The 56163-nt window shown below is 42.3% G+C and carries 64 protein-coding genes, 5 tRNA genes and 1 pseudogene (1 of these 70 only partly in view); 36 read left to right on the forward strand and 34 right to left on the reverse strand.

The features are described from left to right. Window positions 1-54: 54 nt before the first annotated feature. The 8 genes from RH40_RS12875 to mutY all read right to left on the reverse strand — a co-directional run bounded on the left by RH40_RS12875 (window position 55) and on the right by mutY (window position 3608). Window positions 55-130, reverse strand: a tRNA-Phe gene (locus RH40_RS12875). Between the two features lie 412 nt (window positions 131-542). Beyond that, window positions 543-618, reverse strand: a tRNA-Asn gene (locus RH40_RS12880). Window positions 619-659: 41 nt separating this feature from the next. Beyond that, window positions 660-735, reverse strand: a tRNA-Phe gene (locus RH40_RS12885). A gap of 9 nt (window positions 736-744) precedes the next feature. Further along, window positions 745-820 (reverse strand) — tRNA-Thr (locus tag RH40_RS12890). Window positions 821-870: 50 nt separating this feature from the next. Further along, window positions 871-946: transfer RNA gene (locus tag RH40_RS12895), tRNA-Phe, on the reverse strand. 104 nt (window positions 947-1050) lie between these two features. Beyond that, complete coding sequence (gene mltC, locus RH40_RS12900) at window positions 1051-2187, reverse strand: membrane-bound lytic murein transglycosylase MltC (RefSeq protein WP_009601981.1); 1137 nt, start codon at window positions 2185-2187, stop codon at window positions 1051-1053. Between the two features lie 75 nt (window positions 2188-2262). After that, window positions 2263-2535 carry an oxidative damage protection protein gene (locus tag RH40_RS12905; protein WP_009601982.1) on the reverse strand — a complete coding sequence of 91 codons (273 nt, stop codon included), beginning with the start codon at window positions 2533-2535 and terminating at the stop codon, window positions 2263-2265. Continuing rightward, the gene (mutY, locus tag RH40_RS12910; protein WP_009601983.1) at window positions 2532-3608 is read right to left on the reverse strand and encodes an A/G-specific adenine glycosylase; all 1077 of its coding nucleotides are present in this window, start codon (window positions 3606-3608) and stop codon (window positions 2532-2534) included. Before mutY ends, RH40_RS12905 begins: the two co-directional genes overlap by 4 nt. A 214-nt stretch (window positions 3609-3822) precedes the next feature. Between mutY and trmB the strand changes: the two genes are divergently transcribed. Beyond that, window positions 3823-4542 carry a tRNA (guanosine(46)-N7)-methyltransferase TrmB gene (gene trmB, locus RH40_RS12915; protein ID WP_009601984.1) on the forward strand — a complete coding sequence of 240 codons (720 nt, stop codon included), beginning with the start codon at window positions 3823-3825 and terminating at the stop codon, window positions 4540-4542. A 151-nt stretch (window positions 4543-4693) separates the two neighbouring features. Next, window positions 4694-5614: a glutaminase B gene (gene glsB, locus RH40_RS12920; RefSeq protein ID WP_009601985.1), complete on the forward strand. Its 921-nt coding sequence runs from the start codon at window positions 4694-4696 to the stop codon at window positions 5612-5614. A gap of 35 nt (window positions 5615-5649) precedes the next feature. On the opposite strand, the gene hemW is transcribed toward glsB, so the two are convergent. The 6 genes from hemW to RH40_RS12950 all read right to left on the reverse strand — a co-directional run bounded on the left by hemW (window position 5650) and on the right by RH40_RS12950 (window position 10201). Beyond that, a complete protein-coding gene (gene hemW, locus RH40_RS12925) occupies window positions 5650-6825 on the reverse strand; it encodes a radical SAM family heme chaperone HemW (protein WP_039954707.1) in 1176 nt (391 codons plus the stop codon). Window positions 6826-6846: 21 nt separating this feature from the next. Beyond that, entirely contained in the window at window positions 6847-7446 is a 600-nt protein-coding gene (locus RH40_RS12930) for an XTP/dITP diphosphatase (protein ID WP_009601987.1), read from the reverse strand. Between the two features lie 39 nt (window positions 7447-7485). Further along, complete coding sequence (locus RH40_RS12935; RefSeq protein WP_009601988.1) at window positions 7486-7917, reverse strand: DUF4426 domain-containing protein; 432 nt, start codon at window positions 7915-7917, stop codon at window positions 7486-7488. 113 nt (window positions 7918-8030) lie between these two features. Continuing rightward, on the reverse strand, window positions 8031-8603 hold the full coding sequence (locus tag RH40_RS12940) for a YggT family protein (RefSeq protein ID WP_009601989.1): 573 nt from the start codon (window positions 8601-8603) through the stop codon (window positions 8031-8033). Window positions 8604-8637: 34 nt separating this feature from the next. Further along, complete coding sequence (gene proC, locus RH40_RS12945) at window positions 8638-9456, reverse strand: pyrroline-5-carboxylate reductase (protein WP_009601990.1); 819 nt, start codon at window positions 9454-9456, stop codon at window positions 8638-8640. A gap of 28 nt (window positions 9457-9484) precedes the next feature. Continuing rightward, complete coding sequence (locus RH40_RS12950) at window positions 9485-10201, reverse strand: YggS family pyridoxal phosphate-dependent enzyme (RefSeq protein ID WP_009601991.1); 717 nt, start codon at window positions 10199-10201, stop codon at window positions 9485-9487. A gap of 27 nt (window positions 10202-10228) precedes the next feature. Here RH40_RS12950 and RH40_RS12955 point away from each other — a divergent pair, with 27 nt between their 5' ends. Continuing rightward, window positions 10229-11260, forward strand: coding sequence for a type IV pilus twitching motility protein PilT (locus RH40_RS12955; protein WP_009601992.1), 1032 nt, complete (start codon window positions 10229-10231; stop codon window positions 11258-11260). Between the two features lie 13 nt (window positions 11261-11273). Here the strand turns inward: RH40_RS12955 and ruvX are convergent, their stop codons facing one another. The 9 genes from ruvX to RH40_RS13000 form a co-directional block, all read right to left on the reverse strand. Further along, complete coding sequence (gene ruvX / locus RH40_RS12960) at window positions 11274-11696, reverse strand: Holliday junction resolvase RuvX (RefSeq protein WP_009601993.1); 423 nt, start codon at window positions 11694-11696, stop codon at window positions 11274-11276. 17 nt (window positions 11697-11713) lie between these two features. Beyond that, window positions 11714-12277 carry a YqgE/AlgH family protein gene (locus RH40_RS12965; protein WP_009601994.1) on the reverse strand — a complete coding sequence of 188 codons (564 nt, stop codon included), beginning with the start codon at window positions 12275-12277 and terminating at the stop codon, window positions 11714-11716. A gap of 42 nt (window positions 12278-12319) precedes the next feature. After that, entirely contained in the window at window positions 12320-13267 is a 948-nt protein-coding gene (gene gshB, locus RH40_RS12970) for a glutathione synthase (RefSeq protein ID WP_009601995.1), read from the reverse strand. A 13-nt stretch (window positions 13268-13280) separates the two neighbouring features. Beyond that, the gene (gene rsmE / locus RH40_RS12975; RefSeq protein ID WP_009601996.1) at window positions 13281-14012 is read right to left on the reverse strand and encodes a 16S rRNA (uracil(1498)-N(3))-methyltransferase; all 732 of its coding nucleotides are present in this window, start codon (window positions 14010-14012) and stop codon (window positions 13281-13283) included. Between the two features lie 127 nt (window positions 14013-14139). Next, window positions 14140-14634, reverse strand: a complete 495-nt coding sequence (locus tag RH40_RS12980) for a SprT family zinc-dependent metalloprotease (protein WP_039954718.1) — start codon at window positions 14632-14634, stop codon at window positions 14140-14142. A 65-nt stretch (window positions 14635-14699) separates the two neighbouring features. After that, the gene (locus tag RH40_RS12985; protein ID WP_009601998.1) at window positions 14700-15503 is read right to left on the reverse strand and encodes a DUF2189 domain-containing protein; all 804 of its coding nucleotides are present in this window, start codon (window positions 15501-15503) and stop codon (window positions 14700-14702) included. A 239-nt stretch (window positions 15504-15742) separates the two neighbouring features. Beyond that, window positions 15743-16894 carry a methionine adenosyltransferase gene (gene metK, locus RH40_RS12990; protein WP_009601999.1) on the reverse strand — a complete coding sequence of 384 codons (1152 nt, stop codon included), beginning with the start codon at window positions 16892-16894 and terminating at the stop codon, window positions 15743-15745. Window positions 16895-17288: 394 nt separating this feature from the next. Next, window positions 17289-17576: a T3SS regulon translocated regulator ExsE2 gene (gene exsE2, locus RH40_RS12995; RefSeq protein ID WP_009602000.1), complete on the reverse strand. Its 288-nt coding sequence runs from the start codon at window positions 17574-17576 to the stop codon at window positions 17289-17291. A 7-nt stretch (window positions 17577-17583) separates the two neighbouring features. Next, window positions 17584-18030: a type III secretion system chaperone gene (locus tag RH40_RS13000; RefSeq protein ID WP_009602001.1), complete on the reverse strand. Its 447-nt coding sequence runs from the start codon at window positions 18028-18030 to the stop codon at window positions 17584-17586. Window positions 18031-18356: 326 nt separating this feature from the next. On the opposite strand from RH40_RS13000, the gene RH40_RS13005 reads away from it, so the two are divergent. The 14 genes from RH40_RS13005 (at window position 18357) to RH40_RS13070 (ending at window position 28897) form a co-directional block, all read left to right on the forward strand. After that, complete coding sequence (locus RH40_RS13005) at window positions 18357-18773, forward strand: YscW family type III secretion system pilotin (RefSeq protein ID WP_009602005.1); 417 nt, start codon at window positions 18357-18359, stop codon at window positions 18771-18773. Between the two features lie 869 nt (window positions 18774-19642). Further along, complete coding sequence (locus RH40_RS13010; protein WP_009602006.1) at window positions 19643-20503, forward strand: AraC family transcriptional regulator; 861 nt, start codon at window positions 19643-19645, stop codon at window positions 20501-20503. A 143-nt stretch (window positions 20504-20646) separates the two neighbouring features. After that, window positions 20647-21627, forward strand: coding sequence for a T3SS regulon anti-activator ExsD domain-containing protein (locus RH40_RS13015; RefSeq protein ID WP_009602007.1), 981 nt, complete (start codon window positions 20647-20649; stop codon window positions 21625-21627). Between the two features lie 12 nt (window positions 21628-21639). Continuing rightward, window positions 21640-22068 (forward strand): YscB family type III secretion system chaperone, encoded by a 429-nt coding sequence (locus RH40_RS13020; protein ID WP_009602008.1) that lies wholly within the window; start codon window positions 21640-21642, stop codon window positions 22066-22068. Next, on the forward strand, window positions 22068-23927 hold the full coding sequence (sctC, locus tag RH40_RS13025) for a type III secretion system outer membrane ring subunit SctC (protein WP_009602009.1): 1860 nt from the start codon (window positions 22068-22070) through the stop codon (window positions 23925-23927). The genes RH40_RS13020 and sctC overlap by 1 nt, the downstream gene beginning before the upstream one ends. A 5-nt stretch (window positions 23928-23932) precedes the next feature. Then, entirely contained in the window at window positions 23933-25234 is a 1302-nt protein-coding gene (gene sctD / locus RH40_RS13030; RefSeq protein ID WP_009602010.1) for a type III secretion system inner membrane ring subunit SctD, read from the forward strand. Then, entirely contained in the window at window positions 25221-25430 is a 210-nt protein-coding gene (locus RH40_RS13035; protein ID WP_009602011.1) for an EscE/YscE/SsaE family type III secretion system needle protein co-chaperone, read from the forward strand. The genes sctD and RH40_RS13035 overlap by 14 nt, the downstream gene beginning before the upstream one ends. A 9-nt stretch (window positions 25431-25439) precedes the next feature. Then, window positions 25440-25700 carry a type III secretion system needle filament subunit SctF gene (sctF, locus tag RH40_RS13040; RefSeq protein WP_009602012.1) on the forward strand — a complete coding sequence of 87 codons (261 nt, stop codon included), beginning with the start codon at window positions 25440-25442 and terminating at the stop codon, window positions 25698-25700. Window positions 25701-25703: 3 nt separating this feature from the next. Then, complete coding sequence (locus RH40_RS13045; RefSeq protein WP_009602013.1) at window positions 25704-26060, forward strand: YscG family type III secretion system chaperone; 357 nt, start codon at window positions 25704-25706, stop codon at window positions 26058-26060. Then, entirely contained in the window at window positions 26057-26518 is a 462-nt protein-coding gene (locus tag RH40_RS13050) for a YopR/YscH family type III secretion effector (RefSeq protein ID WP_241209892.1), read from the forward strand. Before RH40_RS13045 ends, RH40_RS13050 begins: the two co-directional genes overlap by 4 nt. 7 nt (window positions 26519-26525) lie before the next feature. Beyond that, on the forward strand, window positions 26526-26879 hold the full coding sequence (gene sctI, locus RH40_RS13055) for a type III secretion system inner rod subunit SctI (protein WP_050790452.1): 354 nt from the start codon (window positions 26526-26528) through the stop codon (window positions 26877-26879). 2 nt (window positions 26880-26881) lie between these two features. Further along, on the forward strand, window positions 26882-27625 hold the full coding sequence (gene sctJ, locus RH40_RS13060; protein ID WP_009602016.1) for a type III secretion system inner membrane ring lipoprotein SctJ: 744 nt from the start codon (window positions 26882-26884) through the stop codon (window positions 27623-27625). Between the two features lie 13 nt (window positions 27626-27638). Further along, window positions 27639-28283: a SctK family type III secretion system sorting platform protein VscK gene (gene vscK / locus RH40_RS13065; protein ID WP_139056892.1), complete on the forward strand. Its 645-nt coding sequence runs from the start codon at window positions 27639-27641 to the stop codon at window positions 28281-28283. After that, window positions 28262-28897, forward strand: coding sequence for an HrpE/YscL family type III secretion apparatus protein (locus RH40_RS13070; protein ID WP_009602018.1), 636 nt, complete (start codon window positions 28262-28264; stop codon window positions 28895-28897). Before vscK ends, RH40_RS13070 begins: the two co-directional genes overlap by 22 nt. Before the next feature lie 162 nt (window positions 28898-29059). On the opposite strand, the gene RH40_RS13075 is transcribed toward RH40_RS13070, so the two are convergent. After that, on the reverse strand, window positions 29060-29977 hold the full coding sequence (locus tag RH40_RS13075) for a LysR family transcriptional regulator (RefSeq protein ID WP_009602019.1): 918 nt from the start codon (window positions 29975-29977) through the stop codon (window positions 29060-29062). A gap of 109 nt (window positions 29978-30086) precedes the next feature. Here RH40_RS13075 and RH40_RS13080 point away from each other — a divergent pair, with 109 nt between their 5' ends. Next, on the forward strand, window positions 30087-31013 hold the full coding sequence (locus RH40_RS13080) for an alpha/beta hydrolase (protein ID WP_009602020.1): 927 nt from the start codon (window positions 30087-30089) through the stop codon (window positions 31011-31013). Window positions 31014-31283: 270 nt separating this feature from the next. Here RH40_RS13080 and sctU read toward each other — a convergent pair whose 3' ends face one another. The 8 genes and pseudogenes from sctU to sctN form a co-directional block, all read right to left on the reverse strand. Continuing rightward, window positions 31284-32336: a type III secretion system export apparatus subunit SctU gene (gene sctU, locus RH40_RS13085; RefSeq protein WP_009602021.1), complete on the reverse strand. Its 1053-nt coding sequence runs from the start codon at window positions 32334-32336 to the stop codon at window positions 31284-31286. A gap of 18 nt (window positions 32337-32354) precedes the next feature. After that, the gene (sctT, locus tag RH40_RS13090) at window positions 32355-33137 is read right to left on the reverse strand and encodes a type III secretion system export apparatus subunit SctT (protein WP_039954708.1); all 783 of its coding nucleotides are present in this window, start codon (window positions 33135-33137) and stop codon (window positions 32355-32357) included. After that, on the reverse strand, window positions 33134-33400 hold the full coding sequence (gene sctS / locus RH40_RS13095; RefSeq protein WP_009602023.1) for a type III secretion system export apparatus subunit SctS: 267 nt from the start codon (window positions 33398-33400) through the stop codon (window positions 33134-33136). Before sctS ends, sctT begins: the two co-directional genes overlap by 4 nt. 13 nt (window positions 33401-33413) lie before the next feature. Then, a complete protein-coding gene (sctR, locus tag RH40_RS13100) occupies window positions 33414-34064 on the reverse strand; it encodes a type III secretion system export apparatus subunit SctR (RefSeq protein ID WP_009602024.1) in 651 nt (216 codons plus the stop codon). Next, window positions 34061-35026, reverse strand: a complete 966-nt coding sequence (gene sctQ, locus RH40_RS13105; protein ID WP_009602025.1) for a type III secretion system cytoplasmic ring protein SctQ — start codon at window positions 35024-35026, stop codon at window positions 34061-34063. Before sctQ ends, sctR begins: the two co-directional genes overlap by 4 nt. After that, a pseudogene (locus RH40_RS21320) lies at window positions 35026-35433 on the reverse strand (type III secretion system needle length determinant); the annotation flags it as partial. The gene sctQ and the pseudogene RH40_RS21320, both read right to left, overlap by 1 nt. 517 nt (window positions 35434-35950) lie before the next feature. After that, window positions 35951-36412 (reverse strand): type III secretion protein, encoded by a 462-nt coding sequence (locus RH40_RS13115; protein WP_009602027.1) that lies wholly within the window; start codon window positions 36410-36412, stop codon window positions 35951-35953. Further along, window positions 36409-37731, reverse strand: coding sequence for a type III secretion system ATPase SctN (gene sctN / locus RH40_RS13120; protein WP_039954720.1), 1323 nt, complete (start codon window positions 37729-37731; stop codon window positions 36409-36411). Before sctN ends, RH40_RS13115 begins: the two co-directional genes overlap by 4 nt. A 187-nt stretch (window positions 37732-37918) precedes the next feature. Here sctN and sctW point away from each other — a divergent pair, with 187 nt between their 5' ends. From sctW to RH40_RS13200, 16 genes are all read left to right on the forward strand, one after another. After that, window positions 37919-38812 (forward strand): type III secretion system gatekeeper subunit SctW, encoded by an 894-nt coding sequence (gene sctW / locus RH40_RS13125; protein ID WP_009602029.1) that lies wholly within the window; start codon window positions 37919-37921, stop codon window positions 38810-38812. After that, window positions 38793-39077: a TyeA family type III secretion system gatekeeper subunit gene (locus tag RH40_RS13130; protein ID WP_009602030.1), complete on the forward strand. Its 285-nt coding sequence runs from the start codon at window positions 38793-38795 to the stop codon at window positions 39075-39077. The genes sctW and RH40_RS13130 overlap by 20 nt, the downstream gene beginning before the upstream one ends. Next, window positions 39064-39438 (forward strand): type III secretion chaperone SycN, encoded by a 375-nt coding sequence (gene sycN / locus RH40_RS13135; RefSeq protein ID WP_009602031.1) that lies wholly within the window; start codon window positions 39064-39066, stop codon window positions 39436-39438. The genes RH40_RS13130 and sycN overlap by 14 nt, the downstream gene beginning before the upstream one ends. Continuing rightward, window positions 39435-39812: a type III secretion system protein VscX gene (vscX, locus tag RH40_RS13140; protein WP_009602032.1), complete on the forward strand. Its 378-nt coding sequence runs from the start codon at window positions 39435-39437 to the stop codon at window positions 39810-39812. The genes sycN and vscX overlap by 4 nt, the downstream gene beginning before the upstream one ends. A gap of 5 nt (window positions 39813-39817) precedes the next feature. After that, entirely contained in the window at window positions 39818-40156 is a 339-nt protein-coding gene (vscY, locus tag RH40_RS13145) for a type III secretion system chaperone VscY (protein WP_009602033.1), read from the forward strand. Continuing rightward, on the forward strand, window positions 40140-42257 hold the full coding sequence (sctV, locus tag RH40_RS13150; RefSeq protein WP_086009808.1) for a type III secretion system export apparatus subunit SctV: 2118 nt from the start codon (window positions 40140-40142) through the stop codon (window positions 42255-42257). The genes vscY and sctV overlap by 17 nt, the downstream gene beginning before the upstream one ends. Further along, window positions 42257-42670, forward strand: coding sequence for an LcrR family type III secretion system chaperone (locus RH40_RS13155; protein WP_009602035.1), 414 nt, complete (start codon window positions 42257-42259; stop codon window positions 42668-42670). The genes sctV and RH40_RS13155 overlap by 1 nt, the downstream gene beginning before the upstream one ends. 60 nt (window positions 42671-42730) lie before the next feature. Further along, window positions 42731-43021 carry an LcrG family type III secretion system chaperone gene (locus RH40_RS13160; RefSeq protein ID WP_009602036.1) on the forward strand — a complete coding sequence of 97 codons (291 nt, stop codon included), beginning with the start codon at window positions 42731-42733 and terminating at the stop codon, window positions 43019-43021. Window positions 43022-43031: 10 nt separating this feature from the next. Beyond that, the gene (locus tag RH40_RS13165; RefSeq protein WP_009602037.1) at window positions 43032-45293 is read left to right on the forward strand and encodes a virulence-associated V antigen; all 2262 of its coding nucleotides are present in this window, start codon (window positions 43032-43034) and stop codon (window positions 45291-45293) included. A gap of 12 nt (window positions 45294-45305) precedes the next feature. Continuing rightward, window positions 45306-45797, forward strand: a complete 492-nt coding sequence (locus RH40_RS13170) for a SycD/LcrH family type III secretion system chaperone (RefSeq protein WP_009602038.1) — start codon at window positions 45306-45308, stop codon at window positions 45795-45797. 3 nt (window positions 45798-45800) lie between these two features. Further along, window positions 45801-46979 carry a type III secretion system translocon subunit SseC family protein gene (gene sctE / locus RH40_RS13175; protein WP_009602039.1) on the forward strand — a complete coding sequence of 393 codons (1179 nt, stop codon included), beginning with the start codon at window positions 45801-45803 and terminating at the stop codon, window positions 46977-46979. A gap of 8 nt (window positions 46980-46987) precedes the next feature. After that, window positions 46988-47986, forward strand: a complete 999-nt coding sequence (gene sctB, locus RH40_RS13180) for a type III secretion system translocon subunit SctB (protein ID WP_009602040.1) — start codon at window positions 46988-46990, stop codon at window positions 47984-47986. A gap of 378 nt (window positions 47987-48364) precedes the next feature. Beyond that, window positions 48365-49390, forward strand: coding sequence for an erythrose-4-phosphate dehydrogenase (gene epd, locus RH40_RS13185; protein WP_009602041.1), 1026 nt, complete (start codon window positions 48365-48367; stop codon window positions 49388-49390). A gap of 134 nt (window positions 49391-49524) precedes the next feature. Continuing rightward, on the forward strand, window positions 49525-50685 hold the full coding sequence (locus tag RH40_RS13190) for a phosphoglycerate kinase (RefSeq protein ID WP_009602042.1): 1161 nt from the start codon (window positions 49525-49527) through the stop codon (window positions 50683-50685). A gap of 142 nt (window positions 50686-50827) precedes the next feature. After that, window positions 50828-51904 (forward strand): class II fructose-bisphosphate aldolase, encoded by a 1077-nt coding sequence (gene fbaA, locus RH40_RS13195; RefSeq protein ID WP_009602043.1) that lies wholly within the window; start codon window positions 50828-50830, stop codon window positions 51902-51904. A gap of 240 nt (window positions 51905-52144) precedes the next feature. Further along, the gene (locus RH40_RS13200) at window positions 52145-53011 is read left to right on the forward strand and encodes a mechanosensitive ion channel domain-containing protein (protein ID WP_009602045.1); all 867 of its coding nucleotides are present in this window, start codon (window positions 52145-52147) and stop codon (window positions 53009-53011) included. Window positions 53012-53054: 43 nt separating this feature from the next. Here RH40_RS13200 and RH40_RS13205 read toward each other — a convergent pair whose 3' ends face one another. Next, window positions 53055-53678 carry a LysE/ArgO family amino acid transporter gene (locus RH40_RS13205; protein ID WP_009602046.1) on the reverse strand — a complete coding sequence of 208 codons (624 nt, stop codon included), beginning with the start codon at window positions 53676-53678 and terminating at the stop codon, window positions 53055-53057. Window positions 53679-53788: 110 nt separating this feature from the next. Here RH40_RS13205 and RH40_RS13210 point away from each other — a divergent pair, with 110 nt between their 5' ends. Continuing rightward, window positions 53789-54685 (forward strand): LysR family transcriptional regulator ArgP, encoded by an 897-nt coding sequence (locus RH40_RS13210; RefSeq protein WP_009602047.1) that lies wholly within the window; start codon window positions 53789-53791, stop codon window positions 54683-54685. A 90-nt stretch (window positions 54686-54775) separates the two neighbouring features. After that, complete coding sequence (locus RH40_RS13215) at window positions 54776-55471, forward strand: oxidative stress defense protein (protein ID WP_009602048.1); 696 nt, start codon at window positions 54776-54778, stop codon at window positions 55469-55471. 293 nt (window positions 55472-55764) lie between these two features. Here the strand turns inward: RH40_RS13215 and RH40_RS13220 are convergent, their stop codons facing one another. Further along, window positions 55765-56163, reverse strand: the 3' portion of a protein-coding gene (locus RH40_RS13220) for a GntR family transcriptional regulator (RefSeq protein ID WP_009602049.1). The gene runs 267 nt beyond the window's last position; 399 of the gene's 666 nt are visible here — the last part of the coding sequence; its start codon lies off the right edge, out of view; the stop codon is at window positions 55765-55767.

Genomic DNA, 56163 nt, shown 5'->3' on the forward strand with positions numbered 1-56163 from the left:
TCACCGTATTTTCACTACTGCCGAAACAATCAGTTTTCGACAATATTAAAATCATGGTGCCCGGAGGCGGAATCGAACCACCGACACGAGGATTTTCAATCCTCTGCTCTACCGACTGAGCTATCCGGGCAACGAGGTGTATTAAACGGGTTTTCGTGCTTTAGGTCAACATCAAAATGCAAAAAAAAGATCGTTTGTTGTTTTTCTATACTTAATGACCCATTTTTATCCATTTTCAACAGCTAAAACTACTGCATTTTTGCAAAACTAATGAAATTTTGAAAATTTAAGTTATTAAGATGGGCAACATTATTAGGGTCTGTTGACCATTCGAGATGTTTTTGAAGGTTTTGGGTTTTTAAATAGTAAGTTCAGAAACGTGATGCTGTTTTTTTTTGATAACAGGAGTTGTGGTCAAAAGGTGACATTGGGTATAAAAATTGTAGTCCTATGGCATTAAGAGGGGGGAGTAAGTTTGAAAGAAGCAAGGATGACATGTGATGCTAAGAAAAAAGCCAAGTCATGAGACTTGGCTTTGAATGTGGCTCCTCCTGCTGGGCTCGAACCAGCGACCTGCGGATTAACAGTCCGTCGCTCTACCAACTGAGCTAAGGAGGAACTATAGGTTATATAAGTGTGTGTCCACTTTTACCAAATTATGGTGCCTCGAGGCGGAATCGAACCACCGACACGAGGATTTTCAATCCTCTGCTCTACCGACTGAGCTATCGAGGCAAATATAAATGGTGCCGACTACCGGAATCGAACTGGTGACCTACTGATTACAAGTCAGTTGCTCTACCTACTGAGCTAAGTCGGCGCACTATATTTTGCACTTTGATACATGGTTATTGCACCAAATATAAATTGTGGTGCCCGGAGGCGGAATCGAACCACCGACACGAGGATTTTCAATCCTCTGCTCTACCGACTGAGCTATCCGGGCAACGGAGCGTTATTAAACGGATTTTCACTCTTGTCGTCAACTTGTTTTTGTAAAAAAAAAACAAAAAAGTGATTGAGTGTCGATTATTTAATCATTTTGGCTGATTATGTTTTGCCTGAGTTAAATTCCTTTTTAAATTTGGTCACTTTTTCTAGGTAGCGCCTTGCTTCAGCATTGGGGTGTTTTTTAGTTAAAGCCCAGTAAACTTGGTTGGGTTGTAACGAATTCAGATCTTTCATTGCTCGTTTTCTATCTGAGCGGTTGAACGTATTCAGTACTCCACCGGTTCCCCCGTTGTAGGCAGAAATCATACTGTATTCAAGAGACTTTCTATGATTAACCTCTTTTAAATAACGATTTTTTAGAATATAGAAATAAGCGGTACCAGTATCGATATTGTTCTCTGGGTTAAATAAATATTCTGGCGAGGGCTGACCTGAACGTTTTTTGACCAACTTGAATACGTCTTTTCCCGCTGTTTTAGGTACGACTTGCATAAGGCCGTAGGCATTTGCCCAACTGACAGCGTAGGGGTTAAAGCTGCTTTCCGTTTTAATAATGGCGTAGATGAGGTCTTCGGGGATGTCATATTTACGTGATGCACGTTGTACTATATCTGCGTATTTGTAGCTTCTTATCTCAAATTGATTTTCCACCATGGGAATCTCAACGTAATAGGATTTTTTGAAATCCACCTTTTTAACTTTGAGCTTGTTGGCTATCAAATAATCCGCAAAACGGTTAGCACGCCATGACCACTGTATGGGTTTGTTGTCTTGATCTACGACTTGCTTGTAGAGGAAGGGTTGCCCCTCTAGTTTAATGTTTTTGGATGAAAATAAGTCTACATTTGCTGGATCATCAGGCGTCAGTAGGGTCGTAATAATGGCATTCTTTAAATGGGCTTTGGGGTCTGTCGTTGATACCGTTTCTATCGTAATAAGACCTTTATCAAAACTCACTTCGGAGCGACTTAGGTAATTATCAATGTATTTGACGTAGTTGCTTTTCCCTGCGAATTTAATTTCGTTTGAACCCCAGCGTTTTTCTATCTGACCTGAAAAGCTATCAATCAGTTTATTTAGTGCCGCAGTGTCTTTTTGGAATTGGCCAGGCAATTGAGCTAAATGTTTTGCAAAACGATTGGTAGGCTCATAGTCGACTTCATACAACTGTTCGATAAATTGCCTACTGCATCCAGCGAGTAAAATAGGTAAAAGTAAATAAGTCAGTTTTTTCATAATCACCTTAAAAAAATGACATCACTAAAGTTAATGATGTCATGGTGTTATCTATGATAAGCAATACGATAGGCATTACTCGCTTGGTGGCGTATATCCTTCGATATGGACGTCTTTACCTTCAAAAAGAAAGTTGACCATTTCTGTTTCAATCAACTGGCGATGCTCAGGATCCATCATATTGAGTTTTTTTTCATTGATGAGCATCGTCTGTTTGTGCTGCCATTCTGCCCATGCCTGCTTTGAAATGTTATCAAAAATACGCTTGCCGAGCTCTCCCGGATAAAGTTGAAAATCTAAGCCTTCGGCTTCTTTCTGTAAGCGAGTACAAAAAACGGTACGGCTCATAGTGGCTCCTTTAAATGATCGTTTTTTAGTTCGTGAGGAAGGCTTTCTAGCAACTGTTTTACTGGAGCTGCAAGTCCAATCTCTTTAGGTTTAGATAAGTTATACCAAAGACCTTGGCTCCCTTCCATTACCATATGAGGTTGCTTTGATAAATCAAACAAAATTGGTGTGATATCGAGATGGTAATGACTAAAAGTATGACGAAAAGCGATCAAATTTTGACGGCTTTTGATCATGGCGTCAGTAATATCTAATTTATTAAAGATTTGCTCAACATTTTTATCCTCGCTTTGAGGAAAACAAAATAAACCACCCCAGATCCCAACCTGAGGTCGTTGTTCAAGCCAGATTTGTCCGTTGAAATGGAGTATGGCAAACCATGTCTGCTTAAATGGCTTGTCTTTTTTCGGTTTTTTTCCGGGGTAATCTAAAGGGTTGCCTTGCTGGTTCGCAATGCACATTGACTCGATGGGGCATAAACCACATTTTGGTTTACTGCGAGTGCAGACCATAGCGCCCATATCCATCATTGCCTGATTATATTTATCCACGTTGTTGCTGGGGGTATGCTCTTCGGCATGAGCCCACAGTTGGTTTTCTACCTTCTTTTGTCCGGGCCACCCAGCAACAGCAAAGCTACGTGCCAGTGTCCTTTTTACATTTCCATCCAGTATTGCGTGAGGTTGTTTAAATACTGATGACAGAATAGCAGCAGCAGTCGATCGCCCAACTCCTGGTAAGGCATTCATATCCTCGATATTAAGTGGGAATTGCCCCTGATATTGGTGAGCCACAATTTGAGCAGCTTTGTGTAGGTTCCGTGCTCGGGCGTAATACCCTAGTCCGGTCCACAAATGCAGCACTTCATCCTGTTGTGCATTGGCTAGATCAACCACGGTCGGGAAACGCTGCAAAAAACGCTCATAGTAAGGGATAACGGTAGCAACCTGAGTTTGTTGCAACATAATTTCAGATAACCATACGCTGTAAGCGGTTTTGTTTTGCTGCCAGGGTAGGTTTTTTCGTCCATATTTTTCGTACCATTCTAGGATGGCACTAGCGAAAGGTGTCACGATATGCTCTACATTATTAATTATTAAATTTTACAAAATTGCACCACAGAATCGTGGGAAAGTACAACAGTTAAAACGTAAAGATATACCCATATCGGGCGGGTGACGATCAATGAACTAGGCTCTAAATGCACTAAAAGACTTGCACCAGTGGCAATTCTTTGGATAATCACAGTCCCTTAAATGTAAGACCAATTTTTAAACAGGCAAGATCATGAGTGAAGTGACGACCAATGAGTATAATGAAGACGGTAAGCTAATACGCAAAGTCCGCAGCTTTGTTCGACGTGAAGGGCGTTTAACCAAAGGCCAAGAAAATGCGATGAACGAGTGTTGGCCGACGATGGGTTTAGATTATCAAGATCAACTGCTGGATTGGAAAGTAGTATTCGGTAACGATAACCCTGTTGTGCTTGAAATTGGCTTTGGCATGGGAGCATCTTTAGTTGAAATGGCTAAGAATGCTCCGGATAAAAACTTCATTGGTATTGAAGTCCACAGCCCAGGTGTTGGCGCTTGTCTTGCCGATGCTCGAGAAGCGAGGCTCACTAACTTAAGAGTCATGTGTCACGATGCTGTAGAAGTCTTTGCCAACATGATACCTGATGGTTCATTGTCTACTCTGCAACTTTTCTTTCCAGACCCATGGCATAAGAAACGCCATCATAAACGTCGTATCGTGCAGTTAGAGTTTGCAGAAATGGTGCGCCAAAAGTTGAAGTTGGAAGAAGGTATTTTCCATATGGCCACCGATTGGCAAAATTATGCAGAACACATGATTGAAGTGATGAATCAAGCACCAGGTTTTGACAATATCGCGCCAGAGGGGGATTTTATTCCTCGTCCAGAAGAACGACCTCTGACCAAATTTGAAGCTCGCGGGCATCGCTTAGGTCATGGTGTGTGGGATATTAAGTTTAAGCGCACCAGATAAAACAATAGTTTGCATTCCTAGTCAACGATTTTGCTTTTTCCTAGTATGACAAGCTGGTAAATTGAGTAAAATATAAGGGAGCCAACATATCAATGTTGGCTTTTTTGACCCTACAAAACAACAATAACAAATGTATGACAAAAGGTTACTGATGAAGCCAACACGACAAATTCTTGCTGAGATTTTAGAAGAAGTTCGTCCCTTAATTGGCCAAGGGAAGGTAGCGAACTATATTCCAGCACTCGCTAAAGTGCCTGCAGCAAAGCTAGGGATGGCGGTGTTCACCAATCAGGGGGACGTCATTAAAGCAGGTGATGCTGATGAAGCTTTTTCTATTCAGTCGATTTCTAAGGCCCTGAGCTTAACCTTGGCAATGAATCTATATCAGCCGGAAGAGATATGGAGCCGAGTGGGCAAAGAGCCTTCAGGACAGGCATTTAACTCATTAATACAGCTTGAGATGGAGCAGGGGATACCACGTAACCCATTTATTAATGCTGGTGCGATTGTTGTCGCTGATCTGCTGAACAGCCGACTCTCTGCACCGAGGCAACGTTTACTCGAGTTTGTACGCAGATTATCAGGGGATACTCATATTTGCTATGACAAGGTCGTGGCCTCCTCAGAAATGATGCACAGTGATCGTAATGCTGCCATTGCGTATTTAATGCGCTCGTTTGGTAATTTTGACAATGAAGTTATTCCAGTATTGAATAACTACTTTCACGCTTGCGCTTTAAAAATGAGTTGCGTTGATCTCGCGAAAACCTTTAGTTATTTGGCGAACAAAGGGTCATCAGTTCAAACTGGTCAGCAAGTGATCACGCCGACTCAAACCAAACAGCTCAATGCTTTGCTGGCAACATGTGGTTTGTATGATGGTGCAGGAGAGTTTGCCTATCGTGTTGGAATGCCCGGAAAGTCTGGGGTTGGTGGTGGAATTATGGCGGTAGTCCCTGGAGAAATGACCATAGCGGTATGGTCTCCTGAGCTCGATCCCTCAGGCAACTCTCTTGCGGGTACAAAGGCATTAGAGCTACTTTCCGAGCGCATTGGACGCTCTATTTTCTAAATATTCAAGGGCACACTGTGCCCCTGAATATTACACTACTCTTCAGGCATAAAGGCAGCAAGCAGGTCGTTGAGAAATAGTTTCCCTTTTTGTGTTACTTGCCAATGAGTCTCTGTTTCTGTGATGTATTCCAAGCCGATAGCCCAATCCATTACTGGTTGGATTGCATTTAAACTGAGTCCTGTTGTAGATATAAAGTCGTTTTTAGGGCATGCTTCTGTCAGTCTAAAACGGTTCATAAAGAACTCAAAAGGGCGCTCTGCATCTTCAACGTTATGTTCAGAGCTTAAATAGGGCTTCACCATATTATCGAATGCTGCCAAGTAGCCTTTCGGGTGTTTGATCTTGGTCGTTCTAATTATTCGACCATCAGAAAAACTTAATTTCCCGTGTGCACCGCAGCCTATGCCCAAGTAGTCACCAAAACGCCAGTAGTTCAGGTTATGTTGACACTGATACTCTGGTTTGCTGTAGCCAGAAGTTTCATACTGGACATAACCAGCCTCGGTAAGTTTTTGGTGACCGATCTCGAAAATATCCCACAGATCATCGTCATCAGGAAGTTGAGGTTGTTTATAATAAAAAAGTGTATTTGGTTCTATTGTGAGTTGATACCAAGACAAATGCGGAGGAGAGAGCTCGATGGCTTGGTCCAAATCAGCTAAAGCTTGCTCGATAGTTTGATCTGGCAGACCATGCATCAAATCTAAATTAAAGCTCTTTAACCCGATTTTATGAGCTAAGCGAGCGGCATTAATCGCCTCTTCTTGGCCGTGGATCCTTCCTAATCGAGAAAGTTTCGCTGCTTCAAAGCTTTGTACACCAATCGAAATCCTCGTCACTCCAGCTTTCTGGTAACCAGCAAAGCGTTCAGCTTCGATTGTTCCGGGGTTGGCTTCCATAGTGATTTCGATATCTGGCTGAAAAGATATCTGTTGCTCAATGCCATTGAGCAGTGCCGCAATCCCTCTTGGTGATATTAAACTCGGTGTGCCGCCACCAATAAAAATAGAATGAAGTACTCTCGGACTGTCATTGAGGCGATAGCGCAATAGATCATCTCTTAAGTCTTGTAATAATGCGGCAATATACTCATCTTCTGGGATCTCGGCTTTGAGCGTGTGAGAGTTAAAATCGCAATAAGGACATTTTTGAACACACCATGGGATGTGAACATAGAGGCTGAGTCGAGGTGGTACCAGCAAGTTCATAACCGTAACCTTTCCTAGTGATTACTGAGCTTGCTGTGAAAGAGCTTTGAACAGTTGTTGAAGTGCTTTTCCTCTATGAGATAAACGCTTTTTATCTTTGGGTTCGAGTTCTGCTGATGCACAAGCGGTTTCTGGAACGTAGAACACGGGATCATAACCGAATCCATTTTCACCACAACGTTTGGTTAGGATTTTACCTTCCCATTGGCCGTGACACACAAGCGGCGTTGGGTCATTTTCGTGGCGCATGAAAACGAGTACACAATGGAAGCGAGCCGAGCGTTGTTCATCGGGAACATGGTGCAGCGATTCAAGAAGTTTATCGATATTTGCAGAGTCCGTGGCCTCAATGCCCGCGTAACGGGCTGAGTAAACTCCAGGAGCTCCACTGAGCGCATCGACTTCTAGGCCTGAATCGTCGGCGATAGCCGGAAGACCAGTACATTTTGCTGCATGGCGCGCTTTAATGATAGCATTTTCTATGAAAGTGGTGCCTGTCTCTGCGACGTCTGGTACATTAAACTCACTTTGAGGAAGGACATTAAAACCATAATCTGACAATAGGTCGGACATCTCTCGGACTTTACCGGCATTACCAGTTGCCAAAACCACATTATTCATTGTGTAATTCTCTCGCTTTCAAAAGAGTGGCAAGCATACTCACTCTTCGACATAAAATTTCTGCGAGAACTTTAATTGACCTGTGCCCTTAATGCCAGCATTTACGTCAATAAAAAACGTGATTTGCTCTTCTTCACTAATGGGGAATTCGGCTAGGTAGTAGATGGCGCTGCCTTCTTTTACCTCTCTAAAATTTAACTGCTTGATTTGTCCTATAAGGTTTTGGCTGCGGCCGGAGATTTTGGCAGTAGTGGCAGGCTTCCCAACTTGAGAGTTATCAAGAACACTGATATTGAGTAGAGCGGAGTAGCCGTTGCGCTTTATCTTGTAACTGCGTGCTACTTTGGCTGGAATAAAAGTGCTGTTAAAAGCGGAGTAGTGCACTTCGACATTTTTGATGGTTTTGAATTGGCCAGTGTATGCAGGTAATGAGAGAAGGCTTGCAAGTATCGATATTATCCAATATTTCATAACAAGTCCTTGTAACGTTGATTTTAATCGAGCGTTATATTTAATGTTGAGTCGAGCAGTACATAAACATCCCTACTGATTTGTACTGCTTCAGTATTAGCGATTTATAGTTGTTACCAATATGAGCGGATCACGTCCCCCCAAATTAAACCGATGACATCTCCCACTAAAATGTTAGCAAATTGCAGGGCAATAAACACCACGATCATACTCAAATCAATTCCGCCCATAGGAGGGATCACACGACGAACAGGGGCCAGCATGGGCTCGGTTAACTGTTGGAACACGTATTCGATAGGGCTGCGTCCCTGACTCACCCAGCTTAAGATCGCTCGAATAATTAATATCCAAAATAGAAGCTTACCTGCAGCTTTTAAAAGTGAAATGGCACCAACTATCAAAAAGTCAGGCTGAAATATCACCGCTCCCTTCGATACGATCAGGTATAGAGCAACTAACTTACCGACGCATAAAATATAAGCAAATAGCACCGTGGCTAAGTCAATGCTGCCTATTGATGGTATGAGGCGGCGCATAGGGCCAACAACAGGCTGGGTCGCTTTTACAATAAATTGCGAAAATGGATTATAGAAGTCTGCCCTTGCTGCTTGGAGCCAAACGCGTAAGATCACGACCATAATGTAGAGATCAAACAGGGTAGAAATCAGAAAGGTTATTGAATTCATAGTTTACCTTCTTGTGAGCGTACTGCTCTGATCATTAAAACTGTTGTTCCATTGCTTGAGCTCGGGCAACGGCCGCTTGCATAGCTTTGGATACTATATCGGAAATTTGATGTTGATTGAAAGTACGTAATGCTTCAGCGGTGGTTCCACCTTTTGACGTCACATTCTCGCGTAGCGTTGATAACTCAGTATTTGGGTTACTTTGCACCATGGCTGCCGCACCAAGCGCAGATTGCTCAACGAGCAAGCGCGCAGTTTGTTTATCAAAACCTTGAGCAATGGCTTCCGCTTGCATGGCTTCCATGAAAAGGAAAAAATACGCGGGTGCACTCCCAGCGGCTGCAATAATATTATTGATTTGGTTTTCCTTTTCAACCCAACAAACCTTACCTACAGCCGACATCAAATCTGCAGCAAAGTCTTTGTCTGCTTGAGAAACGCATGCAGGTGCAAAAAGTCCACTCATTCCCAAGCCAATTTGAGAAGGTGTGTTGGGCATGACCCTGACGATATTTTCTTGTCCACCGAGCATTTCACTAAGTCTTGAACATTGAATGCCAGCAGCTATAGAGATAATTAATTTTCCAGTCCAATTGACGTTTTGCAATGGTGCGCAGACTTCCTGCATCATTTGTGGCTTGACTGAGAGAACCACAATATCCGCATCGCTCACTGATTCCACATTATTGTCACTGGTTGAAATACCATAGTTTTGCTCAAGGGGGAGACGTCGCGTCATTGAAGGTGCTGTCGCCCGAATAAGCTCTGCAGGATAACCATCGGTTACAAGGCCTGATACGATAGCCTTAACCATGTTTCCTGCCCCAATGAAGGCAATTTTTTTGTGTTCCATAGACGATAATTTCCTCTTATGAATATGTCTATTGCTTATTGCTGTAGTCTCGTTGGCCGAAAATCGCTGTTCCAATACGAACCATAGTTGTTCCAGATTCAATGGCTGCCTGCATATCACCGCTCATCCCCATGGATAGAGTATCAATCTGTTGATTGGAAAATCTGTTTTTGAGCGTCTGTTGCAGATTGGCTAACTCACCAAATGCGCTCAATTGTTCCTCATAATTGGACGTTTGAGCTGGAATGGACATCAACCCTCTTAATGTCAGGTTAGGTAGTGAGGATATCAACTCTGCCAATGAAAAAATCTCATTATCGTTGATACCAGATTTAGATGTTTCACCACTAGTGTTGACCTGAATAAGAACCTGCAAAGGTGGGAGCCCCTCTGGTCTTTGGTCATTGAGTCTTTGAGCCAGCTTCGCTTTATTCACGGAATGCACCCAGTGAAAGTTTTCCGCAACATAACGAGATTTATTAGACTGTATCGGACCAATAAAGTGCCATTCTAATTCTAGCTCGGGGTGATGTGAGGCAAAATAAGCAACTTTTTCAGTGCCTTCTTGTACATAGTTTTCCCCAAATGCTCGTTGACCCGCATTGGCAGCTTCGAGAATTGCGTCTACGGGTTTGGTCTTACTAACCGCAAGAAGTTGCACTGTATCTTGCGTTCGATGGCACTTCTGTTTGATGGCTTCAATTTGTGATGTGATTTGTTCTATGTTTTGTTGAATACTGGTCATTATCAGAGTCACTTATCAAGAGATAAAATGGATATCACTAAATTACTGGATTTTAGTGTAAAGCATAATGCTTCAGATCTACATCTTTCTGTAGGTGTTGTTCCTATGGTGCGTGTTGATGGTGACCTTAAAGCAATCGATGCACCCATATTGAATCATCGATGTTTTGAGCAAATGCTGGTGGCACTCTGTTCTGAAAAGGAAAGACTGACTCTCGCTGAAATAGGTTACCTTGATTTGTCTATTGATTGGCGAGATCTCGGTCGGTTTCGTGTAAGCTTTTTCTACAAATTGAGCGGGTATGGGGCTGTATTCAGGGTCATCCCACATAGTATACCCAAGTTAGATGGTCTTATTAGCGCGACAGTTTTCGAGCATTTGACCGCGCTCTCTGAGGGCATGGTGTTAGTTACGGGGCCAACTGGGAGCGGAAAATCAACAACGTTGGCGGCACTCATAGAGTATATTAACTTTAACCAAAGTAAACATATAGTCACGCTTGAAGACCCAGTTGAGTACGTTTATCGCAGCCAACGCTCTTTAATCACACAAAGAACTCTGATGCCTCAAGAACAAAGTTTTGAGCAGGTGTTGCAGAGTGTCTTGAGAGTTGATCCTGATGTGATTGTTGTTGGTGAATTGCGGAGTGAGGCAAGTATACGTTTTGCACTGACAGCAGCAGAAACTGGTCATCTCGTTTTGGCGACATTACATACGCGCTCGGCAGCCCAAACGATTGAACGTATTATTGACGCTAACAGTGGTCCTAGTTTGTCCATGACCCAAGGCTTATTGGCGAGCTGTTTACAAATGATCATTACGCAACGCCTATTAAAACGAATTGAAGGTGGGAGAGTGGCTTGTTATGAAGTGTTACGAGCGACACAGGCAATACGTAATCTCATCAGAGAAGGCAAACATACCCAGATACATTCTGTGATGCAGTTGGGCCATGAACATGGCATGCAAACTTTTGCGCAGCATGCCACTTATCTTGTATCAGAGGGAGTTGTTTCATCAGGTGAAGCAAAGTCACTAATGCTTTATAACCGAGCTTGATTATTAACTAGGCTTATGTCCATTGATGCTCAAACCAGCTTTCCAAGATCACAACGGCGGACTGGCAGTCGACATTTCCTTTAGTTAGTGCTTTATACCCGCCCATTGCAAAAAGTTCTGAGCGGGCTTCCGTGGTTGATAGTCTTTCGTCGTGTAATTCAACATCGACGCCAAAACGCCCATGTAGACGGTTAGCAAACTTCTTTGCCCTTTGAGTTATCGATTCAAGAGCTTTGCCATGAAGATCCATAGGCAAACCAACAACGATGAGGTGTGGTTGCCATTCTTTGATTTGTTTTTCAATCTCATCCCAATTGGGGATGCCATCGTTGGCTTTGAATGCTTTTAGTGGAGAAGCTGTGCCTGTTACTTCCTGACCAATAGCACTACCAATACTTTTGGTTCCGAAATCAAAAGCCATAATTGTTCTAGACATGTGTTTTATCTTATCTGTTATGCGTGGCCTATGTCACTGGAGAGCTGTGAGGCATCGATACCAAGCATTTGTACTGCTTTTTGCCAGCGTTCATTAATTGGGGTGTCGAAAATGACATTGGGATCGGCTTCAACCGTTAACCAAGAATTCTCTGATAATTCAATTTCGAGCTGGCCCGCTTCCCAGCCAGAATAGCCCAATGCAACAAGATATTGACTCGGCTCAGCTTCTGTCCCGAGAACACCGAGAATATCTTTGGATGTTGTCACTGAGATGTTGTCAGTCATTTTGATGCTTGATTCGTATTCATCTTTGGGTTGGTGAAGAATAAAACCTCGGTCTTCCGATACTGGCCCGCCGTTTAAAACTGGCTTTTCCAAACTTTCTTTTTGCAATTGAGGGTGGCTCGGTTCAACGTCCACCTTTTCTAGCATTTTACCTATTGTTATGTCGATAGGAGCATTGATCATTAACCCCATTGCGCCATCTTCATTGTGCTCACAAACATAGATAACACTGCGCTGGAAGTAGGGGTCTTTCATTCCAGGCATGGCAACTAAAAAGTGGTTGGTTAGATTCATACAGGCTCCTTTCAAATCGAGCAGGCCACGTAAGCCTGATAGTTACATTTTTACCCGACGTTCAATAGCATCCATAAGCTTACCTGTTATTGATACATCGAATACAGCCTCAATTTCACGAATACAGGTTGGGCTGGTGACATTAATTTCAGTGAGTTTGTCACCAATCACATCCAGTCCAACAAATATAAGCCCTTTTTCTTTAAGTGTAGGCGCTACTGCTGCAGCTATCTGTTTATCTGTCTCACTGAGTGGTCTAGCCTCTCCAGTTCCTCCGGCTGCGAGATTACCACGAGTCTCTCCTTTGGCAGGTATTCTTGCCAAGCAATAAGGGATGACTTCACCATCAACGACAAGAATTCGTTTGTCACCATTGGTAATATCGGGTACAAAAGTTTGTGCCATTGCGTAGTTTTGACCATGGTTAGTGAGTGTCTCAATGATCACAGAGAGGTTTGGATCTTGCCCTTTAACCCGAAAAATAGAAGCTCCACCCATACCATCAAGTGGTTTTAAAATGACGTCGCCGTGCTCTTCTCTAAATGCTCGGATTCGTTCCGCTTTTCTCGAAACTAAGGTTGTTGGGGTAAGCTCTGGAAACCAAGCAGTAAAAAGCTTTTCATTGCAATCTCGTAAACTTTGCGGTTTGTTAACAATCAAAGCACCATGCTCTTCAGCACGCTCTAATATGTAGGTTGCATAGATGTACTCAGTATCGAATGGAGGATCCTTGCGCATCAATACTGCATCAAGATCAGCGAGTTTGATGGTTTGCTCTGACGTAAACCGGTACCAGCATGACGGATCTTCTTTTAGTTCAACCACTTTAGTGTCTGCTATGGCGATGCCTTGTTCCAGGTGAAGATCATGCATTTCCATATAGTGGATTTCGTAGCCGCGATGTTGAGCTTCAAGCATCATAGCAAAGCTTGAATCTTTTTTTATGTTTATGGACGAAATAGGGTCCATTACTATGCCAAGTTTTAGCATGATTTATCTCCGTTTAACCTAAGTCACCAAATCGCACCTGCAGTGCAGTGATAGCCGTTAATGCTGCTGTTTCTGTTCTCAGCACCCGTGGACCTAGCAAAATATCACTAAAGGCATATTTTTGGGTCATATCAATTTCTGCTTCAGAAAGCCCGCCTTCAGGGCCGATAAGTAGCTTAACTTGTTCTACAGGTGTCGGTAATGTATTGATCGAATAATCAGCGCGTGGATGTAAATTAAGTTTTAAACCATCATATTCTTCGCCACACCAGTTCTCTAAAGACATAATAGGGCGTATGGAAGGTATTCGATTTCGACCACATTGTTCGCAGGCACTGATAGCAATTTTTTGCCACTGGGCGAGTTTTTTTTCAAAACGTTTTTGATCAAGCTTGACGCCGCAACGTTCAGAAATAAGAGGAGTGATGACTTCCACACCAAGCTCAACCGACTTCTGTATGGTGAACTCCATCTTATCGCCACGAGAGATAACTTGGCCGAGATGAAGCTTTAAATTGGACTCTGCACTTCTTTCGATGCTTTGTTTCACCTCTACTTCAACGTTTTTTTTCGATTGACTTGAGATTGTCGCGATAAATTCACTACCGCTACCATCAAACAAACGAAGCTCTTGCCCTATTTTCATTCGAAGTACACGACCTACATGACCTGCCGCTTCTTCACTCAGGGTCAATAGGCCAAGTTGGGTGATCATTTCTGGATGATAAATTCGTGGAGTTCGCATGATTGGGTGTATTTACTAGCAATTAAATGTAGCTCTTAAGATGGATGCTTGTTGATTAAAAAACAAGGGCAATTATACATTTAATGGGTATAAGTCAGTAAGTTTAGACACTCTCACCAATGATTTATCAAAACTCGCTTTGGTGTTGTTTAAGTTCAGATTGACATTTTTTGCAGCGATACTGAGCTTGTCCTCTGATAACTTTGTTGTGTCTTCTCAGTGAGATAAGGTGTTTGGTACAGCCGCAATGATATTCGAAGGTTTTTCCTTCCACTGAGCTAATTTGGAAATTATGGGTTGTTTGTGCGGGTAACTCAAATACTCGATTCATCACGGCTTGCCACTCTTTTCCATGTGGCTTTACCTTTCCGTACAACTGGTGAACGATTATGTGTGCAACCTCATGAGGGATGACTTGCGTGACGAATTCGTGTTGATTTTCGCTAAATAATACTGGATTAAGGCGCACTTCATTCAAATGAAGATAGGCTTTTCCGGCTGCACGTCCACGCAACTTGAAACTTAATGTTGGATGAGGAAATGATCGATTAAAGAAACATCGAGCTTGCTCGATGCAATGTGACATAGTCTTGATAGCTTCATATTTTAGCTGGGTGTCAATTTGATTCATCGAGTTTAGCCTGCCTATGCGGCAGGCTATTGTATATGAAATGCAGCAGAGAGCTACTAGTCGTGATGCTTTTTCCTGATTATCTCGTGATATGCGTGCCAAGTACCGTAACCGAGTATCGGCATAGTAACGAGCATTCCGACACCGAATGTAGCGAAGCCGACTAACACCCCGCCACAGATCAATGTTGCCCATACTATCATGGCGGGAAGATTGGATCTGACAGCATTGAAACTGGTAAAGACTGCGCTCATCATGTCGACGCGTCTCTCCATCATCAATGGCATCGAAAAGGCCGAGATACTAAAGACAAAGCTAGCTAACAAAAACCCGACTAGTGAGCCTATGAGCAGGAAGGGCAAGAATTCAATTACTGGTGCGCCTTGAACAGATGGGTACAAGACGTGCAGCAGTGCTGCGATACGCATCCAAAAGATCATACACACGGTAAGAAGAACGGCAAATGCCCACTGGGAGGTCGAATTTCTACCGATTGCCTTCATTGAGTGCAGTAACCGAGGTTTGTGCCCTTTTTCTCGTTCCCAACTTGCATCGTAAAGACCAAGAGCCAAAAAAGGACCAATCAACATATAAACGATCAATGCAGGCATAACGACCAGATGTGTACCTTGCCACTGTAATAGAAGCACGATGCCAACTGCTGCAGCCATGAAACAAACGCCGTAAAAACCGCTGATTAGTGGCATTCGAACGAAATCGTGCAAGCCAAGTGATAACCAATGAAAAGGTGCTGATATACTGACCTTGTTACAAGGAATAGTACGAGCGAAATCAGCGTTATGAGCTTCCTCTTCGTGCTTGTCTTTTTCATCAAATTCACTAGGTGCTGTACGAGGCATACATCCTCCTTCTTGACTGAGCAAGCTGTATAAGCCTGCGAGGTTAGCAACTGACAGATTATCAGATATTTCTCTCTTCACTCGTTACGAATGAAACTTGAGTTTGGATTAACTGATACCTATTTAACTATTGACCTTATGATGAAAAAATACAAATTTCGATTTTGTGTTGATAGATAAAAAAACGCCTGACAAGTCAGGCGTTTCGCTAAAAAGATTGAGAATGTGGTCGGCTCTTTCTAAAGTCCTGCAAATTCTCTAAGAGCAGCCGCTTTATCAGTTGCTTCCCAAGGGAACTCTTCACGACCAAAGTGGCCATATGCTGCTGTCTTTTTATAGATCGGCTGAAGCAGGTTTAACATTTCTTGCAGGCCGTAAGGGCGAAGATCGAAGTATTGTCTTACTGCTTTGATAATGATGTCATGAGATATTTTCTCAGTACCGAATGTTTCAACCATAATTGACGTTGGATCAGCAACACCAATAGCATACGATAACTGAATTTCACAGCGGTCAGCCATTCCAGCAGCCACAATGTTTTTAGCTACATATCGCGCTGCATAAGCTGCACTGCGGTCAACTTTTGACGGATCTTTACCTGAGAATGCGCCACCACCGTGTCTTGCTGCACCACCATAGGTATCGACAATGATTTTACGACCTGTTAAACCGCAATCACCCATTGGACCACCGATAACAAATCGGCCTGTTGGATTAATAAAGAAGTTGGTGTCTTTTGTAATCCACTCCGCAGGAAGAACGGGCTTGATAATCTCTTCCATAACTGCTTCACGCAAGTCAGGGGTTGAGATTGAATCACAGTGCTGAGTTGAGAGAACGACAGCGTCTATACCTACGATTTTGCCATTATCGTATTGGAATGTAACTTGTGACTTTGCATCAGGACGAAGCCAGGGTAGCGCGCCATTTTTACGAACTTCTGCTTGTTTCTCTACTAAGCGGTGTGAGTAAGTAATTGGAGCTGGCATAAGGATATCTGTTTCATTGGTAGCATAACCAAACATAATACCTTGGTCACCTGCTCCCTGTTCTTTAGGGTCAGACTTATCGACACCTTGATTAATATCTGGTGATTGCTTACCTATGGTGTTCAGTACGGCACATGAATCAGCATCAAAACCCATATCAGAATGAACGTACCCAATATCGCGGACAGTTTGTCGAGTAAGCTCTTCAATATCCACCCATGCCGAGGTTGTGATCTCGCCACCAACCATAACCATACCTGTTTTGACGTAAGTTTCACAAGCAACACGAGCTTTAGGGTCTTGTTCAATAATAGCATCAAGAACAGCGTCTGAAATTTGATCGGCAATTTTATCCGGATGTCCTTCTGATACTGACTCTGATGTGAATAGGTGCTTAGCCATATGGCGCTCCTTAATTTTATGCACGTCCTGATAATAGGAGGACGCAAAGAATATATATTTAAATAGGTGTATCTACTTCTGGACGTCTATTCTAGTTTTGAAAACGTTAATATCAAGTTTTTTTTGCTTGTGTGAGTAAAGTCAATCTTATCTTTAGTGTATGCATTAGTTTCCATAGCAATGATGTAACAAAGGTGTGTGAGAAATATTTGCCTCTCGCTGAAAAGCTTAACCGATTAGGTGATGTCATGTTGGCCATGGCAACGAGTGTGATTTGTTACTTACTCGGGTGAACTATTAGAAATGAATGTCTAGTGAGCAGACTAGAGAGACTAGGGAATTATGATCGTTAGTATAAAGGTGCGGTCGAATAATATTGCTCTATTGCTTTTATTTAGCTGGATTCGCTGAGCACTTTAACTTTTCTATTCATAAGTGCCTGTATAGATTCGGCCGTGTTTGGAGTGCTGATTACTTCTGTGTTCTGTTTGCCGCTAGAGTGATAAACAAGTTCTTTAAGATCCCGTATCGAGTTAGATTTGTTATTCGCATAAGTATCACGGCTTAGTATCGTGACTACATGACCTTTGAACTCGCCTTGCTGTGCGGATTTAATTGGTGTGTTGGATTCCATCTGTGCGATAGAAGGAGAAATTTTGGGTAGCGATATGTTATTGGCCATGGTGTGCTTACACTCTTATAGTCGAGCTGTGAGAACCAAAAGGTGCAATGTCAGCAGATATTTGAGCTGATAGTAATGACTCCCAAGATTCGCTTTGTGTAAGTAGCTCAGCCAGTGCAGACTCGAAAAGTTCATAATCCAACTGTTCTGCATTGAGTAACCTATTTAGGCAAAGTTTGTTTCTATGATTGTCCAAACTAAAAAATAGTTGGTACTCGTCCCAGTGATAATTGAATGCTAGAAATGAGCGATAGAGATCAGAATTCATCACTTTTAGGTCGACGATCTCTGCCTCAAGTTGAAGTGTCTCGGATTCTGGATGAAAAATGAAGTGCACTCTTAAACTATCGTCAAAAGCTAAACCTAGTTGATTGTCGACTAGTTTTAAGCCTGACAAACCTATTTGATGGGAGTACGTAAGTAAAACCTCATCGACCATTTGGCGCGCCGACATAAAAGCATTCCTTTTTTCATAACCACAAATTAATGTATTGGATACTTCGTTTTATGTTTATCAAAATTGGTTGGTAATTTTTATATATTGGTCTTTACTAATTTAATAAACTTTCTATCTAATCTTTATTAAATTGATTTCATATTGGCGTTTTTATTGTTATAAAAATAAAAACAATTAATTTTAAAAAACTATATTAATTCTCGTTTTTGATTAAATATAAAGTCTCGATTTTGAGAATTTGTTTATATTAAATATACCGCTTGATTTCTTGTATAATTTTGTAACAAAATTGAAATCTTATATATAGGAGATATTTTTAGGTTATGAATAAACTATTTTTGTTTTTTTCTTTATTTACTTTAGGTGCTTGTACTCATAAAAACACTATTAATACAGACTTCTCTAGTGATTCACAGGCACTAGTGCATGGTTGGCTGCTTTTTGATGAATATGTGACACCTGTGAGTACTCACATTGAAGTTGAATTATGTCAAGTTATTGAAAATCAATGCCTTACGGTAGCGAGGCAAGAGTATCAAGGCGTCCAATTACCTGTTCAATACTCGTTCGTTGTTGCCCCTATCCAAGCTGGGAGTGGTGAAATGAAAGTGCGTGTAGGCCTATCTGAAAAGGGTAAGTTGATCGCAAGTGCTGAGGAGGAATATACGTTTTCAACAGATAAAACTCAAAAGAATATACATCTGGAAAGGTTGAAAATTAATTTAAAATCATATAATTAGAATTTCTTGTCTTAACGATTATTTTTTGTAGGAGCAGTAATTATCGACACGTTTTTTTAATTTTCTTAATAAATATTCCTCTTGAACTTATATGCAACGTGTTTTTTATTTTAGGTGGTATATTTAGATTTATAATAGTTTTTATTCTATTAATTTACTGCTTGGGTACATAAATACTATTGATGTAAATTTCATTATCAATTATATTTCACCCATTGAAGTTGTGATTAACATTATTTCATGTTTTCTTATAAAACAATATAACTTATTGAATTCCGATTGCTAGAAAAGCTAGAAGGTTTTTTGTATTCTGCATTTTAGTGATTGACTTAGTTATATCTATTATTGATTTTGGTGAATTTCTATACAATCGGTTTTTTAATTTGTAACAATATATTATTAGCAAACCAACACAGTAATTTAACGATCTTATCTAACTATATTCATGACAATGGATAGTACTTAGTCTTTTATCACAAAGATGGACATTAAGTTCATTGTGAAAATCGTACAAATTCCCCAAAAAACGATAATTCAGATAGTTAATATAACTAACTTTCTATTACTGAACTTGTAAGGAGCTCTAGTCTGCCCTTGCTCTGTGATAGATGTCTGACATATGAGTTATTTTCCTGAAATTTAGAGTTAAAACTCGACTGCTATGACTAGAGTAAATGGATATCAACCTAGTTCATAACCCAATAGTCAGTTTACTTTTTTACTCACTTCAATGTTCATCGACTCGATGCCAGCAAGCATATTGAGTTTTTATTTAACTAATTGATATTTAGCCGCCATTTTATTTTAGACAGGCTGGAGTTCGGCACTTTCTTTTAAACTGAGCAAGTGATAACTATGAAGGGTAGAAGATGGATGTGTTAGGCCAACCAAACACAGATAAGCTCGACTCGCGCTTACGAAAAATCCATATCGCTGATTATTACGAAAAATATGACGAGGTGCTCCATTCTAGTCAGCCACGCATTGTCATTGTTCATAATGGTCAATTGAGAGTTCAAACCGGTGATTGCACAATTGATGTGGTTGCTGGCTCTGGCATTTATCTGGCACAAGGGGATTACCTACTCGAATATATGCCGAGAGAAGGGAACTTCAATGCCTCTGTGGTTGAGTTTGATACCGAGATTATCAGTGAGTTTTTGCAAAAACATAGCAGCTTGTTGATGTCGTTGCCAAAAGTCGAGAATGTTTCATCCGGTCTGTTCTCTTTCACTTTCAACCTATTGATAGAACATACTTTATCGGGTATGAAAACACTCGAATCTCAGTCCTTTCCAGATGTTATCATGCGTCTTAAATACGAAGAAATGCTGATCTTACTGTTGCATGGGGAGCGAGGAGAGGAACTATATGCATTGTTATCAAAACTCACAGATAACACTGCTGAACGACTACGCCGCTTTATGGAGCGCCATTATCTAAAAGAATGGAAATTAACAGACTACGCTCAAGAGTTCGGAGCCAGTCTGACTACCTTTAAAGAGCTTTTCAATGAGTACTATGGTGTTTCCCCTAGAGCTTGGATAAGCGAACGTCGTTTATTGCACGCACACAAGCTACTGCTCACAAGCCAGATGAGTATGGTTGATATTGCCATGGAAGCTGGTTTTTCAAGTCAATCTTATTTTACACAAAGCTACCGGCGCCGATTTGGCACAACGCCAAGTAGAGTGCGTTCTGGTGATGAACAAGTCGCCATTAGCCGATAAAATGTCTGATGACTAAAATATTCTGACTAATTTTGAAAGTCATCCCCCAATCTAAGCTCTATTATGAACAGCGTAAAAGCGAACAAAACTATTACCTCTACTTCTTTCGGGATAGTTCGAAGTAGATGCGGAGAAGATCACAAATGAAAAAGCAACATTGGCGACGCCGTTCGCTTTTTCCCAACAAAATTGTGAAGAAAAGAAAGATCACAGTGTTGCAGCGAGGTTCAAGACGTGAAGGCTTAATGCAGTCCTCGCAAGAGCCCGACGTTATGGATGTTAATCACCGGCAGCTAATCAAGGTAGGTGTCTTAAACAACGAGCAAATGTCTTTGTTTCAGCGCCTACTTGAGCGGACCGTTATTGATGGTTTGTGTGCATGCCATGTGGTTCAAACTTATTATAGGTTAGGGGCGTCATTAGACCGGTTTGCTATGCGCCTTTTCCTAGAAATAGGTAGCCAAATAAGCGGTAACCATGGGTTAAACACCTTTGAACGAAGAGTGGATTATATAAACAGTCAACTGGGATTTCGATTTAATTTAGCATTACCTAAAACGCTAATTTTAAATATGCATTTAACCTTAAATGAGTGGGTTAACCAAAAGACTGATCAGACGGCACTGTATGAATCCATAAAAATTGAGCAATTGATGACTCAGTTAAACATTCAGAAAAAATATTGGTTGAAGCTCGCTAACGAAAAGAGTAGTGCAAGCTTTGCGAACCAGCAGTTGCAAGAGATTCAAAACCAACAGTGCGAGCTAAAAAAGCAGGTTGGAGGACTCGACGAGTCGGGTAAACGAGTTATTGAATCACATCAAGTACTGGTTAATGAGTGGCAACCTATCTTAGAAAGCCTTATGAGTTTATCTGAATATAGTAAAACGTCAGACAAATTTGTTACAGAATGGAAAGTATGGTGTGCAGAAGCTCGATTACAGGCACCAGAGCTCTCTGATGTTTGGAATGCTTGTGACCAGGTGTATTCAGACCTCAATGCTGTCGCAAAGATTTGGCAATGGTTTCAAAACATGCAAACCGTTGGCCACTTCGATCATTATTATTTTGATGTTCAAAGCGATTTATGTGGTCACGTTTGTAACCATCTCAGCCAGATTTAAATAGAGTTAAATATGTTAGATCAAATGATGAAATCTCTAGCGGTAACGCTCGGAGTTGAGGACTTTATTGCTTCAAATAATGGTTCTTATGACATTGAAGTTGATCAGATGTCGCTTACCATCCGCAAACAATCATCATGGTTAGTATGGGAAACGGTGCTCCCGTTTCAGTTCGAACAACACCTTAATTACCAGCAAGAACAGGCACTAAAGCATTGTATGCAGCTCTCATTAAAAACGTTGCGTAACGCTCAAAGCACGCTAACTGTCGACCATAATAATCAGCTCATGGTTCAGGGAAAAATGAGCATGGTGAATGCTGCACAAGAAGAGTTTTATTCTCAGCTTTCACAGCATGTGAATTTAGTGGCTCAGTTTAGTGACTTGCTTGAGCACCAAAGCGTGAACCATAGCGTCAACCACAGAGTATGGATCCCATAATGATTGCCGTGATAAAAAATAAAATATGTAGGTTCGGTTTCTTTCTTTCGTGTGTCTTGGCAATACTTCCTTTGCATGCCTCTGATTTGAATTGGTCTGATCAGCCATTTCGTTACTATGCGGATAATGACTCTCTTAAAGATTTGCTCAATAACTTTGGCGCGAATTATCGGGTTTCTGTGTCGGTCAGTGAAAAAATTAACGAGCGGATCAGTGGTCGCTTTACGCCCGATGACCCAGCAGAATTCCTAGATTACATTGCGCAGGTATATAACCTGATTTGGTATTTCGACGGCTCTGTATTACACATCTATAAAGCCACTGAAACCCGTTCACGACTATTACAGTTGGAAATGCTAACGGCACGTGAGTTGCGTAGTACCTTGATTTCTACGGGGGTTTGGGATTCTCGTTATGGTTGGCGTGCTGCCGAAAACAAGGGGCTTGTGTATCTTTCTGGTCCTCCTAGATACGTTGATTTGGTTATACAAACTGCCGATGCACTTGAAAGCCGATTAGTTCAGAAAGCAAACTCAACCGATGAATTGTTTGTAGAAATTATTCCGCTTAAATACGCATCGGCGACGGACAGACAGATTACTTATAGAGATCAAGCAGTGACTGTACCTGGTATCGCTTCCGTCTTAAATCGAGTGTTGTCTGGTGTACAAACTCAGGTCGGGATAAGAGGCAACGAAGACGCTGAAGCAGCAGCGCCTAAAGCCAATGCCAAAAGTGTGTCAGTCCATAGCGCAGCATCTGTTGAGGCAGAGCCAGGTCTAAATGCGATTATCGTTCGAGATACCCAGGCTCGGCTACCTTTATATCGGCAGCTAGTGGCTCAGTTAGATCAGCCTCAATCAAGAATCGAAGTGGCGCTTTCGATCGTTGATATTAGTGCAAACAATCTAAGCCAGTTGGGTGTTGATTGGCGCGCTGGGGTTTCGGTTGGTAATAATAAAATCGTTGATATCAATACAACGGGTGATGTAACGAATGGCGATGTTTTACTTGGTAGTGGGCAGACATTTAACTCATTGCTGGATGCAACTAATTTAAATTTTCTCTTGGCTCAAATTAATTTACTTGAGTCTCAAGGCAGCGCGCAAGTCGTTTCAAGACCGACGCTACTAACACAAGAAAATGTCGAAGCAGTGCTGAGTAATAGTACTACTTTCTACGTCAAGTTAGTTGGCAGAGAAACAGCGGCATTAGATGAAGTCACTTATGGCACTCTGTTAAGAATTGTTCCGCGAATTGTCGGTGATAGGTTTGCCGAAAGGCCGGAAATTAACTTGAGTTTGAATCTAGAAGACGGTGCACAGATACCCGATAACGTAATTGATGGTGTGCCTTCGATACGTAAAACAGAGATCAGCACTTTAGCGACGGTCAAACAAGGGCAAAGTCTACTGATCGGTGGTGTCTATCGTGATGAAATTAGCCAGCAGCTGCGAAAAGTGCCCTTGCTGGGGGATATTCCATACCTTGGTGCATTATTCCGGAGTACAAACGACATCACAAGAAGAACGGTCAGAATGTTTATCATTGAACCGAGAATCGTTGTCGATGGTATAGGAGATAATGTCCTTATCGGTAATGAGTATGACTTAAGGAAAAAAATCGGCACTTTTAGTGATATTTCAAATAATAGCGCGCCATTAAGATCAGCCCTCTCTCCGTATAGTTGTCTTTCTCAAGAGCAAGCGGAGCGCTATCAACAAGACCTTTTATCAGAAGAAAAATCATCGTTTTTAACCAAATGTGATCTTCCTACTGGTCAAAAAGGGTGGCAAGTTCAAATTGAAGAGTGCGATGACCAAAAGACTCATTGTGTTCGACCAACAGAAGAGCAGTAACCTCGATGCAGCAGTGGAAAATTCGTATTCTCTCCGGAGTTCATTCCGGAGTAGAGGTAACCCTACCCAATGATTCATTGGTGATAGGTAGTGATGATTTTATCGCCGACCTAGTGTTGACTGACTCTGGGGTAAACGCGAGCCATCTGATTTTAGTATGTGACAACGACAACGTTGTACTCAAAGACTGTGAAGACGTCTCGGTTAATCAGGAGCCTGTTGAACTGACTTCTGAAGGTATCGAATTAACTCGGAATAGCTTAGTTTCGGTTGGGCAATTAACGTTTGCGATTGGCCATCTAGAAGATGATTTGATTTTTGAGACGACAACCAATGTTGAAGAAAAAACATCACGTTCGTTAACTCAGAAAAAATCATCGGGTTGGAGAAAGTCACTGTTCTCTGGACTGTTATTCAGCCTTTTACCAAGCGCAATATTCGCCAGTATTTGGTATCACCAAATATACGCTGCTGATGATGAAGTTACCAATCAAGCAGAGCCGATTGTGGTGGTGCGCGATATTCTTGATGAACTGAAGTTGGAGGATATTCGTGTCGAATGGAACGCAACAGCTCGTCAAGCGATGCTTGAAGGCTATGTTGAAGATAGTACGACAAAACTGCAGTTTCTGAGAAGAATCGACTCGTTAGGGATCAATTATAAAAGCGATCTGAGAACAATGGCGGAAATTCGACGAGCGGTACGCTTTATCTTGCGCAATCTAGGCTATCACCAAATCAAGGTGGAAAATGGTGAAGAGACGGGAACTCTTTTGCTGACAGGCTACATAGATGATGCGGGCAGTTGGAATCAAGTCGAACAAATATTAGAAAGAGACGTGCCGGGATTAGTGGCATGGAAGGTCGATCTGCAAAGAGCCGATGCATACATGGAGACGCTGAAAGAGTTGTTAAAGAAAGCTGAGTTGCTCGAAAAAGTACAGTTAGTCACAAGTGATGACCGTGTGGAAGTTCGCGGAGAACTTGATGATATTGAGACCACTCGTTTTTACAGTATAACAAGAGAATTTCGTGAGCAAGTTGGGGAAAAACCGTATTTAGTTTTAAAGTCAATCCCCAAGGTGAGTAAGGGAACCAATATTGATTTTCCATTTCGCAGCGTAAATTTTGGTCGAGTTCCTTACGTTATTCTTACAGACAATGTTCGTTATATGGTGGGGTCGCGCACGCCTCAAGGGTATCGCATTTCGAGTGTGACTCCTGAAAGTATCGAGTTGATAAAGGGCGGGCAAGTGATCGCCATTGAATTGGGAGACAGAGGAAAAAATACCAATGACAAATCTTGAGCAGTTATTACAAAGTGACTCGGGTAAAGAGCAGAAAGAGGTGCTCAGCCTCAAGTTTAGGCAGGCATTATCTGATGTAAAACGCCAATTAGACCTTGGATGCGCACCTTCTGAGTATCAGTTATTGGTTAAGCAGCATAATGCCTATGAGGCCGCTTTGACCGTAATTGAAAATTTTCAATCTAATCAACAATAGGAACGTACAATGGCTTCAGCAACAAATGGTAAATTTGAATCCGGAAAACTTGACCTAGACCAAATTAAAGACATCTTTAGTGGGGCTGCCAATGATGCGAGTCAGGACGTTAACGACAAGATTACTGCCTTAAAAAATAAACCAGATGATCCTGCATTACTTGCAGAGCTGCAACATTCTATTAATAAATGGACGGTGACCTTTAACCTGAGTGCAACCACCACTCGTGCCATCAAAGATGTTATGCAGTCAATTCTTCAGAAAATTTAACCTATGAATAAAGAAATGCATTTACTTCTTGCTGAAGTGGGTTTGATGGCAACAGGTATACACCGCCATCAAGAGGCAGAAACAATTGCTGAATACCTTGATTCACAAGGCGTTGAAGAAAGCGTTGTCGCCATGATTCGAGCATTGAACTTGATGAATCGCGGTTTGTACCAAGAAGCCCATGCTTTTCTTGAGCCTCTTTGTGCAAGCTTGCCGAATCTGGTGAGTTTGGCTGCATTGGCCGCTGGAAAAGCAGGGCTCAAGAGTAAAGCCGAGTACTGGTTAGACATTGCTTTAAAGGGCAGCGGGGAGGATCAAGCTTTTTCAATGAGCTTTTCACAAGACCTTAGGAGTTTATGATGAAGGTTGAACCAAGTGCGTCGATTAATTGGCAAGATCAAGAAGCGACATTGTCTCCAGTGAGCGCTGATGATGTAAATAAGATGGCTCGATTGATGAGTGATAGAACCTCTGACAAGAGGGTATCGTCTAGAGAAAAAACGCCAGACAGCAATGTGTCATCAGAAATCAGTACACCATCGGTCAAGGATGACTCATTTGATCGATTTTTAAATGATCTGATGGCCAAGATGCCGAAAGATCGCCAAGAGCTAAAAGCTTTGCTATCAGAACACTTTTCGCTTGGTAAACACAAAGAACAGGCTCTTATTCATAGCTTGAAGGCGTTGAAAGAGAAAGGTGACCCTGGGCAAGCGCCATTGATGGACTTGGTGCAAAAAGAGTGGGGTTTTCTTATACAAACCAATGCCATGATAAAAAACCTTGTCACATATAGCCACAAATTGGATCTTGAATAATATGGATTTGATGAGTAATCAGTTTAGTGAAACGATACAAACGACCCTTGAACAAGTTCAAGAGGTCCAAGATAAAGAGGACGTTGGTCAACTCAGCGAACGCTTTGAACAAGCCATGATGACACCACAAGCTGGGGAAGGTATTGGCGGCGGATTAATAGAAAGTATCAGTGAAATGAAAAACTCTATAGATAGCGCAAAAGTTGACCTGCGTAAAACTCTCGAAGCAGCGGGTGATAATCCTGCCATGTTGATGCAAACACAATTTGAATTAATGCGTGTAACCTTTCAGCAGGAGCTGATTGCTAAGACAGTGGGTAAAACGACGCAAAATGCAGAAACAATATTGAAGGCACAGTAGTCATGACGAAAATAATGCGTACAGTTTGGCTATCGATGGTTTTGTGTTTGGTTGGGTGCCAAGCGGAGCTGTATACAGGGGTTGATCAGAAAGAGGGTAACGAGATGTTATCTATCCTACTTTCTGAGGGCGTTGTTGCGAGTAAAGAACCTGATAAAGATAATACTGTAAAGTTGATGGTAGATAATGCTCAAATTGCGTTTGCAGTGGATGTACTCAAGCGCAATGGTTATCCACGCGAGCAGTTTTCAACGTTAAAAGATGTCTTTCCAAAAGACGATTTGATTTCGTCTCCTCTTGCGGAACGTGCGAGGCTTATCTACGCAAAATCTCAAGAGTTATCGGCCACGTTATCTCAAATAGATGGAGTATTGGTTGCCCGTGTTCATGTTGTTTTAGAAGAAGAGGAATTGCGTCCTGGAGAACGCCCGACGCCAGCTTCTGCCTCTGTATTTATAAAGCATGCAGCAGATATTGCGTTGGACTCTTATGTACCGCAAATTAAATTGCTAGTGAATAACAGCATCGAGGGTCTCAATTATGACCGGATCAGTGTGGTTATGGTGCCATCTTCCGAAGCTCGCTTGACCTCTAAAGTGAAACAGTTTGAAAATATTTTGTCGATTGAAGTGACTAAAGATACGGCAAGTAATCTGATTATGCTGCTTGTACTGCTGGCATTACTCCTTCTCGGTTCTAATTTGGCCACTTTTCTGTGGTGTCGTAGGAATGTGAAAGGTGGTTAGTCCAGAATTACCTATGGCTCAGTTGCAACATCAACTTAACTATTGTCCTTGCAGTTATATTGATGAAAGTTGGTTGAAAGAGAGCCAGCCTTGGATATTGCGGTTGCAAGATTGGCGAAAACAGGCAAGGGTAAACCAGTGGTGTATTGATCATTGGCGCTTGTCTTCGATCACCGAACATGTCTTCAACCAGCGCTATCATAGTTTAGTATTATTGCCCCCAGAGCCAATGAATCAATTGCTATTGATGCTTGGTGGGGTTATGCATTGTGAGTCGATGCGCCAAGTAATCTTAAAGCAGCCAAAGCGGTCTCTGAATCATATTTTTGGTGCGGATGAAACCCGTTTTTTGATTCAGCAAGGACCGATGCTAATTTCAAAATGGCCAAGCGGTTGGCAAAGGAACTTGCCAGCCACGATTGATGAAGCGAGCTTTGAAAAAGATGCTCGAGAGCTTGGCTATTTGTGGGTGCATTTTTTATTGGTAAATTCGCCCCCAGAGTTACTACAACGGTGGCAGCTGAAGCTTGATCGTCAATATACTCAATCAGACCTCAGTGCAGATTGGTTCGATGATACGCATCGCGATCTTGCCTACCGACTTATAAAGAAAATCGCAAAACAGGTAATCCCTCAATGGTTTCATTTGTTGAAATAAAAACCGACAATCTGCAATTAGCACCGGGGCTCAAGGTGCTTAAAGCGAAAGATTATGTGAGTTATTTGGATTCACAGTACCTTGTTGATGCCGCCCAATCTAAAGCAGAAAGTATCATTGCAGAAGCCAGGGATGCGTTTGAATTAGAAAAACAACGAGGCTATCAAGACGGTCTTGAAAAGGCCAAAGTGGAACATGCTGAGACCATGCTGGCGACACTCTCTCGGTGCAATGAATACTACTTGCAAGTCGAAGAAAAAATGACAGGGGTTGTGCTAGACGCGGTAAGAAAAATCATCAGCAGTTTTGATGATGTTGATATTACAGCCAGTGCGGTGAGAGAAGCTCTGCAATTGGTCAGTAACCAAAAACAAGTGATTTTGCACGTCCATCCCGATCAAGTGACTGAGGTGAGGGAAAGAGTGTCTTCGATATTGAGTGATTTCCCTGAAGTGGGTTACGTAGAAGTTATTTCGGATGCGCGTCTTAAACATGGCGGATGTATCTTGGAAACCGAAGTTGGTATTATCGATGCAAGTATCGATGGACAGTTACAAGCACTCAAACAAGCAATGGCCAAGCAACTCAGTGAACGCCAGCAGATACAATCTTAGTTCTCTCAACACCTGAAACGCTAAAGTTCACAGTTAGAGCTTTAGCTGTTTTATGATGAATATACCACTGACGGCTTTATGGAAAGTACCATCTAGTCATCTACCCAAAGGTCGCAGGGCTTTGAGATCTTAACTGTCAAGTTTACGCTGACACAAAAATAACTACAGGGATATTGGTGAGTTAAGCTTTGTTAACTGACGTTCGATAAAGTCAGTACACATGGTTGCATTTAAAGGGGGCGTATTGCCGTAATTATGCACCGCGTATATGGGAACAGCAGGAAGTGCGTACCCTGGATAGACACTTTCTAATGTGCCTTGACGTTGCAAGCTCTCAAACATGAATTCCGGAATCAATGCTATACCAGCCCCCGCTTGGACCATGGCAATAACTGAATGGACGGAATCATTAAAGCGACTAGCTTGCAATGACACTTCAATCCGGTGAGCTGATGATGAGTGCTCTAAAGTATAGTGAATCGCTTTACCCTCCCAGATATTAGCGACATAGTCACACGCAAGCAGGAGCGAAGGTTCTTTTATGAGTTTTGCAAGACTTAAATTGTGGCGTTGAATGTATGCAGGACTGGCACAAAGTATTTTTTTTAAGCTACCAAGCCGGCGTTGTTTGTACTCACTTGATGGTAAAGCTCCGACATGGATGGCAATATCTGCGCCTGTTTCAAACAAGTCAACGCTGCCATCGTTTGCCAAAATTGTCGGAACCAAATCTGGATAAATACTGACTAAATGCCCAATCGCGGGAGATATAACCGGTTCTATCAGCGCATGAGGTGAACTGATCTTTACCGTGCCTTTGGGTTCAATCTGACTCACTCTTGCTAGATCCCATGCTTCATCAACAAGTGCACTTATTTTTTTACACCGTTCAAAAAACTCGACTCCCATTGGAGTAAGCAGTTGCTGGCGTGTCGAGCGTTTGAGCAACAAGACACCAAGTGCCTCCTCCAATGTTCTAAGATGTTGGCTAACAACTGACTTCCCGACCCCCAGTTCACGAGCAGCAGAAGTAATGGACCCTGTCTCCACGATTTTCGTGAAGATGATCATATGACGCATGTATTTATTCATAGTTTAAAAATATCAAACAGTTCTTGTGGGATTTGCTATCTTTTGTAAACCAATATAATCATTAATAATGTCCTCAATCAACCCAGAGGACCTATCAATGACTAAAATATCTCTAAATTCGGTGGCTCAATGTTTCACTCGCGAGTTGGCTGATGAACAATATAATCCAACCTTGTGGACTCCAAGATTACCTACCGAGGAGCTCTTACCAAAACATATTGAGTTTACCAATCAAAACAGCGAACGCTACAGAGCTACTGTCTCAGGAGGGCTGAGCCAGAGAACATTTGGTGAAGGCGAATTTTCTGGCACAATAGACATCTACAGAACCCAAGGTGTTGCTCAAGATGCACCTGTGGTTGTATACATCCATGGTGGCTGGTGGCAATGGTTTTCAAAAGAGCAATTTGGTTTTATTGCTGAACCTTTTAATCAACATGGGTTTGCCGTTTATATGCCAGGATATAGAATGGCTCAAGATTGGAGCAATGATGCACCGATGGAATCTATTCTCAAACAGATGCAACTTGCCGTTGCAGAGATTTTGAACCTTGCTGTTGAAAATAGAGCACCTGCTGTATATTTGGTCGGACATTCGGCTGGTGGCCATTTGGTCTCGATGCTGCATAAAACCGATTGGAGCGAATTTAGTGTCACACAAGAGGCTCAGCAGAAACTTAAAGACGTATTCTCCATCGCAGGGCTTTTTGATATTCGTCCGCTGGTAAATAGTTTTGTCAACGACAGTATTAACATGAGCTCATTATCTGCAGAGAAGGTCAGTCCATTACTGAGTGGCTTTCCATCTAATCAAACCTTAAGCCACCTGCATCTTATAGTCCCAGAGTTTGATACTCCGGAATTTTTCCGTCAAACCAAGGAATATCATGCCAAGGTTATTGATAGCCAACAGGAATGTAGTATTTTCCTTGCTAGCCGGTGTGACCATCTTGATGTGATAGAAAATCTCCTTGATGAAAATAATGATGTTCTTGCCTATCTGTTGAAACATATGAATGCCTGACCATGGCTTTTTTCATAGAAGCTTTATAATTTCTATCGCCGCACGTTAAGACGAAATTATGAATCGATTAAGCTAGGGCGCGCACCGTACATGCGCGTCTTTCTTTATCATCAACAGCATCGAACTTATATGGTATATCATGTGATATTTTCAATCTTGATAGAGATAGGCCGATGGTCCACATCTAATAAAAATGTATGCTTAAGTCACTCTAGAATTAAGCTTTCCCTATGATGATCAAGCGTTGTTAGTTCATTTACCATTGACTTGCTAGACTTTATCATCATGCTCAAGAGATTCGACCCATCTGAGGATCTCTGCGGTTGCTTCGATAAGCTCGCCAGGAATGTACTGATCGAGCTGCCCATCAGCGTATAGGGCACGAGCGAGTGGTACTTTTTGCATGACGGGAATACCTTCCTCACGGGCAAGGGCAATCATGCGTTTAGCCATCGCATCTGTCTCTTTAAGCGTAATGACAGGTAATGGAGTCTCTCCTTTTTTATAGTACAAGCCAATGGCGATATGAGTTGGGTTAGTGACCAACACATTGGACCGTTTGACATTATCCCTTTGAGTAGAGGATTGCAGTTCTTGGTGGAATTGCCGACGTGCACTTTTTATTTCTGGGCTCCCTTCCATCTCTTTGTATTCACGCTTTACTTCGTCCTTACTCATTTTTAATTGTTTGGTATGCTCGTATTTCTGATAGGCATAATCTACTGCTGCGATAATAATAAAACCGATGGCAGAGATGAACATCAATTGCTGGACTAATACCCCAGTGATTATAGGGACGCAGTTCAGGCCACAATTGGGAATATTAAGTAAGGTGTTTAAGTTGCCCTTTAGTGTTATCCAAATAATGCATGATAGTAGAGATACTTTGAGAATCGACTTAATAAAATCAACCAGACTTTTCATTGAAAAAATCCGCTTTGCACCTTCTGCCGGGTTGATTTTCTTTATCTCAGGCTTGACGGAGTGAGCACTAAAAAGCAGACCGAATTGGCCCATATTTGACACTATGGTAACCAATACTGTGACTAAAAGGATAGGGGCTAGCAGATAAATTATTTCCTCTGCCATGGCAATAGCAACGTCGACTAAGGCATCCTGAAAACCTTGATAGGCCAGCTTGCTTGGTAATAGCATTAAAGCGGATATATGTGACATATAGTAATCTGAAAACGCAAATAACACTGCGACTAGTGCCAGGATCAAAGTCGATGAAACGACTTCCTGACTTTTGGCTACTTGTCCTTTTTGACGTGCATCCCTGAGTTTTTTGGGGGTGGGAAGTTCAGTCTTTTCTCCACTCATAGTCAATCCTTTTTACGATTACCAAATGGTGTTGAGTTGTTCTTTAAAAAGTGCAATCTCTGAAAAGAGCGATTCAAAGTGGTTCATCATCAGGCCTACGTAAACAATGAGTAAAACGCTGGCGACGGCACTTTTGATTGGCATTGCAAGAGAGAACACGTTCAATTGTGGTGCGAAACGACTGATGAGGGCGAGTCCAAATTCGGCTAAAAACATAGCGAGAACTAGTGGAGCAGACATTAGAACACCGAGCAACAGTAATTGTTCAAACTGGGCGTAGAAGAAACTTACCCAAGCGTCCGTGACTGTGGGGAAAAAGATCATCACAGGCCATGAAGTGTAACTAGTAAACAGTGCGTACATGAAAACGACAAACCCACCACTGGAAAAAAATAAAGTGATCAGAGTTTGAGTTAACAATACCGCTGTGGGTGTCGATTGACCGCCGAGTGTTGGGTTGAACATACTGGCCATTGCTGCACCTCTTTGGTTATCTACAAGAAAGCCTGCAGCGTCGATTGCCCAAAAAGGAATGGCGGCAAAAAAACCAATCAGCAAGCCCAATAGCACTTCTTTTCCCAAGATAACCATTAACCAGAGCCCATCCGCTTCGGCAGGTAAATCTTGTTGCTGAACCATAGGAAAGATAAAAAGTGCAATGGAGCACAAGACACCGTTTCTGATCATAGTTCCACCAAGTGTTTGCTTGTTTAGAATTGGCAGAAATATGAAGCACGCGATCAGCCTCGGCAGCGTCAAGGTGTACAGAAAAAGTGATTGTTGCAAGTCGTCGTAAGTCATCGTATTTGCGGAATTTTGTTCAAAATCAATGTTGAAAAAGAGTGCAGTTCGGCACCGAGCCATTGGGTTGTGACAAATAGAGTAACGATGACAGCAACAAGCTTGACCGCAAAGCCCAACGTTTGCTCTTGCACCTGAGTTAATGCTTGGATCAATGAGACCAGAGTACCAACAAATGTCGCGACTAAAATAGGCGGTAATGACAAGAACAAAACTAGAGTAAGCGCCTGAGTGGTAAGGTGAATAATTTCAGCTGAACTCATGATATTTCTCCTGTTATCCGTAACTGAGCACTAGACCATGGGTTAGCTTGGTCCAACCATCTAAAAGAACAAATAACAGCAATTTGAAAGGCAATGAAATGGTCATAGGTGAAACCATCATCATACCCATTGCGAGCAAAATGTTGGATACGATCAAGTCGATCGCAATGAAGGGTAAATACAATAGAAACCCTATCTCAAATGCTCGAGTTAATTCACTCACTGTGAAGGCAGGTAATAATAGCAATAAACTATCTGTTTCTAGGCGCTCAACGTATTTCTTTGGCCATAATGCTCTTGCTGCATCGGTAAAAAACACTGATTCGGTTTCACGAATGTGTTTTTTTAGGAATTCTCTGTACGGCTGTAATCCATTATCAATGACGCCTTCAATACTCTCTGGATCTTCCAGTGATATTTCATTTTGCTTTACGTAGTCATAGGTCTCAAAGCCTACTGGCGCCATAATGAATATCGAAAGAATAATTGCAAGTCCATACATTGCCATATTGGGTGGAATTTGTTGAACCCCCAAAGCGTTTCTCAATAGTGAGAATACCACGGCAAGCTTGACGAAGGAGGTTGCCATCATCGCGATGAAAGGAACCAGGGCAAGCAAGGCAAGCGAAACAATGAGATTCAGTTCATCAGGTAACTCGATCATGCTGGCTCCTGAGTTTCACCCAATAGTTCAATCACTCGGACTCCCAAACGTTCATTGATATTAACCAATTCACACTCCCCAATGATTTTACCGTTTGCTCTCATGGTCACTGGGCTAGATATGGGTTGATTTAGCTCAAAAGTAAAGCCTGGCTGTAGAGAGTTAAGTTGCTCTAGAGTGATGGTTTGTTGCCCCACATCAAAGGTGAGCTCTACAGGGAGTTGCTGGTGGTCTGTTAGCGCTTCATTGTTGGTGATATCGTTCATATTGGTTTCTTTTTCTAAAACATGGAGTGTATTTTCATCGATTTGACAGCGATAAAGGTTTTGATTCGACACTTGGAAAATAACTTGATGGTGTGCGATGAGGCATTCATCGAAAAACACTACATCACCTAATTCCAATTGTTCAAACTGGTTGAGTGCTAATTGCGTTTTTCCGTAACTTAACCAAAAAGGTAATGTGATGGTTGAAGTTAGATTGGATGACGCTTTGGGCAGCACATCAATCAATCCCTCTGCACCTTCGTGAACCCACAAACTGAGGGATGCCTCATCTCGGTTGATAGATAGCATCAATACATCGTCCTGTTGGGTTTCTTGTTGGTGAGTTTGTAGATTGCTCAGCACAGGTAACTGTCCAAACAAACTCTTCATGACATCGGCATAAGGCTCAATTTGGTTATTGAGTAATGCCAATTGCAGAGAATTGGGCAGTGAGTCGAAGGACGTTGTGTCGAGCACATTGTGGAGCCATTGCTGTAGTTGCGCACTACTAAAGTCAATTTGAATAGTTTGACCGCCAATAAGCAGTGTCAACCGATAGCCATTAAACTCGGGCTTTGGTCCAAGTGTGATTGATAGGCTATGATCTTGACTGTCTTGAAAGTGGCACTGCCTAGTACACAATTGGTTGCTTAGTGCGAGACTTGATGGCTCGACTTTGGGTAAATTAAGCATCATTATTCGTCTTCAGGGTTCCATTCATCATAAATATTGCGTTGTTGTCTTGAATGTTGTTGGTCGTGTTGATTGTTCATCTGCTCACTGATATTAACTCGGACTGGATGGTCGAGCCCCAAGCGTTGCAGTCGCTCGGATAGTTCAACTCTAGCGTTTTGACTGATCAGAGAATGAGCATGCTCTTGTTTGATCAAAACACTGTAGCCAGAGTTATCTTGCTTGATGGATATCTCACCGCCTTTCAATAGTCCTTCGTTGAGTAGCAGTCTCACTTCTTTGTCGTTTGCTTTTGGTAAAGAAACATAAATTTTATCGACTAGCTGACTGATTAACTCGTTTACATCTCGTACTGCTTTTGGGGACGCTTGCGCCTCGAGACTTTTTAGAATTATGTCACCTTGTGTCCTTGAAGGGGTCAGGTTGTCAGCGTTAGTAGGCACCTCAGCCTTGTGTTCTGAATCTAGACGAACTTGAGCTTTACGTATTTTTGGATAGGCTTCCTCAGGAGCAGATTTAGGCTTTGCATCGCTTGCTTTTTCTGTATGTTCCGGATCCCGCTGTTGAACTTTTCCATCGATGATTTTTTTTCTTTGACGATGGTGATGCTCCTCAGCCGCTAGCTTTTGCTTATTGTTTATTTCTGCATTCAGGTTTTCCGGAGTATTGAGTAAATTTGGTTCTACTTCTTTGTCGGAATGCGATTTGCCATTATTTATTTCTTTGTCATTATTATGCTGTTGTTGGTTTCTTTTCCTAATTTTCTCTTGTTGCTCTCGGCTAGACTTATCTTTCAGGGCTTCTTGAAAGCGAGATTCGAGCTCGTCAGAGACATTTTGTTCATGCTTCTGTTGGTTTTGTTCTGGAGATGTCGATGTCTCTTGAAAATTGTATTTGATTTGCATCTTAGTCCTCTTTGAAATCAAACTATAAAACCACAACGCTACGAAACTCTTCCTGTTCGAGCTCTTCCCGGTATTGCAACTGATTGGCTTGCTCAGCCATTTCTTGTTCGTTCAATTGAACAAATTTTTCTTTAGTTTTATGGGCACTTAGCGCTTCTTTCTTTTTTATGTTCAGTTTCTCTATTTCTTGCTCTAGTGCTTTTTTGGCTTCTGCGGTGCGCTGCTTTAATTCGGCTTCCCGTTCCCTTAAAAGCGCAATTTCCTGACGCAGTATTTCGAGTTCTTTCAATACGACGGTCTTTTGTTTTGCTTTGGCAAATCGTCGGTCCTCTTCCTCTTCGCGCCACTGGCGATAATCAACCACGGATTGCTCAGATTGTTGGAGTACAGCACGTGCACTACTCACTTTATGTTCTTGTTGTTGAACCATGCGGTCTGCTCGGTCGGCACGAATCTTTTTTATTTCCAACAGCTGTTCGATCATGCGTCTGAAAGTTCTCTTAATTGAGTGATGGTTTCTACCAGTTCACTTGGCTCATGGGTACCTTGACGAAGAAATGCACGAATATCGTCTCCCTGTGCAATGGCCATGTCGGCCCGGCTGTCCGCGCCATGTTGGTACTCTCCAATCTTTATCAAGAGCTCTACTTCCTCGTACTTTGCCAACATTTCGCGCATGTGGGCCGCCGAAGTTTGATGGCTTTTGTCTACAATCTGATTCATCACTCGACTTGCTGAGCGAAGCACATCGATAGCGGGGTAGTGGTTCATAGCCGCTAGCTTGCGTGAGAGAATAATATGCCCATCAAGTATTGAACGAGTTTCATCAGCAACGGGCTCGGTCATATCATCTCCCTCGACCAAGACAGTATATAGAGCAGTAATGGAGCCTTTGTCTGACTGACCAGCGCGCTCCATCAACTTTGGAAGAGCGGCGAAAACTGATGGCGGATAGCCTCGTCGTGTTGGTGGCTCACCTGCGGCGAGACCTATTTCTCGTTGAGCTCGCGCAAAACGAGTTACTGAGTCCATAAGAAGAAGAACACGTTTTCCTTGATCGCGAAAATACTCAGCGATAGATGTGGCGACAAACGCTGCTTTTGCTCTTTCCATTGCTGGTCTGTCTGAAGTCGCTACCACAAGTACCGATCTCGCCATGCCTTCTTCCCCGAGATCGTGTTCAATAAATTCTCTTACTTCTCGGCCCCTCTCACCAATAAGTGCCAGTACAGTCACATCGACGTCAGCAGAACGGATCAGCTTGGCAAGTAAGGTACTCTTACCGCCACCTGCTGCTGCAAAAATGCCCATTCTTTGTCCTTCTCCACAAGTGAGCAGGCCATCGATAGAGCGAACACCCATGGAAATCGGCTTCTCGATAAGCTTTCGTTGCATTGGTGGTGGCGCATCCCTATATACCGGATACCAAGCACTGGGCTCTTTACCTTGAGTTCCATCGAATGGACGTCCTAATCCATCCAATATGGTTCCAAGAAGATGATCGCCAACGCCGACTTCGTGCATTTTTCCCAAGGGGCTTACTTCGGTATTGGATGAGATGCCAAACATATTGCCAAGTGGGGTCAATAAGGCGTGATGCTGTTGAAAACCGACCACTTCGGCAAGCAATGACAAAGTTTGGTCGGGGTTGCGCAATTCACAAAGTTCACCAACACGAACCCCAGGCACCACCGCTTTGATGATGGTACCTGTAACTTGAGTCACTCGGCCGCGGATTTGTATTAGGCGCGTCTGCTTGATAGCAGAATGCTGAGTTTCGGTGATGTAATCGAAGTCGTTCAATTTAAGAAAACATGTTGAGTAACGAATGGTGGAAGGATAGAAAAGATCATTTGGCATTTATAGTGAATATTGGTCGTGAGTTTTTAGAAAACTGAAGATGTACTAAAAAAACACGTCTGATTTTGACAGCCTCGGACATATCGAACTCTTATAATCCACACAAAATGTACGAAGAGGCTGCAATTGAATGAATGGTATTAACAACCCAATTACGACAGGCAATAATTTTGACTCGTCAGTTCGAAGTGGTGCTGAGTCTTCGCGCTTAGCGGGAACAACAAGTGGTAATTATCGAGGCGAGACTGTTCGTATACAAAATTCAGTTCAGTCATTTCTGGATGCTATGGAAGAACTGACCACACTAGGCTCGGGAAAAGCGGAAAAAGATCTCGGTAAACGTAAAGTTAGAGATAACGGAGCGCGTGTTAATGAAGCTCACGAGCTGGTTTCAGACTATCTAAAAAAAGTTCCAGATCTCGAAAAAAACCAGAAGATTAAAGACCTTGCCACTAAGATGGCAGGGGGGAATATATCAACTATTGCTCAACTTCAAACCTATTTGAACGGGTTTTCTGAAGAAAAAAGCCATCAGTACCTTGCATTGAAAGCGGTAAAAGAATTTCTTGGTTCTAAACCAGAAAGTAAAAACCTGCTGGTATTGATTGATAAAGCAATAGACAGCATTGAGAAGGAACCTGACTCTTGGTCTCGGATAGATACAGATATTCGTGTTTCAAGTTTTGCAAATGAATATAGCGAAGAGAACCAATTTAGTAGCCTGCATGAATTACGTGGTTTCTATAGAGATGCTGTGCACGACTATCAGAGTTTGGGATCGGCATACGATGATGTTGTGCAGAGATTTGGTGGGAATGATGTCGCTAATGCCGTCGATTTTATGCTTCAAGCACTGAGCTCAGATTTGAGCGTTCAAGGCAGCAATATTGACTCGGTTAAACTCCAGCAATTGATGTCGGATATGCAAAAACTGAGAAAACTCAATACGGTTCAAGAACTCGTCACCAACATTTTCCAAATATTCAAATCAGAGCCAGTAAAGCATGCCTTATCAAGTCACTGATTTAATGTCAGATATCATTAATTTAATTGAACAGCGCTGGGTTGGTAGCGAGGAAGTTTGGAGCCTAGTTGATTCTATGGAGTTAGGTTCAAGTGAGCAGAAAATTAGCTTTTTGAGGGAACTGCATAAATTGGTGCGCCAGATTCCCATTGATGTATTTAATGATCAAGAGCAGCGGCAAAACCTAATACAAGCGTTACAGGCAGCGCTTGATGAAGCGATAGATAAAGAAGAAGAGGAAATGTGGGACAATGACTTGGATTGATACATCAGTGGATGACTTTTGCCGCGGTATGGGGCTTGACGCTGTCGATTTTTCGTCGGCTGGGCGTGTTCAGCTCGGCTTTGAACAAAGTGGTACGCTGCATATTGAGAAGTATCAAGATCGCCTATTTCTTATGCTGGCGAGACCGCTCGATTGGCGTCAGTCCAGTGAACCACTCAAGAGAGCCTTAAGCTTTTGTCATGCAGGGCAGGGATGGCCATTTCTTATCAAAGCAGGATTGTTGGATGACCAAACTTTGGTTCTCTGTGCGCAAATTGTGGGTGAGGATGTGACTTTGCCAACGATTGAGCAAGCCTTTAATTTACTGGTTCGTTTACACGATGAGGTAGCGAACGTATGAGTCGAGTCAGTACATTAAATATTGGTATTGAAGGCTTTACTCACGTCTCTCTTGAGCAAATTGAAAGTGATTTTCCTCAGCGTTTTCAGTTATTACCTGACGGGCAGGCGATAGCCACGCACTTAGAGAAACTCTACGATTTGCGACCATCAGAGCAGTATTTAATGTCTTTAGCAAAGCCGAAACTTTCTCACTCTGAGTTGCTCCGTCCTGACAAATACCGCCAACAATTTGATATCACTCAAGAGCGACTTCAAGAACTGGCTCAGCAAAGTGGAAATATGGCCTTTAAACAAGCTTTGGAGACATTGCAAAGCACCCAATTAGATCAACGCTATCTTATCACTGCGTTGAATCTACTGATTCAGGTTTAAGCTTCATGTTACAACCAAAAGATAGGGAATTGCTGCTTGTCCATGCGGCGCTCCAAATTCAATACCAGAAACCCGAACAGGCTATCACTTTGTTGGATGCCTTATTAGAAGCGGATCCTGAACATCAAGAGGCACGTCAAGCCTTGGCGGTTGCGTGTCTAAATTCAGGCCAGCTTACTCGTACAGTCGAATTATGTGAAAGCTTGTTAAAGGCAAAACACTCAAACCAAACTGGGCTGTGGTTTTGTCTTAGCCAAGCTCGATGGAAGCAAAATGATGTTGAGGGAGCACGTAAAGCTCATCGACGTTATCTACAATCTATAAATAGTGAATCAAATGAATAAGTTGATTAGTATCATAAATAAAATTGGGCAACGAAAAGACATCATGCTTGCCGTGATGTTGTTGGCGATCGTCTTTATGATGATTTTGCCTCTGCCAACAGCATTGGTTGATGTGCTTATTGGTGCAAATATGAGTATAGCGGTGGTCTTATTGATGCTGGCTATCTACATCACCTCACCACTCGAATTTTCGGCATTTCCTGCTGTTCTTCTGATCACCACGCTATTTCGTCTTTCTCTTTCTATCACGACAACGAGATTGATTTTGCTTCAAGGTGATGCCGGACAGATCGTCTCTACTTTCGGTAACTTTGTTGTTGGAGGAAACTTAGTTGTTGGTATCGTAGTGTTTCTCATCATTACCATCGTTCAGTTTATGGTGATCACCAAAGGTTCTGAGAGGGTCGCAGAGGTTAGTGCTCGATTTTCCCTTGATGCAATGCCTGGAAAGCAAATGAGTATTGATGGTGACATGCGTGCAGGGGCGATCGATGTAAACGAAGCTCGTCACCGTCGCTCTCTGATTGAAAAAGAAAGCCAAATGTATGGTTCAATGGATGGGGCCATGAAGTTCGTAAAAGGAGATTCTATTGCGGGCTTGATCATTATTGTGGTGAACATTCTTGGTGGGGTCATGATTGGGGTGACTCAGAAAGGCATGTCGGCTGGCGAGGCTCTTGAATTGTTTTCCGTTTTGACGGTGGGAGATGGTCTAGTTTCTCAGATTCCTGCGCTTTTTATTGCTATTACTGCAGGTATTATCGTTACGCGAGTCTCTAATGAAGAATCGAACGATCTTGGCTCAGATATTGGTGGTCAGGTAATTGCACAACCGAGAGCTTTGCTGATTGGTGGCGTTTTGTTGGTCTTATTTGCGCTTATTCCCGGTTTCCCTAAGGTTACTTTTCTTGTTTTAGCTTTAGTGGTAGGGGGCGGCGGCTTCTTTCTGTTCTACCAACAAAAAAAGCAGAGCGAATCTGACCAGTCTGATCTATCGAGTTTTGTCGCTCAAGGCGCTGGCTCGCCAGCGGCCAAACCAACAGTATCCCGTAATAGTAAAGGTAAACTCGGTGAGCAAGAAGAATTCGCCATGACGGTTCCTCTTCTCATTGATTTAGACTCACGTTTACAAGAAAGCTTGGAGGCGGTCGCCCTCAATGATGAGCTTGCTAGAGTAAGGCGGGCATTATACCTCGATCTAGGTGTGCCTTTCCCGGGGATTCACTTGCGATTCAATGAAGCAATGAAAGACAGTGAATACTTGATTCAATTGCAGGAAGTACCAGTTGCTCGTGGTCGAATTGAGAGTGATAAGTTACTGATTACAGAAGGTAACGAGCAAGTTGATTTGCTGGGTATTCCTTATGAAAAAGAGGATGACTTCCTTCCCAGTATCGAGACTCTCTGGGTTGATCAAAACCATCAGGAAAAACTTGAACAAAGCCAAGTTGGTTTCTTAACGCCTGATCGCATTTTGACCTATCACTTATCCCATGTATTGAAAGAATTTGCGCAAGATTTTATCGGTATTCAAGAAACGCGTTATTTACTTGAACAAATGGAAGGCAGTTACGCAGAGCTTGTAAAAGAGGCACAGCGTATCGTTCCTTTGCAAAAAATGACCGAAATCCTTCAACGCTTGGTTTCGGAGGACATCTCTATTCGTAACTTGAGAGTGATTCTGGAAGCCATGGTTGAGTGGGGTCAAAAAGAGAAAGACGTCATACAGCTTACTGAATACATTCGAACCAGTTTGAAACGTTATATCTGTTACAAATACGCCAGTGGTCAAAATATGTTACCTGCATATCTACTTGATCAAAGTCTGGAAGATACGATCCGAAATGGCATCCGTCAAACATCAGGGGGCAGCTACTTAGCACTGGATCCTTCTGTAACTCAACAGTTTGTAAGCGATGTTAAACAAACCATCGGGGATTTGAGTCGTATGCCTAACAAGCCAGTATTAGTCGTGTCAATGGATGTGCGACGATATGTTCGCAAATTGATCGAATCTGATTACTACGAGTTACCGGTATTATCTTTCCAAGAGTTGACTCAACAAATCAATATCCAACCACTAGGCAGGGTAGGCACATAATGGTGTGTAAGCTCTCCGAGTCTTTAACGGCGTCAGGTCTCGAAGTGACGCCTTACTTTTGGCAAAAAAGCACCATAGTGCTGGGGCAAAGATATGTTTACGACGGTATGGAGTTAGTTTTTCGAGTCGAAGAAGGTGAAATCATCATTACGTTACTACGAAGAATTAACCCTAACTTAGGGTTGAGTAATCCTTTCTCAGCCCTGTTTTTACTCGCAGAACATGCAATTGCGTTATACCCATCAAGTTGGGTTCTTCGTGGCAATGTCGACGTATTTCGTAACAGTACTATGAGCAGTCATCGTCTCGCACAGTTTTATTTAAGAGCCTGTGGTGCAAGTCATGATCAACAGGAAGATTGGTACTTTTTACGTCTTAGTGACTATCGCCCCCTAAAAAAAAGAAAAAAGTAAAAACTTGCGACCATTACTGACAGCATCTTTTAGATGCATCACTTTAAAATAGGTACAAAGATGAAATCACCCTTTAGTGAAACCATTGAAAAAGCTGAACTTGCTATCCGTAGCGCAGAAGATAGAGGCGATATTTTCAATGAACTACTCGAAGGGTTAGGTGTAGGTCCGGTGGCGGGAGAACTCTTGCTTAGCGGACTTAATACCTCACCCAAAGTGATGAAGCTCGCGGAGCAAGAGCTTGTTGAAGAAGTTCAACGTCGTAGACAACAGCAGCCCCAGCTACAAACAACAAACACCCAAGGTACTCGGCGCAAGCGACCGACCATGATGCGCGGTATGGTGATATAGAGATTTTTACATGACGAACATGACACCCGTAAGCTCTGTAATTGGAGCATCAAAGACAACAACGACTTCCGTTCTTCAAGTTTCATTTGAAGAGGCGTTGGTTGATAAACTGAGCCTAGAACTTGAAAAGTCTGCTATCGATCAACTGAAGCCATTGGTGGCAAAACTTCCGGCGATCGAAAATCTTAATGAAACAGAAAACGCCGAGAAGTACGCTAGCGCGCTGATTCAGCTAGTCAAAAAGCAAGAGGCCATATCGGGTACGCTTTCCGTCGACGTTGTGAATGATTGGGTCAAGGCAATACCAGCAACTAATGGCTTGGCTGAGGCAAATGATGTCATAAACAAAGTGAATGCGACGCTTGCTAATCACTTTCGATCTTGGTTTGAAAGTAAGCTGGAGGATTCGGTCAGTCCCGGTCTTCCCAGTGGTTTTATCAGCAACTTCCGTCTCGGTGCTGAGAGTACTCAAGCTCAACAAATTTCAGGGTTAACAGCGGATAATTTAAATGAAAAAACCCAAGAAATTAAAGGTTTTTTACAAGATCTCGGAGCTTCTTTTCGTCCACAAAGAGCAGATGAAAATGCGGCTAAGTTTCTAAGTAGTGCTTTTGAATCGCTTGGTAATGGTGCTTCGGTGAACATTCACCAGATGAGACAAGCTGATTTTTCATTAACGAAAGCGCGCTTTCAATCTGCCCTTGAAACCGCACTGAATGAGAGTTTAAAAGGTATTGGTACCTTTGAGGTCAGTGATATCCAGTCACTGGCTGAAAAAATAACTTGGGTACCAGGTGTCACTCAAAAGCAACTTACAGATGTGATTAGTAAGCTTTCACAGCAGGTCAAGCAACAATTTAAAGATTATCCCCCTAGCACTGAATTAGTAGGTAGCCTACAAAGCGCATTTGATAAGGCGATGAAAGAACTCAAAGACAGCAGTGCTACGCTAAATATAACAAGTTTATTTTCGTTTGTGGCCTCTTTTGTTGTTGAAGGTCAAATATCATCTCTTCGGACAGATAAAGAAATTAATTCTTTGCAGCTTAAGCAAATATCAGAAGAGCAGTATAAAAAAATTATAAATGAGGCAAAGAGAGACACTGTTGCCTTATTTGATAAAGACCTCAAGGTGCTTTTCCATAATGTTCTTTCTAAAGGCACAAAAGATCTGGCGTTAGAATTTCCCCAACGTTTCAGTGAGATGAGGAACGATTTAGCGTATCTCTCAACTCGTCTCAAACAAATTACCATAGAAGAGCTGCAACCAGAGAAAAATGCTAATGGCACAATTAAACTAGAAAACGGTCAGCCGGTTTATAACATTGAAAGACAACATCAGCTAACTGCTAAAGACCTTCTTTCTGTTATCAAGGCTAATATCGGAGGGGAAATGGATGAGCGTGTGTTGCTGGCTTTTGAGCAACGGCGTTTAAATCGTCTAGCTAAAAGAGATGAACACAAAGAACAACTTGAGGCTCTTACTGCACAACTAAAAATCTTCGGGGCAATACAATCTCAGATACAAGAGGTACAGAAAAAAGGTTCTGAGCCTGGTGAGAGTGGGGTCTATAAACCCAAGGAACTTTTCTTAAATCACGAAAGCTTCAAAATGTCCGAAAATGACTATGAAAAGTCAGCGATATATCGTGAGCTAGCCAATGTATATAGAGAAAATAAAGGACTTGACTTCCCAAGAGTCGAAGTCAAAGCGGAACATTTAGATCAAGAGGCAATAAAAAAAGCTGGGAAGGCGGGCATTACTATTAAGGGAGAGGATTTTATTCTTTCGCCATCTAATATCGCAAAATATATCAAGGAAGATAAGCGAGAGTCTATTCATGAACTGGTGAGCTATAAAACCATTACTCCCCCTTTAGATGGAAAATATTTTATCGGTGGGCTTGCGAGAACAGATTTGACGCTCTCCCCAAAATATATTGAACGCTATATTAAACCCGAATACCGACACCCCAATGGAGGGATCATACCCGACAAAGAAGACATCAAGTTGACGCATGTAGATTTTTTAACGAACAAAATCAATAATTTTGATACAGCCGTAACATATCAGGATACGAAAGATTCCCAAAAGTTATCGAACCTTTCTAACCAGCTCAGTGAGACGACCAAATTGGTGAATACTGATGTGCAACTGAAGACGACGGATCTGAACGATACCAATTCTCAATATCTCAATACCATTGAAGCAATGAACAAGTTCATCCAAAAGTACATGAACATTATTGAAACCATCTTACGAGCGATATAAGGGTAACTTTCCATGACGACACCAACTACCACAATTGATCCTTCTCAAATAAACACAGAGGAAATGCTTGCATTTTTTGATGAAGGTGGAACGTTAAAGATGTTGCATGATGTATCAGACGATACGATTGAGCATATTTATTCAGTTGGATATAACTTTTTCCAGTCTGGTAAGCTGGAGGATGCATCGAAGATTTTCCAACTACTTGCCATGTTTGATCATTATCAAGCAAGATTTTTTATCGGTTTAGGTGCGACTCGTCAGGAGTTAGGTGAGTACCTGCAGGCGATAGATGCCTACAGCTACGCCGCACTAGTGGATATCAATGATCCACGCCCACCATTTTATTCTGCAAAATGCCATGTTGAGCTTGATCAACTAGCAGAGGCAGAGAGTGGGTTTTATAGTGCAAAGGAGATGTCTGCTGGGAAGTCAGAGTATGAAAACATACATCAACAAGCAGGCATCATGTTAGAAGCGGTGAGAAAGAAAAGGAGTAGTTAGAATATGAATTCTATTGCACTTGACCGCAACCAGAGTCAGGTCTTTACCCCTGACTCAAATCAAACTACGTCAGATAAAGTGACTGGAGTTGCATCCTCTGCAACACCTGCTGTGACTTTTGAAAACGTAAAAAGTAAAAGTACTGATGTGCCCAAAGTGGGTAAATCGGGTATTCAGCTTGATCCTCCCAATGCGGCAGTAAATGACACAATAAACGAGTTCACCATCACAGGAATGCAAGCAATGCAAGCAATGACACGCTTGTATTCCACTGTGCTGAAATCTGTCGATTCTATCATCGGAGGCTCGCCTAATATCAGAACTAAGGTTAGCGATGCGGCTGACTTTGAACTGGAATTAGCGAAAATTACAGATCAGCTTAAAGGTGCTCAATCTTCGATACAAAAGCAAGATTTAAGTATTACAAAAGAACGTCACAAAAAAGAGATGGATGCAAACGCCGAGAAGCTTATTGAATCTGAGGCTGCTGCAAAAGAAGCTCAAAAGGCGGGATTAGCAAGTAAAGTTTTTGGTTGGATTAGTGTCGCTGCTTCTGTGCTAGCTGGCATTGCGATGATAGCAACAGGTGCTGGTGCTGTTGCAGGTGTGGCTATGATTGTTGGTGGCGTGATAGATGCTACTACTCGAATTCTGGATCATGCTGGAGTAGATAACCCGATAGCACAAAAAGTCCTAATGGCTCTATCGATAGCGGTCACTGTTGTGTCAGTGGTAGTGACCTTTGGCGGGGCTGGTGCAGCTAAGTTGGCAGAAGTCACTGCGAAGGCTCCTCAAACAATCCTTAAAACGGTCAATTCCCTTTCAACAAAAGTAGGCAACGGTCTTACGAAGGTTGCTGAAATCAATATTAAGGCAGCGTCAACATCAGCAAAAGCGGTCAAGATAAGCTCGGAAACGACAGACGTGCTCGCTAATGTTGGCCAAGGAGTCTCAAATTTAGTGTCTGGTATTAAAAGAGCTAATGTCACAGGCATTGAAGCTGATCTTAAAAACTCAAGTGCAGCAATGGAGCTTATCAATGCTCAGATGGATAAAATCAAAGAGAATATAAGCAAAGTGTTTGAGAGCAACCAACATATCATGGATGCCCTTATGAGGATAATTCAAGAAAGATATGACGTCTTAAATTCAGTAGCTCAAAATAACAAATCGATAGTATAAGGATTTTTATGATAAACATAACAAATAACGCTACTTCAGTAGGCGTTAATGCTCCGAATGAGTTGGTTGGCCAGAATCGAGCCGAAAAAACATCCCAAACTAAAGTGGAGGCGGGTGCCGTTGGTGGTGTAAGCCAAGCGACAATGGGTAATATTAAAAATTATCAATTGGAAATGCCGATAGTGTCTGCGTTTGGTAAACAAGGCCAAGAGGTTTCAGCTGTAATCAATGAAGTAAGATCATCGGTAATGCAACTCACCAAGTCTGTGTTAAACACTGTAAGTAGTGAGCCGATTTTTAAATCTTCAGCAGATGCGGTTGCAGAAACGAAGTCTCTTTTCCATTTGTTACTTGAAATAACCAAACTTAGCCGTGAGCAACAGACTCGCCAACGTGATATCGCCACCAACGCTAACGTGACAAGTCTTAAGACACAGGCTGCAGAATTAAGAAGTTCGACTTACACCATGATCGCTATGGCTGTGGTCTCCGGAGTAGTTGCGGGTGTTACAGCCGCTTTCGGTGCCAATAATTCAGCAAAAGCAAGCAAGAACCTTAAGTCTGATATGGGCTTAAGTAATCAGGTAAAAATGCAACAAAAAGCAGCTGATGACATAGAAAAATTAAATACCGCAGGTATTAGTGACAGTATGCGGGCTCAGTTGAATAAAGCAAAGGCAGAGTCGGAAAAAATAAAAGCCCGCATAGATCCTGAGCTGCAAATTAACAAAACGCAATCTGACAAGCTATCGAGCTCATTTGCTGCTAAGAATTCGGTGCTTCAAACTACGGGGCAAATGTCAAACTCTGCGGTGAATATTCATCAAACTTCTGCCCAAGCGGCCACTAAAGATGCAGAGATAATAGCGGCGTTAGCACAAGCTTCTAAAGAGAAAGTCGGAGAGGGGATTGCTAACGTAGACACTATGTTGAACCATATCCTCGAAATATACCGAACTTATGTAGAGGCTATGAATCAAGCGTCTCGGACCGCCGCCAATGTTTAGATAGGATATAGATACAAAGCGCTGTTATTACAGCGCTTTTTTATTCTCTTCTATCTACTTGAGACAAACCCCGCCAGTGATTCAGAGATTGGGTATAAACTCACCTTGCAGAGCCCATTCGCTAGCCTTCTTATTCAAATCATCATGATTTGCCCAATCCAATCCATTTCAGTTCAGTTCAGTTTGTTTATGTTTTGTTATTAATGTCCACTTTTTGGTTATGATCAAAAGGGGAGATGAGTGATCGAATGACGATGAGAGGATATCAATAAAGATCTGAAATGAATTAAAAGCAGGGTTTTTGGGTATAAGCGGATGCGCTTTATAAAGCTATCAGGTACTATCGATGGCATAACAATGACAAGGGGTGATGGAATCATGCTAAAAATTGCGATCAATGGATTTGGACGTATCGGTCGTAATGTTTTGCGCGCTGTGTACGAGAGCGAAAAAAATCAACAGATTAAGGTTGTTGCTGTCAATGAACTCGCTCAGCCAGATGCGATGGCGCACTTGTTACAATACGACACTAGTCATGGGCGCTTTGGTAAAAAGATTACCAATGATCAAGAACATATCTATGTACACCACAGTGGTGGAGATGTTGACTCGATAAGGATCCTTCATCTGGCGGAGATTGATCTTTTGCCTTGGCGAGACTTGGAGGTCGATATTGTTCTTGATTGTACTGGAGTTTTCGGATCACGTAGCGATGGGCTTGAACACTTAGTAGCAGGGGCAGGCAAAGTCTTATTCTCCCACCCAGGAGGTCCTGACCTTGATAATACTATTATCTATGGAGTGAACCATACATCGTTAATGCCTGACCATGTCATTGTTTCCAATGGATCATGCACAACCAATTGTATTGTGCCGATTATAAAAGCGCTAGATGATGCCTTTGAAATCGAATCAGGCACAATAACCACGATACATTCATCAATGAACGATCAACAAGTTATCGATGCCTATCATTCAGATCTACGTCGAACTCGCGCAGCGAGCCAATCTATCATTCCTGTCGATACCAAATTACATAAGGGCATTGAAAGAATCTTCCCGAAATTTTCCAACAAATTTGAAGCTATTTCGGTCAGAGTGCCGACAGTTAACGTGACTGCGATGGATTTAAGCGTTACCGTTCACACTGATGTGAAAGTTAATGACATAAATCAAACGATAATTGACGCGTCTCGGTGTACATTGCAAGGTGTTGTTGACTATACTGAGGCTCCACTGGTCTCGATCGATTTTAATCATGATCCGCACAGCGCGATTGTCGACGGTACACAAACACGAGTGAGCAATGGTCACTTGGTCAAAATGTTGGTGTGGTGCGACAACGAGTGGGGTTTTGCTAATCGAATGCTAGATACGGCATTGGCGATGCAAAACGCAAAATAATTTTGTAGGTGATAATTATTTTTAGCCTTGAAATAAATGTTATCATCTCCATATCACTACCAGTGAAATGCATTGTCTAGCTGGATTGCTAGGCTATTAAGCTTTTATTTAATGAATATTTGAGAGGACTCATCATGTCTGTAATCAAGATGACAGACCTAGATCTGGCGGGAAAAAGAGTATTTATTCGTGCTGATCTTAATGTACCAGTAAAAGATGGCAAGGTAACTTCTGATGCTCGTATTCTTGCTTCTTTACCAACGATTCAACATTGTATTGAAGCTGGTGCTAAGGTAATGGTTACCTCTCACCTTGGTCGTCCTTCAGAAGGCGAATATGCGCCTGAGTTCTCCCTACAACCTGTTGTTGATTACCTCGACGACGCGCTTAGCTGTGATGTTAAGTTGGCCAAAGATTACTTAAATGGTTTGGACCTAAACGCTGGCGAGTTAGTGGTTTTGGAAAACGTTCGCTTTAACCAAGGCGAAAAAAGTAACGACTCTGAGTTATCACAGCAGTACGCTGCTTTATGTGACATCTTCGTTATGGATGCATTTGGTACCGCACACAGAGCGCAAGCTTCTACTCATGGAATAGGAATGAAAGCACCGATTGCATGTGCTGGACCTCTTTTGGCAGCAGAGCTTGATGCTTTGGGTAAAGCCATGGATAACCCTGAGCGTCCATTGGTTGCGATTGTTGGTGGGTCTAAAGTCTCAACCAAGCTAACAGTTCTTGAATCGCTATCTAAAGTCGCTGACCAACTGGTTGTTGGTGGCGGAATTGCCAATACCTTCATTGCTGCTGCAGGACATAATGTGGGTAAATCACTCTATGAAGCAGACCTTTTGGATACGGCGAAAAAATTGATGACAGAGTGTTCAATTCCGGTGGCCACAGATGTCGCGTGTGCAAAAGCGTTTGATGAAAGTGCGCAAGCTGAAATTAAGTCTGTTACTGATGTTGCTGATGATGACATGATCTTCGATCTAGGGCCTGAATCAACTCAAGCGCTCGCTGACATTATTGCTGATGCCAAAACAATCCTTTGGAATGGTCCAGTTGGAGTGTTTGAATTTAAGAACTTCGCAGCCGGCACTCAAGGCATTTCAGAGGCGATTGCGAAGTCAGCAGGGTTCTCCGTTGCGGGTGGTGGTGATACGTTAGCAGCGATCGATAAGTTCGGTATAAAAGCCGATGTATCATATATCTCAACGGGTGGAGGTGCCTTCCTTGAATTTGTAGAGGGTAAGGTGCTCCCCGCTGTTGCTATGCTTGAAGAGCGAGCTAAATAATAAGTAAAAAGCGGGAGTTTACCTCCCGCTTTCTTGTTTGCTCCACGGTCTGATGATTTGATAATATCTTCGCTGTGGTGAGCAAACGTTTAAAACAGATTCAGTTTTATTTTTAAACGACAGATAATATAGGATTACTTCCATGTCTAAGATCTTCGACTTTGTAAAGCCAGGTGTTATTTCTGGCGATGACGTTCAAAAAGTGTTTGAAGTAGCGAAAGAAAACAGTTTTGCGCTACCAGCGGTAAACGTTGTTGGCACTGACTCTGTCAATGCTGTTTTAGAGGCTGCGGCAAAAGTAAAAGCGCCAGTCATTATTCAGTTTTCTAATGGCGGTGCTGCTTTCTTCGCGGGTAAAGGTCTAAAACTTGAAGGTCAAGGAACGCAAGTTCTTGGTGCAGTTGCGGGTGCTAAATATGTTCACTCCGTAGCGGAAGCTTACGGTGTACCTGTTATTTTGCACACAGACCATGCTGCGAAGAAGTTACTTCCTTGGATTGATGGCTTGCTTGATGCGGGTGAAGAGTATTATGCCGCTACAGGCAAACCACTATTCTCTTCACATATGATTGATTTATCTGAAGAGTCTCTTGAAGAAAACATCGAAATTTCTGCTAAATACCTTGAGCGTATGGCAAAAATGGACATGACGCTTGAAATCGAACTTGGTTGTACTGGCGGTGAAGAAGACGGTGTGGATAACTCTCACATGGATGCTTCAGATCTTTATACGTCACCTGAAGATGTTGCGTACGCTTATGAGAAGCTGAACGCTATCAGCCACCGTTTCACTATTGCAGCATCATTTGGTAATGTTCACGGGGTTTATAAGCCAGGTAATGTTGTGCTTACTCCAACGATTCTTCGTGACTCACAAGCTTATTGCTCAGAGAAGTTTGATATTGCGCCTAATGCACTAAACTTTGTTTTCCATGGTGGCTCAGGTTCAAGTCTTGAAGAAATCCGTGAATCAATCAGCTATGGTGTGATTAAAATGAACATCGATACTGATACTCAGTGGGCAACATGGGATGGTATTCGCCAATATGCAGCGGATAACCATGATTACCTTCAAGGCCAAATCGGTAACCCTACAGGCGATGATGCGCCAAATAAAAAATACTACGATCCACGCGTCTGGTTGCGCTCTGCTCAGTCTTCAATGGTGAAGCGCTTAGAGCAAGCGTTTTCTGATTTAAACGCTGTTGATGTACTGTAATTTTCTATTTTAAAAAAGCCCGCTTTTAAAGCGGGCTTTTTTTATCTGTTGCTTTTCATATATTCTCAAACTCAACTCACTTATCTAAGTATTGTATGGGTGATGACTTTGAACGTGGTGTCGAACTTGACTTGGGTATATATTCGGAAAAGAAAAATCATAAACCTGTCGTATTGATATTAATGTTATGAGACATTGAGTCGATGGAATTGTTTATTTATAAAATAGAGGGGGCTTTTTATGGCTGCTGAATCAGAGCAACCAAGTATGCCAATCATCAGTGAAATGGGACAATTTGGCGGGTGGTTAACCAACCACTCGGATCTTATTATTCAGTATTGTGTCAATATTATTGCGGCAGTCCTGATTCTATTTGTTGGCTACCTATTGAGTAAAGCGATTGCCAACGGTACGGCTAAGGTCTTACATAAGAAGAATATGGATAAGGCGGTTGTGCAATTTATTCATGGCCTTTTGCGTTATGCTTTATTTGCGATTGTCTTTGTTGCGGCTCTGAGCCGTTTAGGCGTTCAAACGGCCTCTGTTGTTGCGGTAATTGGTGCAGCAGGCCTTGCGATTGGCTTGGCTTTGCAAGGATCTTTGTCGAATTTTGCGGCCGGAATCCTGATCGTCATATTCAGACCTTTTAAGTCGGGAGACTATGTGCAGGTCAGTGGGGTTGCGGGCTCAGTGGACTCTATTCAAATTTTTCAGACGATACTAACTACGCCTGATAATAAAATGGTAGTGGTACCAAATAGCAGTGTGATTGGTAGCCCCATCACCAACTATTCACGCCATAAAACCCGCCGGATTGATTTAGTCATCGGTGTTTCTTACAGTGCAGATTTGAATAAAGTAAAGTCGCTACTTTTAGCACTTTGTGAGGCAGATTCTCGTGTCTTGAAAGATCCTGGTGTGGTCGTTGGTGTGCAGGCATTGGCAGATTCTTCGGTGAACTTCGTGGTTAGACCTTGGGTGAACACCTCGGACTATTGGGACGTGTATTTCGATCTCTTGCAATCTATCAAAGAAAGTTTGGATAAAGAAGGCATAGATATCCCTTTCCCACAAATGAATGTTCATCTCAATAAAGTTGAGAGCTAAAAAACAATGGCGGGGATATTTCCCCGCCTTGATCCAGATTTATCTATGATGTCATCAGCTCTTTAAATAGCAAAACGGCAATCGTAAACATTGTAATAGCAACTATCATATCAATCGCTCTTTTAACCCTTGGCTTGGATAATACTGGCCCAAGTTTCGCGGCTCCAACAGACAGAGAGTAGAACCAGACAAAAGATGCAGTCATTGTCCCGATAGCAAATGCAATTCGGTCTTGCCCCTCAAATTGACCACCAATCGAACCGAGTATGACAACAGTATCAAGGTAAAGGTGTGGATTGAGTACTGTAACAGCTAAGGCTCCAGCGATAACAGATTTACGTCCCCGGCTCATCATTTCTGTTTGAGATTCAGGTTGTGAGTTAGTTCTGATAGCACTTTTGAGTGATAGAAATCCGTAAAAAATCAGAAAAGCAATACCGCCGATGGTTACGGCTGTCAGTAGTATCGGGTTGCTTGACAGTAGTGCGCCCCCACCAAAAATACCTAAGGTAATGAAAAAAACATCTAAGAAACTACAGATAGTTGCAGTCATAAGATGATGATTTCTTTTGATACCTTGGTTTAAAACATAGGCGTTTTGAGCACCAATAGGAATAATCATACTTGCTCCAAGGCCAAACCCTTGCAATAAAACCCATATGTTCACGTTACTCACCCATTCAATGAAATAATATTGAATGCTGAGAATAATGTAATTAATCTAATTAGGATAATTAATGATTTTAAACATACATTAGTATTACTTATGGTGAAGTTATGAGAGGTATGGACTATCGTTGGCTTGAGGCTTTGGAGGCTGTCATTACATTGGGGAATTTCGAGCGTGCTTCCACGGCGCTTTTTATTTCGCAGTCTGCGGTATCTCAGCGTATTAAACAACTGGAGAAATACTTAGCACAGCCGGTTTTGATTAGAGAGCAGCCCCCTAAGCCGACAGTGGTCGGTAAAAAGTTGCTCGGTTTATATCATCGAGTTCAATTACTGGAAGATGAACTAGTACCGGAGCTTACCAATAATCAACTCGATAAGCCCTTAACAATATCAATTGCCACCAATGCAGACAGCCTTGCCACATGGCTGCTACCTTCACTAGAAAGTGTGCTGACCACAAGAAATATTGAGTTAAAGTTAGCCGTACTCAATGAAAAACGAGCGATCGAAAAACTTAAAAGTGGGGAAGTCACCGGAGCCATTAGCCTTGAGTCTCGACCTATTCCTGGTTGTCAGGCTGACTACTTAGGTCGAGTGGACTATGTGTGTGTGGCCAACCCGAAGTTTTTTGCTCGCCATTTTACCAATGGCGTTAATATAGAGAGCTTAAAAGTTGCTCCTGGCGTCGCTTATGATCAACACGATAATCAGCATCAGCAGTTTCTTAAAAAACATTTCAACTTGTTGCCTGAAGATGTACGAATCCATAGGGTCGCCAGCTCGGAAGCTTTTGTTACTATGGCTGTTAAGGGCATGGCTTACTGTCTTATTCCTCGTTTCCAAATCGAAACAGAGTTAGAGACAGGGCAGCTCGTTGATATATTGCCGGGCTTTTTAAGTTCATACCGAATCTATTGGCATCATTGGCAATTAGAGTCTGGTGTGTTGGAAGAAGTCACACAATCAATTGTAAGTTTTGCACAGAAGGTACTTTCGAGTTAGGAGCGTTGAAAATTGCTGAAATGATATGGAACCACTTAGGATAACTCGAATCAAAGTCAAGGTAGACCAGATAACGTTAGGTAGATAAGAATGAAGACAATCGCAAAATTGATGCTATGTACTGTGGCTCTAGTTCAACCTGTTGTTCATGCCAGCTCAACGCCAGACTCACCTCACCTTATGACGACAGGGTATGGTCAGGTAGTGGCGACACCCGATATGGCTGAGTTTTCGGTAAAGGTCATTGAATCTAAATCGACAGCGGAAAGAGCGAAGAAAGCCGTGGATCAAGCGGTAACAGAGTTTTTAGAGGCACTCGCATCTCAAGGTGTTAAAAAAGAGGATATTTCCAGTTCTAATTTATATCTAGCGCCACAGTACCATTATCCAAAAGAAGGCAAAGCTGAGTTAACTGGATATCGTGCAAGTCGAACTATAAAAGTTTCGGTGGGGGAGCTTGGTAAGCTCAATCAATTTCTCGACGTGGCGTTAAAGTCTGGTATTAATCAGGTCGATAATATTGAGCTCAAAGTTAAAGACAAGGCTAGTTATATCGAGAGAGCACGAGCAGCAGCAATTAAAGATGCTCAGCAGAAAGCAGAGTCAGTTGCGCAAGGGTTTGGACAACAATTAGGGGGTGTATGGAGAGTGACTTACAATAACTCTTCGCAACCGGTTGTTGCGACAAGGGCCATGGCGATGGACTCTAGAATGGAATCAAATAGCTATCAAGACTCTAGCATTGTAATTCGTGATCGAGTTGAGGTCATCTTTAAGCTCGATTAAGTCACATGCCTTCCGTAGCAAGGTTTTGCTACGGACTCTGACTTCAAGATGCAGGACTTAGAGTGATGCCAAGGTGCTGAGTTTAATGAAAATGCCGCTGCAGAGTAGTTAGCCCTTTTTCAGTTGTTTGATGATGAAATCAGCGTTGTGGCACGCTATCGAAGGAGAGTTGTTTTGCTTTACATGCGTCGATATTGATATTCAATTTAGATGACTAGATCCTCAAATTGTTGGCTTGCCTATCAAGCAAGCCATTCGCTGAACCTAGTATCTTGAGGTTACTTAGGTATATATCAGGCAGCAATACCACTTTTTTCTATGATGGCTTGTATTTGTCTCATATTTCTTGTGAGGGCCAAATCAAGTTTTTCGAGTGTTGCATCAATATTTCTGTCGATGAATGGCTGGATAATACTCTCGTAATCATTGATTGAATTGAGCACGGACAAACCACTATTGTGTGCAAAGTAACGATAGCGATGTGCCTGATTAAGCATGTGATTGAATAAAAAGTGCATATTTTTTGCTTGGGTTCCGCTTAGCAGTTCCCTGTAAAATTGATGCTGTGCATCTTCTTGAGTACACCAATCGAGTTCGGATACGTTTTGATAGTCGCGAGTTAAGTGATGAAATGCACTAATGACTCTTAATTCCCAGCCTCGATTATTCTCTCTCATGGCTCTTCTCAACAG

The sequence above is a fragment of the Vibrio caribbeanicus ATCC BAA-2122 genome, from assembly GCF_000165125.1.
In the GTDB taxonomy this organism is placed as follows: Bacteria; Pseudomonadota; Gammaproteobacteria; order Enterobacterales; family Vibrionaceae; genus Vibrio; species Vibrio caribbeanicus.

Excerpts from the sequence above, each read along its gene's own strand:
- sctU (WP_009602021.1), bottom strand. The coding sequence starts at position 32,336 with ATGAGTGGAGAAAAGACTGAACTTCCCACCCCCAAAAAACTCAGGGAT.
- RH40_RS13000 (WP_009602001.1), bottom strand. The coding sequence starts at position 18,030 with ATGTCGGCGCGCCAAATGGTCGATGAGGTTTTACTTACGTACTCCCAT.
- sctW (WP_009602029.1), top strand. The coding sequence starts at position 37,919 with ATGAATGGTATTAACAACCCAATTACGACAGGCAATAATTTTGACTCG.
- proC (WP_009601990.1), bottom strand. The coding sequence starts at position 9,456 with ATGGAACACAAAAAAATTGCCTTCATTGGGGCAGGAAACATGGTTAAG.
- sctQ (WP_009602025.1), bottom strand. The coding sequence starts at position 35,026 with ATGATGCTTAATTTACCCAAAGTCGAGCCATCAAGTCTCGCACTAAGC.
- RH40_RS13165 (WP_009602037.1), top strand. The coding sequence starts at position 43,032 with ATGACGAACATGACACCCGTAAGCTCTGTAATTGGAGCATCAAAGACA.
- epd (WP_009602041.1), top strand. The coding sequence starts at position 48,365 with ATGCTAAAAATTGCGATCAATGGATTTGGACGTATCGGTCGTAATGTT.
- RH40_RS13130 (WP_009602030.1), top strand. The coding sequence starts at position 38,793 with ATGCCTTATCAAGTCACTGATTTAATGTCAGATATCATTAATTTAATT.
- RH40_RS12985 (WP_009601998.1), bottom strand. The coding sequence starts at position 15,503 with ATGCCTCGTACAGCACCTAGTGAATTTGATGAAAAAGACAAGCACGAA.
- sctD (WP_009602010.1), top strand. The coding sequence starts at position 23,933 with ATGCAGCAGTGGAAAATTCGTATTCTCTCCGGAGTTCATTCCGGAGTA.
- RH40_RS13215 (WP_009602048.1), top strand. The coding sequence starts at position 54,776 with ATGAAGACAATCGCAAAATTGATGCTATGTACTGTGGCTCTAGTTCAA.
- RH40_RS12950 (WP_009601991.1), bottom strand. The coding sequence starts at position 10,201 with ATGACCAGTATTCAACAAAACATAGAACAAATCACATCACAAATTGAA.
- vscY (WP_009602033.1), top strand. The coding sequence starts at position 39,818 with ATGTTACAACCAAAAGATAGGGAATTGCTGCTTGTCCATGCGGCGCTC.
- RH40_RS12905 (WP_009601982.1), bottom strand. The coding sequence starts at position 2,535 with ATGAGCCGTACCGTTTTTTGTACTCGCTTACAGAAAGAAGCCGAAGGC.
- RH40_RS13155 (WP_009602035.1), top strand. The coding sequence starts at position 42,257 with ATGGTGTGTAAGCTCTCCGAGTCTTTAACGGCGTCAGGTCTCGAAGTG.
- RH40_RS13190 (WP_009602042.1), top strand. The coding sequence starts at position 49,525 with ATGTCTGTAATCAAGATGACAGACCTAGATCTGGCGGGAAAAAGAGTA.
- sctJ (WP_009602016.1), top strand. The coding sequence starts at position 26,882 with ATGACGAAAATAATGCGTACAGTTTGGCTATCGATGGTTTTGTGTTTG.
- RH40_RS13070 (WP_009602018.1), top strand. The coding sequence starts at position 28,262 with ATGGTTTCATTTGTTGAAATAAAAACCGACAATCTGCAATTAGCACCG.
- RH40_RS13005 (WP_009602005.1), top strand. The coding sequence starts at position 18,357 with ATGAATAAACTATTTTTGTTTTTTTCTTTATTTACTTTAGGTGCTTGT.
- RH40_RS13170 (WP_009602038.1), top strand. The coding sequence starts at position 45,306 with ATGACGACACCAACTACCACAATTGATCCTTCTCAAATAAACACAGAG.
- metK (WP_009601999.1), bottom strand. The coding sequence starts at position 16,894 with ATGGCTAAGCACCTATTCACATCAGAGTCAGTATCAGAAGGACATCCG.
- RH40_RS13010 (WP_009602006.1), top strand. The coding sequence starts at position 19,643 with ATGGATGTGTTAGGCCAACCAAACACAGATAAGCTCGACTCGCGCTTA.
- vscX (WP_009602032.1), top strand. The coding sequence starts at position 39,435 with ATGAGTCGAGTCAGTACATTAAATATTGGTATTGAAGGCTTTACTCAC.
- RH40_RS13160 (WP_009602036.1), top strand. The coding sequence starts at position 42,731 with ATGAAATCACCCTTTAGTGAAACCATTGAAAAAGCTGAACTTGCTATC.
- fbaA (WP_009602043.1), top strand. The coding sequence starts at position 50,828 with ATGTCTAAGATCTTCGACTTTGTAAAGCCAGGTGTTATTTCTGGCGAT.
- sctF (WP_009602012.1), top strand. The coding sequence starts at position 25,440 with ATGGCTTCAGCAACAAATGGTAAATTTGAATCCGGAAAACTTGACCTA.
- sycN (WP_009602031.1), top strand. The coding sequence starts at position 39,064 with ATGACTTGGATTGATACATCAGTGGATGACTTTTGCCGCGGTATGGGG.
- RH40_RS13210 (WP_009602047.1), top strand. The coding sequence starts at position 53,789 with ATGAGAGGTATGGACTATCGTTGGCTTGAGGCTTTGGAGGCTGTCATT.
- mltC (WP_009601981.1), bottom strand. The coding sequence starts at position 2,187 with ATGAAAAAACTGACTTATTTACTTTTACCTATTTTACTCGCTGGATGC.
- RH40_RS13080 (WP_009602020.1), top strand. The coding sequence starts at position 30,087 with ATGACTAAAATATCTCTAAATTCGGTGGCTCAATGTTTCACTCGCGAG.
- RH40_RS13020 (WP_009602008.1), top strand. The coding sequence starts at position 21,640 with ATGTTAGATCAAATGATGAAATCTCTAGCGGTAACGCTCGGAGTTGAG.
- ruvX (WP_009601993.1), bottom strand. The coding sequence starts at position 11,696 with ATGTCTAGAACAATTATGGCTTTTGATTTCGGAACCAAAAGTATTGGT.
- RH40_RS12965 (WP_009601994.1), bottom strand. The coding sequence starts at position 12,277 with ATGAATCTAACCAACCACTTTTTAGTTGCCATGCCTGGAATGAAAGAC.
- RH40_RS12935 (WP_009601988.1), bottom strand. The coding sequence starts at position 7,917 with ATGAAATATTGGATAATATCGATACTTGCAAGCCTTCTCTCATTACCT.
- RH40_RS12940 (WP_009601989.1), bottom strand. The coding sequence starts at position 8,603 with ATGAATTCAATAACCTTTCTGATTTCTACCCTGTTTGATCTCTACATT.
- RH40_RS13045 (WP_009602013.1), top strand. The coding sequence starts at position 25,704 with ATGAATAAAGAAATGCATTTACTTCTTGCTGAAGTGGGTTTGATGGCA.
- vscK (WP_139056892.1), top strand. The coding sequence starts at position 27,639 with ATGGCTCAGTTGCAACATCAACTTAACTATTGTCCTTGCAGTTATATT.
- sctB (WP_009602040.1), top strand. The coding sequence starts at position 46,988 with ATGATAAACATAACAAATAACGCTACTTCAGTAGGCGTTAATGCTCCG.
- trmB (WP_009601984.1), top strand. The coding sequence starts at position 3,823 with ATGAGTGAAGTGACGACCAATGAGTATAATGAAGACGGTAAGCTAATA.
- exsE2 (WP_009602000.1), bottom strand. The coding sequence starts at position 17,576 with ATGGCCAATAACATATCGCTACCCAAAATTTCTCCTTCTATCGCACAG.
- glsB (WP_009601985.1), top strand. The coding sequence starts at position 4,694 with ATGAAGCCAACACGACAAATTCTTGCTGAGATTTTAGAAGAAGTTCGT.
- hemW (WP_039954707.1), bottom strand. The coding sequence starts at position 6,825 with ATGAACTTGCTGGTACCACCTCGACTCAGCCTCTATGTTCACATCCCA.
- RH40_RS13050 (WP_241209892.1), top strand. The coding sequence starts at position 26,057 with ATGATGAAGGTTGAACCAAGTGCGTCGATTAATTGGCAAGATCAAGAA.
- RH40_RS13075 (WP_009602019.1), bottom strand. The coding sequence starts at position 29,977 with ATGCGTCATATGATCATCTTCACGAAAATCGTGGAGACAGGGTCCATT.
- sctE (WP_009602039.1), top strand. The coding sequence starts at position 45,801 with ATGAATTCTATTGCACTTGACCGCAACCAGAGTCAGGTCTTTACCCCT.
- RH40_RS13015 (WP_009602007.1), top strand. The coding sequence starts at position 20,647 with ATGAAAAAGCAACATTGGCGACGCCGTTCGCTTTTTCCCAACAAAATT.
- rsmE (WP_009601996.1), bottom strand. The coding sequence starts at position 14,012 with ATGCGAACTCCACGAATTTATCATCCAGAAATGATCACCCAACTTGGC.
- gshB (WP_009601995.1), bottom strand. The coding sequence starts at position 13,267 with ATGCTAAAACTTGGCATAGTAATGGACCCTATTTCGTCCATAAACATA.
- sctT (WP_039954708.1), bottom strand. The coding sequence starts at position 33,137 with ATGACTTACGACGACTTGCAACAATCACTTTTTCTGTACACCTTGACG.
- sctR (WP_009602024.1), bottom strand. The coding sequence starts at position 34,064 with ATGATCGAGTTACCTGATGAACTGAATCTCATTGTTTCGCTTGCCTTG.
- sctS (WP_009602023.1), bottom strand. The coding sequence starts at position 33,400 with ATGAGTTCAGCTGAAATTATTCACCTTACCACTCAGGCGCTTACTCTA.
- RH40_RS12955 (WP_009601992.1), top strand. The coding sequence starts at position 10,229 with ATGGATATCACTAAATTACTGGATTTTAGTGTAAAGCATAATGCTTCA.
- RH40_RS13115 (WP_009602027.1), bottom strand. The coding sequence starts at position 36,412 with ATGATCGAACAGCTGTTGGAAATAAAAAAGATTCGTGCCGACCGAGCA.
- RH40_RS13200 (WP_009602045.1), top strand. The coding sequence starts at position 52,145 with ATGGCTGCTGAATCAGAGCAACCAAGTATGCCAATCATCAGTGAAATG.
- RH40_RS12930 (WP_009601987.1), bottom strand. The coding sequence starts at position 7,446 with ATGAATAATGTGGTTTTGGCAACTGGTAATGCCGGTAAAGTCCGAGAG.
- RH40_RS13035 (WP_009602011.1), top strand. The coding sequence starts at position 25,221 with ATGACAAATCTTGAGCAGTTATTACAAAGTGACTCGGGTAAAGAGCAG.
- sctC (WP_009602009.1), top strand. The coding sequence starts at position 22,068 with ATGATTGCCGTGATAAAAAATAAAATATGTAGGTTCGGTTTCTTTCTT.